We start from the raw sequence: 57,671 nt of genomic DNA, 5'->3' as shown, positions 1-57,671 counted from the left end.
GCCGCAGCACCAACATAACCTACAAATTTTGTATAATCTGCACTACTGGATTTTGTTCCCATACGAGGGTTTTTTGCCGGATCATGTGCTGCAACCATATTCAAGCCAGAATAGGTATTAACCGCATTTGTGCCTCCTGTATTGAATGAAAAGAAATCAGTCAGGTTATCAGACAATCTTGCAATACTGGTTGCCTGGGTATTTCCGGTTTCTGCTAAAACAGGAGCAAAATGTGCCTGCAAGTTTCCGGATGCATTAGACTGAATATCGGCTACAATCAAACCAATAGTTGAGTTGACAACTTTACGGAAACTCAAACGCCCCTGTTCAATCATCTGTCCTGAGTTATCCGGATCTGCAACCATTTTTGTACCGCCCAGACGTTCATATATAGATGCTTTTACTGGTGGTTTAGGATCGTCATCATCATTGTTGCAGGAAGTTAGGGCTGCCGATGCAATTATCAATACACTAAGTGTAATTTTAGAAAGATTTTTCATAATAAAAATATTAAAGGGTTAATTAAAAAACTGATTTACTTTTTGAGATAATTTGTAGCTCATACTGTTTTGATTTACAGGGCAGACTTCTTTGGTGGCTAAGTGTGCCGGCAGAATATAACGTTTGGCATCATAAGGTCTTTTGCTCATCAATTCATTATATACTTTTTCAGAATTAGTGATTTTATTGTTGTGGAAATACACTACCACATTTTTTTTCACTATAATAGAATCTGAAGTTAGTCCTTTGATAGATCGTAAATCTGAACAAATTTGTTTAGCCTCAACAGAATCTATGTCTCTTTTAAAATCAATACGGCTTACCTGCAAATTCGGACTTTCATAAACAGCAGGTTTTGCGGTAATGATGTGAAAAAGCAAAATGCCAGTAAATAGCAGGATGACTATCAATCCTGACCAGAGAATTTTTTTTATTGTTTTATTCATTTTCATATCGATAACTTTTAAAATGGTTAGATTGTAAAAATGATATACGGTGGTTTTTTCAGGATGGTTTTATTTTATATAGGAAAAGGATTAATTTAGAATTGTTATGAATAGAAAGGGGTTATAGTCACCCACTAATCCCGTACAACAAATGTTTGCTTTTTAGAATACCCTTGAGAGATTAAATCCAAAAAACACATCACCATTTTTCCAGTCGCCCGTTGTTCTGCCCAGGTAACTTGCTTCATCAATGCCCTGTGAACTCGTAAAATGCATCTGAAAAACATGTCCTCCGGTTTCTAAGTCAAAACCTATTGATAATGGATTGTTATAAAGTGAATTTGCCGATCTGTTGAGGTGTGCTGCATAATCAATATTTAATGACCAGCGTTTAGAAAATTTATATCTTCCGCCAAAACCCACAGCGTATTGCGAATTATCCTGGTCTGTGTCTTCAACAAAATTTTCATGAAAGAACGTCGGAACCACTTCTAATGACAGATTTTCAGTAAACTTCCTTGAGATTAGTAATTGTGCGACATAAGTAAGCCGGTTTTTAAATTCAAGCTTTGGGTACAGGTTTTCTTTTAACTTGTTGTTGATTGACAAACTGTTGAAACCCGCAATAGTAACGGGAAAACCGTCTTTTATTTGAGGAAACAAAGTATATTTTGCAGCAAAATCATAAGCAAATTCACTTCGGGCGGCGCTCATATTAATTGTGTTTGTTATTCCGTATATAAATTTAATCTGGGTATTGGCATTATCAAGTCCGTAGAAACCTTCAAAGCCATCTTGTACAGAACCAAAACGGTGTGCAACAACAAAATACAGGTCGCCTTTTGCCGCTAGTTTTGTCGATTCGAGATTGACAATTTTCAGTGCTTTAAAAGCAGAGGTCACTTTTTCTTTTTGAACAGGAGTATCAATTCCGGTTAATAAATCTTCTTGTGAATAAGTTATTATAGGAAATAAAAACAATAAGAGGATAAGATTTTTCATAAGGTTAGTTTTAAATTGTTATTGGTTAGCGTACTACTGAGGTCTGATCTATTTTGAATTCCTGCAATAATTCATCATATCCTAAAAACCGGCCTTTGATCGTTAGTGTTTTTCCCGGGTTAATGTTTTGTGGCAGGTGACTGCTGAATGTTGCAAATATTTTTTTACCCAAAACGATTCCGTTACTTGTGTAATCTATAGCAGTTATCCGGCCTGTCAGTACAATTGTTTTGTCCTGGTATTTAATGTAAGCCAGACTATCATTAGAACTAAATTCTTTTTCAAGCCCGGAAACGGTTACTTTGTAATCTGCAGTTTCTGTCTCGATGTTGCGATGCTCTTTGTAAGTGTAGCAGTAAATCGAAATTCCAGTTAGTAAGCAAATGGATACTGCGGTAAGTATTTTTTTTGTCATTTTTTTAGCTTTTCAGTTATCTACGTTAAAAACAAACTATTGGATTGGTTTTTAAAATGTCGCTTGAAAAAATCTATACCACACATTTTTCCGTATATGTCTGAAAATGCTTTTACAAACCATTTCTTCATTTATAAATTAAAAACCAACCATTATTATGAATTTGAAAAATCTTTTCATCGTTTTATTATTTGCTTCAGTTCTGGTAAGCTGTACCGATGATAATCCGGATACTTTATCTGATGTTGTGCCGGTCACAGGTTTGGCCACTTACAATCAGAATGTAAAATCTATTATTGATAACAATTGTGTGGTATGCCATGCTGCCACTCCGGTAAATGGCGCGCCTATGTCATTAGTAACCTATGATCAGGTAAAAAATGCAGTTTTAAACCGGGGGCTGCTTACGAGGATCTCTTTAGAAAATGGCGACAGTTCATTAATGCCAAGAGGCGGACCCCGATTACCACAGGCAACAATTGACGTTGTTAAAAAATGGAATGAAGATGGATTATTAGAAAAATAATTCATCATAAAGCATGAAAAAAACTATACTCATTCCACTGCTATTATCTTCATTTATTGTTTTTGCACAGGAGAAAATGATAACCAAATCATCTACAATCGTTATTGAAGCTTCTGTACCTTCGTTTCAACCGGTTAAGGGAACCAATAGTAACGTCACTTTTGTGCTGAATGAAAGAACAGGTGAAATTGCAAGTCTGGCATTAATGAAAGGATTTCAGTTTGAAATGGCTCTGATGGAAGAGCATTTTAACGAAAATTATATGGAGACGGACAAATTTCCAAAAGCAGTCTTTAGAGGGAAAATAGAAAAATTTGACACAAATAAGTTAACTGCAGATTATCAGGATTACGTAATCAACGGAAAATTAGAACTTCATGGTAAATCAAAAGACGTGACTGCAAATGCAAAAATCACTAAATCTGGTTCCCGAATAACTATTCTTTCAGGTTTTTCAGTAAGTGCAAGTGATTTTGATATTCCGATTCCATCCCTTATAAAGTATAAACTTGATAATAAAGTTACAATTGAAATTATTGCAGTTTTGAAGTAAAACAGGAAAATTGGATTAATTAATACAAACCAAAATCATGAAAAAATTTATTCTCATATTGCTTATTGTTTCATTTACCGGCAATTCGCAAGAAAAAAAAATCAGCAAATCAGGTAAAATTACTTTTGAAGCATCAGTGCCTTCTTTTGAAGAGGTAAAGGCTGTTAACAGCAATGTTACATTTGTACTCAATCCTGTTACAGGCGAAATAGCAAGCTTGGCGATCATGAAAGGATTTCGATTTAAGGTGGCTTTAATGGAAGAACATTTTAATGAAAATTACATTGAAAGCGATCAGTATCCTAAAGCAGCGTTTAAAGGAAAAATAGAAAATTTCGATGCCAAGAGCCTGACGGAAAGCCCTAAAGAATTTATTATTAACGGAAAATTGGAACTACATGGAAAGTCTAAGGAGATATCCATACGTGCTAGAATAAGCAGACCGGCATCTGGAATTAGTATTTTGTCAAATTTTAGTGTAAATGCCAGCGATTTTAATATTATGATTCCGAGTGTTGTAAAAAGTAAGGTTTCTAATAAAATCAATATTCAGATCGAAACTATTTTGAAATAATCATTAAAACAATAAAGATTTTATAAATTTAGAAGGAAGTAAACAAAAAACCGCTAAAAAGATTTAATTTTGAAAGGCAATTATTCGTTTGATAAACGAGAATAATAACTTGTAAAAGCAAATCAAAAAATGGAGGAGGAAATAAAAATTGAAGACGATTTTACACTTATACGTTTTCAAAACGACAGTTCAGAACCTTTTTTTGCACAACGTGAAGTAGGCAGCGGTTTGATACAGTTTCATTTCGGACTAAAAGGGAATGCGAAATTTTTGTTCAATCAGGGCAATTATACTTTAGAACTTAAAGAAGAAAAATCGTTGCTTTTATACAACCCACAGAAAGAATTGCCGCTGAATTTAGAATTGGCTCAAAATTCCTGGGTGATTTCAGTTATTGTGTCCATCAAAAAATTTCACGCTTTATTCTCTGCAGAAGCAAATTATATTACTTTTTTAAGTCCTGACAATAAGGATAAAAAGTATTATAACGAAGGGAATATCAGTCCGTCAATGGCGATTGTGCTGAGTCAGCTGTTTCATTATAATCTTCATCCATCCATAAAAAATCTGTATTATAAAGGAAAAGGATATGAATTATTAAGTCTCTATTTCAACAGGACCGAAGATCCAAACGCAGAACAATGTCCGTTTTTGATTGATGAAGACAATGTTCTGAAAATCCGAAAAGCAAAAGAAATCGTAATTGCTAATATGGCAGAGCCTCCGGGACTGCAGGAACTGGCAGATGAAATTGGCCTGAACCTGAAAAAGCTGAAAATGGGCTTCAAACAAATTTACGGCGATACGGTTTACGGTTTCTTGTTCGATTACAAAATGGATTTCGCCAGAAAATTGTTAGACAGCGGTTCATATAATGTTAATGAAGTTGGACTGAAAATCGGCTACAGCACCGGAAGTCACTTTATAGCCGCATTCAAGAAAAAATTCGGAACAACACCTAAAAAGTATTTGATGTCAATTAATGCGAATGTTTAAACACGAATTTCACGAATTAGCACAAATTAGAATCTACTTTAATCTGTGTCAATCTGCGTGAAAAATTTCCCGAATTGTTTAAATCAATTTTGAATATCCAACAATAATTAAAAACTAACAATTATCATATTTCTAATAAAGTAGAGTGTTTACTTTTGCTGAAAATTTTAAAAACAAACAAAAGCTTAAAGCAAAAACAATAATGAAAGGCGTATTATTAGTAAACTTAGGTTCTCCGGACAGTCCACAACCAAAAGATGTAAAACCGTATTTAGACGAATTTTTAATGGATAAATACGTAATCGATGTTCCGTATTTATTGAGAGCATTATTGGTTCGCGGCATTATTTTAAGAAAAAGACCCGAAGAATCGGCACACGCTTATTCAAAAATCTGGTGGGAAGAAGGTTCACCGTTAGTAGTTCTTTCAAAAAGAATGCAAAAAAAAGTACAGCCTTTAGTAAATGTTCCGGTTTCCCTGGCAATGCGTTACGGAAGCATGACAATCGAAAAAGGGCTTCAGGAATTAAGTGATAAAGGGGTTACAGATGTAATGCTTTTTCCGCTATATCCGCAATATGCAATGGCTTCAACTTTGACTATTTTGGTTAAAGCAGAAGAAATCCGAAAGAAAAAATTCCCTCACATGAAATTTACTGATGTTCCGGCATTTTACAACAAACCGGATTACATCAAAAACTTAGCAGATTCAATCCAGAAACACTTAACTGGATTTGAATACGATCATTTATTGTTTTCATACCACGGAATCCCGGAGCGTCATATCCGCAAAACCGATGTGACCAAATCTCATTGTAAAATTGACGGTTCCTGCTGCAATACGCCATCTCCGGCACATGAATTCTGTTACCGCCACCAATGTTATGAAACAACAAGACAGGTTATTAAATTATTAGGACTTCCTGAAGATAAATACAGCCTTACTTTTCAATCGCGCCTGGCAGGTGATAAATGGTTAGAGCCTTACACGGATGTTGAAATTGACAATATGCCTGCGAAAGGAATCAAAAAATTAGCGGTTGTAACCCCGGCATTCGTTTCGGACTGTTTAGAAACTTTAGAGGAAATCGCTATGCGCGCCAAAGAAGATTTCGAAGCAAACGGAGGAGAAGAGTTTTTGGCAATTCCGTGTCTGAATGATGATGATGAATGGTGTGAAACTGTTTCTAACTGGATCAACGACTGGGCGAAATAATATTTTTGTTTCAGGTTTTAAGTTTCATGTTCCAAGTTAGCCAACTTTGAGAAAAACCAGAAACTTCAAACCTGAAACCTGAAACAAAACAAAATGGAATACTACAACTATTTAAAATCACTGCATCTAATATTTGTAATAACCTGGTTCGCCGGTTTGTTTTATATTGTGCGTCTGTTTGTGTATCAAATCGAAGCCAGTGAAAAACCGTCTCCTGAAAAAGAAATCCTTCAGGCACAGTACAAAATTATGACGTATCGCTTATGGTATATCATCACCTGGCCGTCAGCGGTTTTGGCGAGTACTTTTGCTTTTTGGATGCTTTTTTTTACAGATTTAGGAAATGCATGGCTCAAAATGCCCTGGATGCATGTAAAATTGTGTTTTGTTTTCCTTTTGTATCTGTATCACGCAAAATGCCATCAGATTTTCAAACAATTGCAGAATAACGAGGTAAAATATTCTAATAATTTCATGCGTTTATGGAACGAAGGTGCAACGATTATTTTGTTTGCCGTTGTTTTTTTAGTAGTTTTAAAAAGTGCCATCAACTGGATCTACGGCGTAATCGGAATTGTTTTATTTTCAGTTTTAATTATGCTGGGATTTAGGTTTTACAAAAGAATTAGAGAAAAAAAGTAATTAGTTATTAGTAATTAGTGAATAGTAAAAGCTTGAAACTAATTACTAATCACTGTTCACTAATCACTAAAAACATGCTAAACTTCAAAATGTCAATGCTGTCACTTCGTACCAGGATTTTCCTGTCGATGATTGTATTGATTGTTGTAGCATCTTGTTTATTGGCTTCCATTTCTATTATTCAGTTTAAAAATGAAGCCAAGGAATACCATCAGGAACGATTAGAACGAAAAGAAAATGCGGTAAAGGAACATATCAATTACGTTCTTTCAACTACAACTTATCCGCTGAAAACCCAAAATCTGGATTTGATTTTTAAGGATAAAATCCACGAATTAGCCCAGATTCACAAAATTGAAATCAATATTTTCGGCCTTGACGGAAAATTATTAAAATCATCCAAAGAGTCTTTTGCCGTTGATAAAGCACCACCTCCAATACCGGATTTCATTTTAAAGCTGGTTCGTTCTTCTATCGAAAAGCGTTTTGTAGATATTAAAACCATAGACGGAGTTAAAAACCGGTCCTCCTACAGTTTAATTAAAGATGAAAAATTCAAGCCTCTCGGAATCTTAAATCTTCCTTATTTAGAAGACGATGGTTACTATGATAATGAGCTGAATACTTTCCTGATTCGCCTGAGCCAGGTGTATTCTTTTATGCTGATTGTCGCTTTTGGATTGGCGTATTTCCTTTCGACCTATATTACAAAATCGCTGAAAACCATTTCCGATAGATTAGAGGAGACCAATCTGGATCAGAAAAACGAGAAGATTGTTTTGGAAGCGAATAGCAAAGAAGTCAATTTTCTGATCAAAGCCTATAACGGAATGGTAGACAAACTGGAAACCAGTGCAATAAAATTAGCGCAAAGCGAACGTGAAGAAGCCTGGCGCGAAATGGCAAAACAGGTCGCACATGAAATTAAAAATCCGCTTACGCCAATGCGTTTGACGGTTCAGAGTTTTCAGCGAAAGTTTGATCCGAATGATCCTGACGTTAAGCAGAAAATGAACGATTACTCGGAAACTTTAATTCAGCAGATTGATACGATGACGTCTGTTGCTTCGGCGTTTTCAAATTTTGCTTCGATGCCGGCCCAGCAAAATGAAACGTTAAATGTAGTTGAGGTTGTGGAACTGGCACTTGATATTTTCAACGAAGATTATATTTCTTTTGAAAAAGAGGAAGAAGAAATCATTTCCAAAATGGATCGCACGCAGCTGATTCGTGTGATTACCAATTTAGTTAAAAATGCAACACAGGCGATTCCGGAAAGTCAATTTCAGAAATCAATAGTTGTTTCGGTAAAACGTCGTGACGGTAATGTTGAAATTGCAGTAAAAGACAATGGAATCGGTATTCAAAAACTGGATACAGGCCGAATTTTCGAACCGAAGTTTACTACCAAAACGAGTGGAATGGGACTTGGTCTCGGAATTATCAAAAACATCATCGAAAATTACAAAGGAACAATTACCTTTGAGTCAGCTTACGGAAAAGGAACTACGTTTACAGTTTCTCTTCCTATTACAAACTCTTAAAATAACGGTCATGAATTACGATAATATTATAATTTCAATCGAAGAAAAAGTTGCTACAGTAACCATTAACAGACCTGAAAAGCTGAATGCTTTAAACAAAGCAACTATAAATGATCTTAGTAAGGCTATTAAATTATTAAACAAAAATGAAGAAGTTCGCGTTATCATTTTAACCGGTAGCGGTGAAAAAGCTTTTGTGGCAGGAGCAGATATTTCTGAATTTGCAAATTATACCATTGAGGAAGGTACACAATTAGCAGCAGAAGGACATGAGTCACTTTTTGATTACATCGAAAATTTAAAGAAACCTGTAATTGCAGCGATAAATGGTTTTGCATTAGGAGGCGGTTTAGAGTTGGCCATGGCCTGTCATTTCAGGGTAGCTTCGGTTAATGCCAAGATGGGATTGCCTGAAGTAAGCTTAGGACTAATTCCGGGTTACGGAGGTACACAGCGCCTGCCTCAGTTAATAGGAAAAGGCCGTGCAATGGAAATGATTCTGACCGCAGCAATGATTTCTGCCGAAGAAGCGAAAGAATTTGGTTTGGTAAATTACGTTGTTCCGCAGACCGAATTATTAACTTTTACAAGCGTAATTGCTCATAAAATCATTAAAAATGCTCCATTTGCTGTAGGGAAAGCGATAAAAGCCATCAATGCAAATTTTGAAGACGGAAAAAATGGTTTTGATACCGAAATCAAGTCATTCGGAAAATGTTTTGGAACGCAGGATTTTAAAGAAGGAACGACTGCCTTTTTAGAAAAAAGGAAGGCAGAATTTACAGGGAAATAATTTTGCTTAACCGCAAAGTTCGCTAGGAATGACGCAAAGCACACAAGGAAAATTAAAAAACTTAGCGAACCTTGCGTAAATCTTAGCGCCCTTTGCGGTTAAATAATAACACAAAGAGGATAAACTTAGAACCTCAGCATCTCAGAACCTTAGCAACTTAAAAAAATGTACGAACCAATATTTGCCCTTTTTTGTGAACGGGTTAAAGAAAGTATCCAGGCCGGCACTTTCGCAAAACTCACTTTGGCCAAAACCATTGGTGACACCGAGATTAAAAACATCTATTTCAGATTGGTTTTAAATGAAGATAATACGTTTTCCATTTCATTGACAACCCGTTACAAAGCAGAAGAAATTGAAAGCATTCATACATTAGATGAAGCTTTACTAATCTTAGGATCCTACATCAAAAAGCCATTTTTAACCGCGTTGCTTTTTACAACAGAGAATGATGTAACGTTCAAAGTAAACAAAAAGAACGCCGGAAGTATCATCGAACAGCCGCCAACATTCAAAAATGCATCACCGGTAATGCTGGAGATGATTGAGAAGGGGATTGTATAATATCATGTTATTAGCTTTGTCAGGCTGAGCAGAGTCAAAGCCCGCAAAGTGATTCAGCAAACGGGGCTTCGACTCCGCTCTGCCTGACAAATGAATAAATTTTCGCAAATCTCTGCGGAATATCCTCTAAACCAGCTTCACAAACAAATTAGAAGCTATTTTGTTAGAAATGGACAACTCTCTGTTGTCAATTTTAATTTTTACAGATAAATCAAAAGATTCTTTCGATAAGAATTCAATTTTAGAGCCTAAAGCAATTTCCTGTTTGTTCAGATATTTCAAAAACTCTGAAGAAGTGTCTTTTACACCAACGCAAACGCCAATTTGGTTTTCGGACAATTCAGAAAGCAATTGTTTTTCAATTTTAATAATTCGTCCATTGGCATCCGGAATCGGATCTCCGTGCGGGTCTTCAGTTGGATTTCCCAGAAAATCATCCAGTCGGTTAATCAATTGCTCAGATTTGATGTGTTCCAGTTGTTCAGCAATATCGTGAACTTCATCCCAGCTGAAATTTAATTTCTCTACTAAAAAGACTTCCCACAAACGATGTTTTCTAACAATCATTTTGGCAGCCAGTTTTCCATTTTCGGTTAATGAAACTCCCTGGTATTTTTTATAATTCACCAAATCTTTTTCAGACAGCTTTTTCAGCATATCCGTAACAGAGGAAGCTTTGGTTTCCATTATTTCGGCAATGGCATTTGTACTCACTTCTGTTTCCAGGGAAGCCGTAAGGTGATATATAGCTTTTAGGTAGTTTTCTTCTGAAAAAGTCATTTTTTTTAAGGTTCAAAGGTCCAAAGCTTCAGAGTTGCAAAGTCTTTGACCCTTTGTTCCTCTGACCCTTTGCTCCTTTATTTAACAATCAGCAAAGGTATCGAAATTTTATGTCTCAGTTTGTCTACGGTTGTACCAAATAAAATATCTTTTAAGCCGGTATGACCATGCGTTCCCATAACCAGTATATCAAAATTGCCTTCATTTATGATTTTCGGTATTACGGAGTTTGGTTTTCCAAAACCTAATTCGGTTTCGATTCTGAATCCTTTCTGCGAAAGCATTTCTTTATATTCCAATAATAATTTTTCGTCGATCGTAGTTTCATGATCGTGGATATGAACTCCGTACATTAAAGCTCCTACAGTTTCGACAACGTGAATTAAAGTGTATTGCGCCTGGAGGCCTCCTAGTTCAAAAGCTTTATTCAGGGCAGCACCGTCAGCATTTGAAAAATCTACTGAAACAGCAATGTTTTTAATACTTTGGCTTTCTTTTGGAGTGAATTGCAGCTGAAGATTATGAGGCGAATGATTCAGTGTTTTTAACTTGGCTTTAGCAATAAAAGGCTTAAAGACAATGTAAAGCAGCAATGCCAAAAGACCCACTGCCAATGGAACTACAGTAAGCCATAAGAAAATCGGATTATCTGAATTTTCTAACCATGAAGTGATTTCATCATACACTAATTTAGCATTGAGCGATACAATAATCAAAGCAATAACCCAGGAAACAAACTGTGTAAGCTTTGAGATATGGAAACCGTTCATTTTCGATTTATCGCTCACAAAATGAATTAACGGAATGATGGCAAATCCTAACTGAAGACTCAGAATAACCTGACTCAAGATCAATAATTTGCCTGTTACGCTTTCACCATAAATCAAAATTACAATAACAGCCGGAATAATCGCGATCAAACGCGTGATGATTCGGCGAACCCAGGGTTGTATCCTGAAATGAAGATAACCTTCCATTACAATTTGTCCGGCTAATGTACCGGTTATTGTGGAACTTTGCCCGGCAGCAATTAGCGCAATAGCAAAAAGAGCCGGTGCCCACTTAGTTCCTAAAAGAGGCTCCAGAAATTGATGAGCATCCTGAATTTCTGCAACTTCGTACATTCCGTTTTTGTAAAAGGTAGCAGCAGCGAGAATCAAAATTGCCGCATTTACAAAAAAGGCAAGATTTAAGGCAATTGCAGAATCGATAAAGTTATATTTCAAAGCTTGTTTGATTCCGGCAGCAGTTCTGTCGAATTTTCGGGTTTGTACCAAAGAGGAATGCAGGTAAAGATTGTGCGGCATAACGGTCGCACCTATTATTCCAATGGCGATATATAATGCCGCAGAATTCGGAATAGAAGGTACAAGTCCGCCAATTATTTTATGGATTTCCGGTTCGGCAAAAATCATTTCGAAAATAAATGAAAATCCAATAATCGCTACCAGAGCAATAATGAATGCTTCCATCTTTTTGATTCCTTTATTAATGAGGAAAAGCAATAAAAACGTATCTAAAACGGTAATTAAAACGGCTTCTAAGAGCGGAATTCCAAAAAGTAAATTAATTCCGATTGCCATTCCAAGCACTTCTGCGAGATCACAGGCGGCAATAGCTATCTCGGCCAGAAAATATAAAATATAATTGATCGGTTTTGAATACGTTTCTCTTGAAGCCTGTGCAAGATCGCGCTGTGTTACAATGCCGAGACGGGCGCTTAAACTTTGTAAGAGCAAAGCCATTAAGTTACTCATGAGCAAAACCCAGACAAGAGCATATCCAAACTGACTGCCTCCGGCTAAATCAGTTGCCCAGTTTCCCGGATCCATATAACCGACACTTACTAAATAGGCAGGCCCTAAAAAAGCAAGAATTTTTCTAAATCCTGTTTTTTTATTTTCGGTTGAAACCGATTCATGAACTTCTTCTAATGACTTTGACATTCGTAAAATATTGGTTTTCCAAATATATAGAAAAAATAGCTTAGAAAAACAATATTTTTAGGCAAGTCTAAATATTAAATGTTTGAATTTAAACAATTAGGACATAAACCTGATAATGTAAAATTTATATTATTGACTTTATAATTATGCGGCATAATATAACTTGGTTTGACATTTTCAAGGCAGGTTATTTCAAGGCATTTTTCGCAGCTGAAATGAGCGTGGTTATGGATATGGACACGCTGCGCATGATGATGGCACTTTGCGTATTTTACGGTTCCATCAAGGTCAACAATTTTATGTACGATATCATCATTTACGAGACGGTCGAGTATTCTGTAAACAGTAACGCGATCACATACATCTTCAATTTGTTTGTAAATTTCTGTATGGGAGAGCGCGGTTTTTGATTTGCCAAAAATCTCTAGAACGGCTGTCTTTGCTGTAGTATTTCTTGTTGTTTTCATTTATTTTAGGAATAAAAAATAATATCGCAACATTGTTGCAATTTGGTTTTTATGTGTATATTTGCAACAAAATTGCATTAAAGCAAATGTACACGAAATGAAGAAAATCACAACACCTTTTTACGATATTTTAGGATTATCATCCGCAGCTATTTGTTTGATGCATTGTTTGATTTTTCCACTTTTAACAATCCTTCCTATAGGAATAAATCATAATCCGGTAATTGATTTATTATTTGCTTCAGTTGGTGTTTTTGCCATTTTCAAAATTATAAAAAAATCATCTCTTTTAGTATCCTCAATTCTGGTTGTTTCAATGAGTCTGATTTTGATCAGTATTTTGGCTGAATTTCTATTTGAAATTCATATCGGTTTAATTTACTTCGGCGGAATCGGGATGATCATCGGACACTTATTAAATTACAGATTGCATAAAAAACATTATCATTAAAAATTAGAATTATGAAACAAAAGAATTTTGAAGTGATTATCATTGGTGGCAGTTACAGCGGATTATCTGCTGCAATGAGTTTAGGACGTTCTTTACGTCAGATTTTGGTTATTGATAGTGGTATGCCATGCAACAGACAGACACCGCATTCTCATAATTTTATTACGCATGATGGAGAAACGCCGGCAGCTATTTTGGCGAAAGCCAAATTACAAGTCGGGTTTTACAAGACGGTTCAGTTTTTTAGCGGACTTGCCATTGATGCTATTAAAACAAACGATGGTTTCGAAATTAAAACAGAATCCGGAGAACTATTTACTTCTAAAAAGCTATTATTTGCGACAGGAGTTAAAGATTTGCTTCCGCAGATCAAAGGTTTTTCAGCATGTTGGGGAATATCGGTTTTACATTGTCCGTATTGTCACGGTTATGAAGTCAAAAATGAAAATACGGCAATTATTGCCAATGGCGAAATGGGTTTTGAATATGCAAAACTAATTTCAAACTGGACTAAAGATCTGAAATTATACACCAACGGGAAATCAGAATTAACTTCGGAACAAACACAAATACTTAGAAATCATGGCATTTCGATTCTGGAAGAAGAAATAGATTCTCTCGAACATAGCTCAGGTTATATCTCAAATATTGTTTTCAAAAATGGAGAAAAGACTGCTGTAAAAGCCGTTTATGCAAGACCAAAATTAGAGCAGCATTGTCCTTTACCGCAAATTTTAGGCTGTGAGCTCAGCGAACAAGGATTGATAAAGATTGATTTTATGCAAAAAACAACTGTTCCCGGCATTTACGCAAGTGGAGATGCTACTACCCAGATGCGTTCTGTGGCTTTGGCGGTTTCTTCCGGATCTTTTGCAGGAGCAGCAATCAATAAAGAACTTATCGATGAGAACTTTTAATACCCTTTTTTTAACGGATTGAAATTGTAATGTTTTAAAAAATCTATTTCATAATAATTGTATATCAAATTTAATTTTTAGTTTTGTCTAAATTTAATTTTAAAATAATGAAATATTTATTTTTGACAATATTAATAATTTCAGCTAAAAGCATTTTTGCTCAAAATATTTCCGGAAAAGTAGAACGTTCATTTTCTGCTAATCAGGAAAGTACTATTCGTTTATTGAATACAGACTTTAAAACCCAAACCGATTCCTTAGGGTTTTACCAACTTCAAAATATTCCGAAAGGCACTTACAAAATACAAGTGACCTCGACTGGTTTCAAACCACAAACCCAGAAAATTTCGATTGGGGACGAACAGGATCTGATTTTGAATTTTGAATTGCACGAAGACAAAAACGAATTGAATGAAGTTGTGGTTTCCGGAACTTTAAAACCAGTCAAACGACTGGAAAGTGCTGTTCCCGTTGAGGTGTATTCACCGGTTTTTTTCAAAAAGAATCCAACGCCAAGCATTTATGATGCGCTACAAAACATCAATGGAGTGCGCCCACAGCTCAATTGCGGCGTTTGTAACACAGGCGATATTCACATAAACGGTTTAGAAGGACCTTATACTTTAGTTTTAATAGATGGAATGCCAATTGTGAGCAGTCTTTCGACAGTTTACGGATTATCCGGAATTCCTAATTCACTGGTAGAACGAATTGAAATCGTAAAAGGCCCGGCATCTTCTTTGTATGGAAGTGAAGCAGTTGGCGGATTAATTAATATTATAACTAAGAATGCATTAAATGCTCCGGTTTTTTCTGCTGATTATTTTACAACTACTTATTTCGAAAGCAATCTCGATTTAGGAATGAAGTTGAATGCCGGAGAAAAAGCCATTTCAATTTTAGGCGTAAATTACTTCAATTATGATCAGGTCATCGATAAAGACCACGATAATTTTACCGATGTAACGCTTTCAGAACGGATTTCGGTTTTTAATAAATGGAGTTTTCAGCGAAATAAGAATCGGTTATTTACTATCGCAGTCCGCGGAATGTATGAAGATCGCTGGGGCGGAGATGTGCGCTGGGAAAAGCAATACCGTGGAGGGGATGAAATCTATGGCGAAAGTATTTATACAAAACGCGGCGAATTAATAGCAAGTTACCAATTGCCATTTGAAGAAAAATTAATGCTTTCGTTCTCCGGAAACGTACATTATCAGGACAGCCGTTACGGAACTACATCCTATATCGCTAATCAGAAAATTGGTTTTTTGCAATTAACCTGGGATAAAAAATTAGGCAGAAATGATTTACTGGCAGGAATAGCCGGTCGTTATACGTATTACAACGACAATACTCCTGCAACCAGAGAAGCTGAAAATACATGGCTTCCCGGAGTTTTTGTTCAGGACGAAATTACATTTTCTCCCAAAAGTCAGGTTTTGCTTGGAGCGCGTTACGATTACAACTCGATTCACGGATCTATTTTCACACCAAGATTGGCGTATCGGTTCAAAGCAAATGAAAACACGATTTTTAGGCTAAATGCAGGAACAGGTTTCAGGGTTGTGAATTTATTTACTGAAGATCATGCAGCGCTTACAGGTTCAAGAGATGTTGTGATTGAGAATGATTTGAAGCCGGAACGTTCTGTAAATGTCAATTTAAATTATATTCAGAAAATTAATTTTGGCAACGGAACTTTTATGGGAATCGAAACAACGGCTTTTTATACCAGATTCAGTAATAAAATCGTTTCAGATTACGAAAGTGACCCAAACAAGATTATTTACGATAATATTAATGGTTATGCTGTCAGTCAGGGAATTAGTACCAATGTTGATGTGAATTTTACAAATGGATTAAAATTTATTCTTGGTGCCACGGTTTTGGATAATAAAAATGTCGAAAACGGAATTTCAGAAAGACCATTCTTGACTGAAAATTTCACAGGAACCTGGAGTGTCTCCTATAAAATACAGCCTTGGAATTTATTACTGGATTACACCGGAAATGTGTACAGCCCAATGAAACTCCCTTTGCTGAGTGAATACGACCCAAGAAATCCGGAATCGCCCTGGTATAGTATTCAAAATATTCAGTTTACCTATTCGGGATGGAAAGATTTTGAAATATATGCAGGTATTAAAAATTTATTGAACTTTACCCCAAAACAGAACAATCCGTTTTTGATTGCAAGAACTAATGATCCTTTTGATAAAAATGTGCAATATAATTCTGCCGGAAAAGTAATGGTAACACCTGATAATCCGTACGGTTTGACTTTTGATACGACTTATGTTTACGGGCAAAATCAGACGATTCGTGGTTTTTTTGGGTTGCGTTATAATTTTAGATAAATAATTAGGCCACAGATTTGCTTCCTCGTTCGCTATCTCGGGTCATAGATTATAAAAAGATTTTTTTGCCACGAATTACACGAATTTTCTCGAATTTAATTTGTGTAAATTCGTGTAATTCGTGGCAACCTTTTTAAAATCGTTCTTAATCTGTTGCAAAAACTAAATGCAAATGAAAAAGCTATCGTTACTTATCTTCTTTCTTGGAATTACTTCAAACGGGTTCTGCCAGCTTAAAAACAGAACCTTTGAAGAAATTGACGGTTTACAACAAATCCAAAAGCGAAAAACAATCGTTTTCATCCATACCGACTGGTGTCAGTATTGTCAGCGAATGAAAAGCACAACTTTCAAAAACAATGAAATAATTGAAAGCTTGAACTCTAATTTCTATTTTATTGATTTTAATGCTGAGGAAAAAAGAGATATTACTTTTAACAAGCAAACATTTAAATTTCAGCCTACAGGAAATAATGTAGGCGTTCATGAACTGGCTTTGCAACTCGGAACATTAAACAATCAAATTGTATATCCGGTTTTGTGTGTTTTGAATGAGCAAAATGAAATTATTCTGCAATACAGCAATTACCTTAGTCCTGGAGATTTCAAGCAGCTTTTAGAAAAATTGAAAGAATAAATTTCCGTATTTTTGAGGATGAATTCTTCGCAAATCCAACATTTCGACTACATTTTTACCGGAACAGGGCTGTCTTCATTGATGACCGTTTACAAAATGGTATTGTCCGGAAAGTTTACAGACAAATTAATTTTGCTGTTGGATGAGAATGCAAAGAAAACCAATGACAGGACCTGGTGTTTTTGGGCAAAAGAAGAGACTTTATGGCATTCGATTATTTCCAAAAAATGGGACTCGGCATTATTTGCCAATGAAAATTTCCGAAGAGAATTAGATTTAAAACCTTATCAATACAATCAAATTCGGGGAATAGATTTTTATAACTTTGTTTTTGATAAACTTTCAAAGCATTCCTATATTACTTTTCTAAATGAAAAAGTAACCGACATCAATGAACTCGAAAGCCACGTTTTTATCGGTACAGAAAAGAACAGATATACTTGTAATTACCTGTTCAACAGCATTTATACGAAGGCATTCGCCGAAAGTCAATCGAAATATCCCGTTTTGCAGCAGCATTTTGTGGGCTGGTTTGTAAAAACGGATAAGGAAGTTTTTAATCCGGAACAAGCCACTTTCATGGATTTTTCTGTTGAACAGAGAGGAAATACGCGTTTTATGTATGTTTTGCCAACTTCTAAAACTCAAGCTTTGATCGAATATACGCTGTTTTCTGAAAATTTGCTTTCAAAAGAAGAATACGAAAATGAGATTCAGATTTACTTAAGAAATTTAGGCGCTGATCAGTATCAAATAGTTGAAAAGGAACAAGGAAGTATCCCAATGACATGCTTTCCATTTTGGAAAAAGAATACAAAAAGAGTGCTGAATATAGGAACTGCGGGCGGCTGGACCAAAGCAAGTACAGGTTATACGTTTAGAAATTCAGATAAAAAATCAACCAAATTGGTCGAATTTCTTCAAAATGATACTTCGCGGCTCAGTATGAAATTGTTTCATAAAAAAAGCAGATTCTGGTTTTATGATTTATTGCTTTTGGATATTTTGTATCGCCATAATGAACTGGGAAGTTCTATTTTTTCTTCATTATTCAAAAAGGGGAATCCAAAATTAATTTTTAAATTTTTGGATGAAGAAACAACTCTAACTGAAGATTTAAAAGTGATTTTAAAATGTCCAAAAATTGCGTTTATAAAAGCTTTATTCTGCAGGATTTTTATGTAAAACGATTTTTGTTTCACGCAGATTATTGCAGATTTAAGCAGATTTGTTTGTATCATTGGCGGAAAGTTTGTAAAAAGATCTGCATTTATCTGCAAAATCTGTTAAATCTGTTAAATCTGCGTGCAATTTCCGAACCAGTAAATAGCAATCCAACTATAACAAAACTTTATACTTCAAATTAACTAGTTGCGTGTAAACTTTGTAACTTTGCAAAATCAAAAGTAAAATTTAAAAATAAAAAATATGTATCCAGAAGAAATGGTAAAACCAATGCAGGCTGAATTGACAGCTGCGGGTTTTCAAGATTTACATAGTGCAGAAGCTGTAGATAACGCTATAAAAGCTGAAGGTACCACCTTAGTAGTTGTGAACTCTGTTTGTGGTTGTGCGGCAAGAAACGCACGTCCGGGAGCAAAAATGAGTTTAGAAGGTGCTAAAAAACCGGATCACTTAATTACAGTTTTCGCTGGTGTTGACAAAGAAGCTGTTGATGCTGCAAGACAGCACATGTTTCCTTTTCCTCCATCTTCGCCATCTATGGCTTTGTTCAAAAACGGAGAATTAGTTCATATGTTAGAGCGTCACCATATTGAAGGACGTCCTGCTGAAATGATTGCTGAGAATTTGCAGGACGCTTTTAACGAGTTCTGTTAATTCTTAAGCTTCTAAGTTGCTGAGACACTAAGTTTCTAAGGTTTTAGGGACAGACAGAGGTTCAAAGTAACAAAGCGACTAAGATTTTGAAAAGCACCGTCGGGTGCTTTTTTTATGGATAAAAGTCAAAAAACTTAGAACCTTAGAAGCTTTGCCGCTTTGAGCCTTTTTCCTTACCTTTGCCACTCGAAAAAATTTCTAAACTTAAACTGTTTATAGCATGCAACTGTACAACACCTTAAGCGCAGAAGAAAGAGCCATCATGATCGATGATGCCGGTAAACAACGACTAACGTTGTCTTTCTATGCGTATGCCAAAATTCAGAATCCCAAAAAATTTCGCGATGATTTATTTCTAGCCTGGAACAAGCTCGATGCCTTAGGCCGAATTTACGTTGCCACCGAAGGAATAAATGCTCAAATGAGTATTCCCGAAGAAAATCTGGAAGCTTTTAGAAGCACTCTTGAAGTATATGATTTCATGAAAGGCATCCGTTTGAACGAAGCAGTAGAACATGATGACCATTCCTTTTTAAAATTAACCATTAAAGTTCGCGACAAAATTGTTGCCGACGGTTTAAATGATGAAACTTTTGATGTAACCAACATAGGCGTTCACCTTAAAGCTAAGGAATTTAATGAAATTCTTGATGATCCAAATACAATTGTAGTGGATTTTAGAAACCATTACGAAAGTGAAGTGGGGCATTTTAAGGGAGCCATCACTCCCGATGTAGAAACATTTAGGGAAAGTTTGCCCATCATCAACGAGCAGCTTCAAAATCATAAAGAAGATAAAAATCTGGTCATGTATTGTACCGGAGGTATTCGCTGTGAGAAAGCAAGCGCTTATTTCAAACACCAGGGATTCAAAAATGTATATCAATTAGAGGGCGGAATTATCAACTACGCGAAACAGCTTAAAGAAGAGGGTTTAGAAAGCAAATTCATCGGAAAAAACTTTGTATTTGATAACCGTCTTGGAGAAAGAATCACTGATGATATTATCTCACAATGCCACCAGTGCGGAAAACCATGTGATAATCATACCAATTGTGAGAACGACGGCTGTCATTTATTGTTTATTCAGTGTGATGAATGTAAAGCGGCTATGCAAAACTGCTGTTCTGCAGAGTGTCTGGAAGTTGTAAATATGCCTTTGGTAGATCAGGTAAGATTAAGAGCAGGAAAGCAGGTTGGAAATAAGGTTTTCAGAAAAGGAAAATCAGAAAATTTAAAATTCAAACATTCAGGTGAACTAACAGATACTGTTTTGGCTGCTGCACAAAAGCCTGCTGATATTCGTCAAAAAGTAAAAGTCAAAAAAGTATTGCTTGGAAAAGCAGAACACTATTACGTAAAAGCGAAAGTTGGACAATTTACGGTTGAAAATGGTGAACTGAATGCAGGTGACAAAATCCTGATTTCAGGACCGACAACAGGGGAGGAAGAATTAGTTTTAGAAAAATTAATTGTAAACGGAGCTGAAAATCAATCTGCTAAAATTGGGGACAGAGTTACTTTTGAAGTGCCGTTCAGAATTAGATTGTCTGATAAAATATATAAGATTTTAGGATAATTCTATTCTATACTTACTTTTAAAAAACCTGTTTTGTGTCATGCAAAATAGGTTTTTTTAGCATCCAATAGTTATATTTGTTAAAATGCATATCGCGATATTATGAACGAGGATTCTAAAAAATTTATATTATACACAGCACCAAGCGGAGAAATTCGTGTTGATGTTTTGCTTCAAAATGAATCCGTATGGCTTTCGCAAAAAGCGATGGGAATATTATTCGATTGCAGCACTGATAACGTTTCATTGCATTTAAAAAATATTTTTGAAAGTAATGAGTTAGAAGAAAATTCAGTTACCGAGGTTTTCTCGACAACTGCATCAGATGGCAAAACTTATAAGGTTAAACATTATAGTCTCGATGCCATAATTTCTGTTGGTTACAGAGTAAATTCAACAAAAGCCACACAATTTCGTATCTGGGCTACTCAAACTTTAAAAGAATACATTATCAAAGGGTTTGTTTTAGACGACAATCGTTTAAAACAAGGTCAGACCATTTTTGGTAAAGATTATTTTAAAGAATTATTGCAAAGAATTCGTTCGATTCGAGCGAGCGAAAGAAGAATTTATCAGCAAGTAACCGATATTTTTGCGGAGTGCAGTATTGATTATGACAGCAATTCTGAAATAACTAAAGATTTCTATGCAAGCATTCAAAACAAATTTCATTTTGCAATAACAGGCAAAACAGCTGCAGAAATCATCTTTAAAACAGCTGATGCTCAAAAAGAAAACATGGGATTAACAACATGGAAAAACAGCCCAAACGGACGGGTTTTAAAATCAGATGTAGTGGTTGCTAAAAATTATTTGGAAGAAAAAGAAATCAAACAATTGGAACGTACAGTAACAGGATATTTTGATTATATAGAAGGATTAATCGAAAGACAAAATACTTTCACAATGAGCCAATTATCAGAAAGTGTCAACAAATTTCTCACCTTTAACGATTATAAAATTCTGGAAGGAAAAGGGAAAATTTCTAAAATTCGGGCAGATAAAAAAGCAATAATTGAATATGGTGTATTCAATAAAACGCAAAAAATCATTTCTGATTTTGACAAAGAAATAAAAAAACTAAAATAACAAACTAAAAACCTCAATAGCCTATTTTGCTTCAAACAGAATAGGTTTTTTTTATTTAACAAACCATTAGTTTTAATCCATAAAACGCAAACTAAAAAAAATACTATCTTTACCGATCAAACGTTTATGAACTTAAGTTGCACTTTTGCAACACTACATATATAATTATGGCATGTACAAGTTGTTCAACCTCAGATGGCGGCGCACCAAAGGGTTGTAAAAATAATGGGACTTGCGGTACCGACAGCTGCAATAAATTAACGGTTTTTGACTGGCTTTCGAACATGAGCCCGGCTAATGGAGAGGCGCTTTTTGATTGTGTTGAGGTTCGTTTTAAAAACGGACGCAAGGAATTCTTTAGAAATTCAGAGAAATTAACTTTAAGTATTGGTGATATTGTAGCTACTGTTGCATCACCGGGACATGATATCGGAATTGTTACTTTGACTGGCGAATTGGTAAAAATTCAAATGAAGAAAAAAGGGGTGAACCCTGACAGTAATGAAGTCCCAAAAATTTACAGAAAAGCATCCCAAAAAGATATTGATATCTGGTCGGTAGCACGTGATCGTGAAGAACCAATGAAAGTTCGTGCACGAGAACTGGCAATTCAGCATAAGCTGGAAATGAAAATTTCGGATATTGAATTTCAGGGAGACGGATCAAAAGCAACATTTTATTACACGGCAAATGATCGTGTAGATTTTAGGATGCTGATTAAAGATTTTGCTAAGGAGTTCAGTACCAGAGTCGAAATGAAACAGGTTGGTTTCCGTCAGGAAGCAGCCCGTTTAGGTGGAATAGGTTCCTGCGGCCGTGAACTATGCTGTTCTACCTGGCTGACAGATTTTAGAAGTGTCAATACATCGGCGGCCCGTTACCAGCAATTATCCCTGAATCCTCAAAAATTAGCCGGACAATGCGGAAAATTAAAATGCTGTCTAAACTATGAGTTAGATACTTACATGGACGCATTAAAAGATTTTCCGGATTATGACACCAAACTGATTACGGAAAAAGGAGATGCAGTTTGCCAGAAACAGGATATTTTTAAAGGATTAATGTGGTTTGCTTACACAAATAACTTTGCAAACTGGCATGTATTGAAAATTGATCAGGTAAAAGAAATTATTGCCGAAAACAAACAGAAAAACAAGGTTTCTTCTTTGGAAGATTTCGCTATCGAAGTGACTTCAGAACCCGAAAAAGACTTCAATAATGCAATGGGACAGGAAAGTTTAACCCGTTTTGATCAGCCTAAAAAGAAGAAAAAACCAAACCGCAAGCGTAAACAAAATGCTGAAGCTACTGTTCTCGCACCGCAGAAACCTCAGCAGGAAAAAAACACTAATAATGCTAAAGCTGCCGGAAATAATAATCCGAATAATGGCGGTAATGTGAACAAACTAAATAAGCAGAATCATAAGAAAAAGCATAATTCAAAAAACAATCCAAACAAACCACATTCAAACGAAAGTAAACCAGCTGAACCAAGAAAACCTATAATTATTACTAAAAATGAGAATAAAAAATAGCGGAATTCTTCTTTTGGCAGCTATACTTCTTTTTTCGTGTGATAAAAAAAGAGTATTTGATGAGTACAAATCTGTTGGAAGTGCCTGGCATAAAGACAGTATTGTAACCTTTGATCTGCCGGTTTTAGATTCTACAAAACGATACGATTTATTTGTAAATTTGAGGGATAACAACAATTATCCGTTCAGTAATTTATTTTTAATTGTAGCCATTGAAATGCCAAACGGATTTACAAAAGTCGATACACTTGAATATCAAATGGCCAATCCTGACGGAACACTTTTAGGAAACGGTTTTTCAGATATTAAAGAAAGCAAACTCTATTTAAAAGAAAACGTCAGGTTTAGAGGTAAATACAAGGTACATATCAAACAAGCCGTCAGACAATCCGGAAAAATTCCGGGAGTCCAGGAACTGCAAGGTATTACGGATGTAGGTTTTAGAATAGAACAAAAAGATCAGAAATAGTTATGGCTGCTAAAAAAAACAAACAAACAAACAGTACAAAAGATATTAAATACTATCAAAAAAAATTCTGGAGAATCTTTGCTTATGGATTATTAGGGGTTTTGGCCTTCTTTCTATTTGCATCATGGGGACTTTTTGGCTCCATGCCTTCTTTTGAAGATCTGGAAAACCCGGATTCTAATTTAGCTACCGAAATTATTTCTTCTGACGGAGTGGTAATTGGGAAGTATTTCAAAACCAACAGATCACAGCTTAAATATTCTGATTTGCCAAAAAATCTCGTTGATGCTCTGGTTGCTACGGAAGATGCCCGTTTTTATGAGCATTCAGGAATTGATGGACGTGGAACTTTGCGTGCTGCTTTTTCTCTTGGAACTAATGGAGGAGCCAGCACCATAACCCAACAATTGGCAAAACAGTTATTTCATCGTGGAGGATCCAGCTTTCTGCCTTTCAGGATAGTACAAAAAATAAAAGAATGGATTATTGCTATCCGACTGGAAAGACAATATACTAAAAATGAAATCCTGGCGATGTACTGCAACGTTTATGATTTCGGAAATTACGCAGTTGGGGTAAGTTCTGCAGCTCAGACATACTTTTCCAAAGAACCTAAAGACCTTACTATAGATGAATCCGCAATTTTGGTGGGAATGTTTAATAATTCATCTCTCTATAATCCTTTACGTAATCCTGAAGGTGTTAAAAACCGTCGTGATGTAGTACTGGGTCAAATGGTAAAAGCCAAGATGATTACAGAATCGCAAAAAGATAAATACAAGGCGCTGCCAATAGCCTTGAAATTCAAATTAGAAAGCCACCGTGAAGGTATGGCAACTTATTTCAGGGAATATCTTCGTGATTACATGAAAAAATGGATGGCTGACAACAAAAAACCTGACGGAACAGATTATGATATTTATAAAGATGGTCTGAAAATCTACACCACTATCGATTCAAGGATGCAGGCTCACGCAGAAGAAGCGGTTTCTGAACACATGAAAAATTTGCAGCAGCAGTTTTTTATTGAGATGAAAACCAATAAAAATGCACCTTTTGTAAATATTACCCAGGCTGAAACTGACAGAATCATGATGCAGGCCATGAAAAATTCTGTTCGTTGGGCCCAAATGAAAGAAATGGACAAAAGCGAAGATGATATTATTGCTTCGTTTAAAGTAAAGACAAAAATGCGTGTGTTTACCTGGAAAGGTGAGCGCGATACGACTATGACTCCAATGGATTCTATTCGTTATTACAAGCACTTTTTGCAATCCGGTCTAATGGCAATGGAACCACAAACAGGTGCAATCAAAGCATGGGTTGGCGGAATCAATTATAAATATTTCCAGTACGATCACGTAGGGCAGGGAGCAAGACAGGTAGGCTCTACTTTTAAACCTTTCGTTTATGCTACAGCTATTGAGCAATTGAATATGTCTCCTTGTGATTCAATTTTAGACGGACCGTTTATGATTCACAAAGGCCGTCATCATGTAACAGAGGATTGGGAGCCAAGAAACTCTGATTACAGATATCGCGGAATGGTTACTTTAAAACAAGCTTTAGCAGCTTCAATCAATACAGTCTCTGCAAAATTGATAGACAGAACCAGTCCGGAAGCAGTTGTAGAACTGACAAGAAAATTAGGTGTTAAAACTGAAATTCCGGTACAGCCTTCAATTGCATTGGGTGCAGTCGATATTACTGTAGAGGATATGGTAGCAGCTTACAGTACATTCGCCAATCAGGGTGTGTATGTAAAACCTCAGTTTTTAAGCCGTATCGAAAATAAAAGTGGAGAGGTCATTTATGAACCAATTCCGGAATCACACGATGTTTTAAACAAAGATATTGCTTTTGCTGTAATCAAATTGTTGCAGGGGGTTACAGAAACCGGTTCAGGTGCGCGTTTGCGTACGCAGGGCGGAGGTAACGGAGACAATCGCTGGACAGGTTATCCATACATGTTTACGAATCCTATTGCGGGTAAAACAGGTACTACACAAAATCAATCTGATGGTTGGTTTATGGGTATGGTTCCAAATCTGGTTACCGGAGTCTGGGTAGGCTGCGAAGACCGTTCAGCGCGTTTCAAAAGTCTGACTTACGGACAGGGTGCTACTGCTGCATTGCCGGTTTGGGCTTACTTTATGAAAAAATGTTATGCAGATCCGGCACTTCAGGTCTCAAAAGCAGAGTTTGAGCGTCCGGCCAATCTCTCCATCAAAGTAGATTGCTACAGCAGACCAGCGGCTGTTGTAAAAGACACCACTCAGACAGAACAAAATACAGACGAATTCGAACTATAGTTTTAACTTTTTAGAATATAAAATATCCTTTTGTTGCCATCTTAAATTGAGATGAATACAAAAGGATATTTTTTTTGATATTTATATCAGTGGATGAAATTAAAACATTAAATGTCAGGCTGAGCCCATTCGGTTTTACTCAGGATAAACTTAATTGAAGCCTATTTTGTTTTACGAAATCGTTATAATTTAATCTAAAAATGGTATTTTTATAAAAATTACCCAGTAATAAAGACAGTTTGTTATGATTGCAAAAAAAGTAAACAATGTTCAGGACGCTATAACAGGTATCGAATCTGGAATGACCATCATGTTTGGCGGATTTGGTCTTTGCGGAATTCCTGAAAATACCATTGCAGCCTTAGTAAAAACCCAAATTTCAGATTTAACCTGTATTTCTAATAATGCAGGCGTTGATGATTTTGGTTTAGGACTGCTTCTTCAAAAAAAACAAATCAAAAAGATGATCTCCTCTTATGTTGGTGAAAATGCCGAATTCGAGCGTCAGATGCTTTCAGGTGAACTGGAAGTTGAACTCACACCACAGGGAACTTTAGCGGAAAAGTGCCGTGCAGCCCAGGCCGGAATTCCCGCTTTCTTTACTCCCGCTGGTTACGGAACCGAAGTAGCCGAAGGAAAAGAAGTACGTGAATTCAACGGTAAAATGCATATTATGGAAGAAGCCTTCAAAGCCGATTTTGCCATTGTAAAAGCATGGAAAGGTGATGAAGCCGGAAATCTTATTTTCAAAGGTACAGCCAGAAACTTCAATGCCTGTATGGCCGGTGCCGGAAAAATCACCATTGCAGAGGTAGAAGAATTAGTTCCGGTTGGGACTTTAGATCCAAATCAAATTCATATTCCGGGAATTATGGTACAGCGTATTTTTCAGGGCGAAAAGTTTGAGAAGAGAATAGAACAACGAACAGTAAGACAGAAAAATTAGATAATGAGATAATTTGTTAATTAGATAATTCTTTACATGTGTTTTAAAATTATCTAATTATCAAATTGGCTAATTGGCAGATTTAGAAATTAGAAAATGTGGCAATTAGATAATTCTTCACGATTTTTGAAAATTATCTAATTATCAAATTGACTCATTATCAAATTGACTCATTGGCACATTGACTAATCGGCACATTTACAAATTGACACATTTAAATATGGGACTTAGTAAAGAAGATATTGCAAAACGAATTGCAAAAGAAGTAAAAGACGGCTACTTTGTAAATCTTGGTATCGGGATTCCGACTTTGGTGGCGAATTACGTAAGAGACGATATTTCAGTAGAATTTCAAAGTGAAAATGGCGTTTTGGGTATGGGACCTTTTCCTTTTGCCGGAGAAGAAGACGCTGATATTATCAATGCGGGAAAACAAATTATTACAACGCTTCCGGGAGCGAGTTTCTTTGATTCGGCTTTTAGTTTCGGAATGATCCGAAGCCAGAAAGTGGATCTGACAATTCTGGGTGCTATGGAAGTCTCAGAAAACGGTGATATCGCCAACTGGAAAATTCCGGGTAAAATGGTAAAAGGAATGGGAGGTGCTATGGATTTGGTGGCTTCCGCCGAAAATATCATCGTTGCCATGATGCATGTTAACAAAGCAGGAGAATCGAAAATACTTAAAAAATGTACTTTGCCATTAACCGGCGTAGGCTGCGTTAAAATGGTCGTAACTGAGCTTGCTGTTCTCGAAGTAACAGAAAAAGGTTTTAAGCTCTTAGAACGTGCGCCAGGCACTTCTGTCGAACATATCATTGCTTCAACCGAAGCTGATTTGATTATTGAGGGGGAAATTCCGGAAATGGTGTTTTAAATTTGCAAGCTTAATTTGATTAATTCTAAAACAAATAGTTATTAATGAAAATGTTTTTTATTTTAATGTCATTTCTATTTCTGATCAATACAGATGTAGTTCATCAAGATACACGCTTACAAATTGACAACAAGGGAAATATAATTGGCTTACCTAAACAATTTAATCCAGCAAAATTTGACTGGAATAAGAAAACATTGAGAATAAAGAACAGAGAAGTCATTTTCCCAAAATGCATGAATTACTATTTTGCGCAAAATAAAAATACGAAACTGAACTTATCAGCTTCCTAGTATCATTCAAAAGATATTATGCCATATTATCTGAATTTTGACATTTCTGATGAAAGTGTAAATTATGGGTATACGATTTTGATTGACTTAGAAACACTTGAATTAATTGATATAAACAAATCAATTACAAAAGGGAATACAACTTACAATCCTAAAGTAGAATTGGGCAAAAAATGTTTAACAGAATACAAAAAAGGAATTAAAATTCTGGATTAACTACAATTTTCATCCGTTAGCAGTTCGACTAGACTGTTGATTTTGTTTACGGAATTGTTTACAATGCTTTTTTCGTTCCTCGCAAAGACTTGCGTTTTCTGAAAACTAAAGCCCTAGCCCAGATGGAAACGGCATCCTTTTGTGGCGGGGTTCGCCACAAAAGATACAGTGTACAGCTGGAATAGCTTCTAACATTGGATACATTCCAAATAATAATCAATCAAACCCTCCCGAAACACTTATTTTTTGTCCAGTAATCCATGAAGCATCATCAGAAGCCAGAAAAACGGAAAGTTTCGAGATGTCTTTTGGCTGACCCACTCTTCCAAAAGGAGTATTGGCTACAATGTATTGTTCCATTTCTGTTCCTAAAACGGGATTACCTGCCGTTTCTGTTGGTCCCGGCAAAATAGAATTCACACGGATTTTTTTTCCGCTTAATTCTTTTGACAATGTTCTTGTTATAGAATCGACAGCACTTTTTGTCGCAGAATATAATACCGTCATAGGAGTGGCTTTGATGCTGGCAACTGAACTGATATTAACAATGCTTCCGCCATTTTCACTAAAGTATTTCAAAGCTTCCTGAATCGGTAAAAGGGTACCCAGAACATTGCTGTCAAACTGACGGCGAAACTCTTCTTCGGTAATCATTTCCAAAGGTTCAAATTTATAAACTCCTGCATTATTAATCAGCGTATCTATTTTTCCGAATGTTTTATGGGTTTCTTCAAATAATCTCTGAACATCTGTGCTTTTGGTCACATCAGCCTGAATAGTTATTGCTGTGCCGCCATTTTCAGAAATTGCTGCTGATAAAGCTTCGGCTGCATTTTTATCTGATAAATAATTTACAACTACTTTGGCTCCTTCTTTCGCCATTTCTAATGCAATTTCAGCACCAATTCCTTTTGATGCTCCGGTAACCACGGTTACCTTGTTTTTTACTTTGCTCATTGTTTTACTATTTTCTGAAGTAAAAGTAGAGGTAAGCAAAAACAAAAAAGTTGACATAAGGCAAGAAATCAGATTTTGGCTCTGATTCTGCTTAATGTATGTGGCGTTATGCCCAGAAATAGTGCAATCTGATTCTGCGGAACGCGCTGAATGATAGAAGGCTGCCTGAGCAACAGTTTGGTGTATTTGGTTTCGGCATCATCGACAAGCATTTCGCTTTTTAGCTTAAACTTTTCGATAAAAGCTTTTTCTTTTAATAAATGAATGATTTTCGAAAAGTTGACAATTTCTCTTTCAAATAAGTGAAAAGCAGAACTCGTAATTGTAACAACCGTACAATCTGTTACCGCTACAACTGATTCATCCGAAGGCGTTTTATCTGAAAAACTTTCCATTGCAACAGCAAAGTGTCCCTCGCTCGTAAAGTACGGAATGTATTCATTTCCTTCGGTATCCACTTTCATGACTTTAAAAACACCTTCAATAACAAAACCGATTTTAGTGCAGATTTTGCCCTGTTCGCAGTATTTTTCGCCTTTTTTCAGGGTTTCCGTAAACAAATGCTGCTTCATAAACGTTTGCTCTTCTTCTGAAATAGGAAGAATGGAATTGAAAATAGTGATTAACGGATTCATGGTTTAGATAGAAAATGAGTTTTTAAAGGCATAAAAATACCGCAAATTCGCCAATTTTAATCTTTCATATTGGAATATGGAAGATTAAATATGTTTTAGGCTGTAATCTCAAAAATTATAATATTTATTGGAAAATATTTGTAAATAAAAAATCCTGTCATTGAACAGAATTCGTTGACAGGATTTTTTTCATTTTTGTGTTAATTATAAATTTTCAAAGAAATCATTCCCCTTATCATCTGTAATAATAAATGCAGGGAAATCTTTAACAGTTATTTTTCGAACGGCTTCCATTCCTAATTCTTCAAAATCAACCACTTCTACTTTTAAGATATTGTCCTGGGCCAAAATAGCGGCCGGACCTCCGATTGAACCCAAATAGAATCCGCCGTATTTGTTGCAGGCATCCGTCACTTGTTTTGTACGGTTTCCTTTTGCCAGCATAATCATACTTCCGCCATGTTTCTGGAATTCATCAACATACACGTCCATACGTCCGGCTGTTGTTGGTCCAAAACTTCCTGAAGGCATTCCTTCCGGAGTTTTTGCAGGACCTGCATAATACACCGGGTGATTTTTAAAATATTCCGGCATTGGTTTTCCGGCATCTAATAATTCTTTGATTTTTGCGTGGGCGATATCACGGGCTACAATAACAGTTCCGTTTAGTTTCAAACGTGTTTTGATTGGGTATTGTGATAGTTTTGCCAAAATATCTGCCATTGGCTGATCTAAGTCAATTTCAACCGGAGCTTCCAGATGTGGAGCTGTTTCCGGTAAAAATTGTTTTGGATTCGTTTCTAACTGCTCAAGGAAGATTCCGTCTTTAGTGATTTTTCCTTTGATATTTCGGTCTGCAGAACAGGAAACCCCTAATCCAACCGGGCAGGAAGCTGCGTGACGAGGCAAACGGATTACACGAACATCGTGCGTAAAATATTTCCCTCCAAACTGAGCTCCGATTTCACTTTCCTGACAGATTTTCTGAACACGCTCTTCCCATTCCAAATCACGAAACGCCTGACCGGCCATGTTTCCTGAAGTTGGAAGATTATCAAAATAACCCGCAGATGCTTTTTTAACAGTAGCTAAAGTAGCTTCTGCAGAAGTTCCGCCAATTACTAAAGCCAAATGATAAGGAGGACAGGCAGAAGTTCCTAAATCTTTGATTTTTGCACGAATGAAAGCATCAAGGGATTTTTCATTCAGCAACGATTTTGTTTGTTGGTATAAATACGTTTTGTTGGCAGATCCGCCTCCTTTTGCCATGAATAAAAACTCATAAGAAGCTCCTTTTTTGGAATAAATATCGATTTGTGCCGGAAGATTCGAACCTGAATTTTTCTCTTCAAACATTGAAATCGGTACAATCTGCGAATATCTTAAATTACGTTTTTGGTAGGTATTGAAAATTCCTCTGCTCAGCCATTCAGCGTCATCAACACCGGTAAAAATGCTTTCGCCTTTTTTGGCCATTACAATTGCCGTTCCGGTATCCTGACAGCTTGGCAATTGCCCTTCGGCAGCAACCGAGGCATTTTGAAGTAAATTGTATGCTACAAAACGATCATTATCTGTCGCTTCAGGATCATCCAGAATGTTTCTTAGTTTTTGTAAATGTGTTGTTCTCAACATAAACGAAACATCTGTTAAGGCTTCTTCAGCTAGTAATTCTAATCCTTTTGGATCAACAAGAAGAACTTCTTTATCTCCAAATTGTTCTAATTTTACAAAATCTGAGGTAATTTTGCGGTATTGGGTTTCGTCTTTTAAAATAGGATAGGGATCCTGGTATATAAAATCAATCATTTCTTTATTTTTGGCAAAGTTAAAAATTATTTGCCTAAGAAAGAATTTGAATTATACGTGTTTCGGGGTTTATTGTTGATTATGAAACTCATTGAAATTTGCAAATATTATATGATCCGTTCCTACGGAACTTATTGAAACGTCGAAATCTGTTTTCAACGGATTAAAATCCGTCGCTACAATATGATTCATTCCTACTGAATTTAAAAGATAAATTAAAAGTCAATCGTTCGATCTAATTATTACGGCATAATTTTATTACTCCCTAAAATATTTATCATTCACAAGAAACTTTAAAAACCCAGAACAGAGCCATCGGCTCGACCAATATTGTAGGGCCGGATTTTAATCCGGTTAAATTACTCAAATCTTGAATTGGTTAAATTATGATCGTTAATATATTTTGATGATTTTGCTTTTACGATTTTCATTAATTCCGAAATCGTAACAGTAGGTTTTAAACCTAAAAAACAATGAACATGATCTTCAACACCATTTACGATGATGGTTTTACAACCAGTTTCATTTATTAAATTTCCGATAACACCTAATAATTGTGATTTCCATTCTTTGTTAATAACAGCTTCACGATATTTAACAGCAAAAAAAGCCTGAATGTATATTTGATGATAGGTGTTTGGCATTTAATCTTTTTATTAGTTAACTAAATGTTTTATATGAACCGTTCCTACGGAACTTAAACGACATGCTTTATGTCCCAACGGATTAAAATCCGTCGCTACAATACATATTCATTCCTAAGGAATTTTAAAAACCGAAAACAAGAGCCATCGGCTCGATTCAATATTGTAGGGCCGGATTAAAATCCGGTTTAATTGCGTAATGTCAATTAATGTTTAATTAAAAAAACCAGCTAGCGACAAAAATCGCTGTGATGACACATATAACATCCACCAAAAGCATTGTGCCTAATGCGTAACGAGTATTTTTGATATTTACAGAACCAAAGTAAACCGCAATTACATAAAACGTACTTTCGGCGCTGCACTGGAAAATACTGCTTAGTCGGCCCGTCATAGAATCGGCACCAAAAGTATTCATCGAATCAATCAGAAATCCTCGTGAACCGGCAGAACTAAAAGGTCTTAGCAAAGCTACCGGAAGTGCATCAACAATTTCTTTATTCACACCCATATTCGAAAAGAAAAATCCAAGTGCATTGCTGATAATTTCAAACAATCCGCTGTTTCTGAATAAAGAAATCGCTACTAACATCCCTAAAACATAAGGGAAAATGGTAACTCCTGTTTTTACACCGTTATTGGCTCCTGACACAAAAGCTTCATAAACCGTAGTATCTGCCTCAATAAATTTCTTTTCTTTTAGAAATGAAAAGATCAAAGTAGCGACAATAATTCCGACCAATATTAAAGCTGAAAGATTAGAGGTGAAATAATTTTTACCAATTAAATCTAAGTGATTTACGTACATTAATAAACCTACAATTGCTCCAATCAAAGCCATTAATCCAATAACTAAAGAAGCACTTTTGAAGTTGATTTTTTGTCTGATTCCCACAATCAAAAAGGCAGCAATAGTTCCAATGAATGAAGTAATGATACAAGGCAACATCACATCGGCAGGATTACTAGCTCCTGCGGCAGCACGGTATCCGATAATTGAGGTTGCAATCAGCGTCAATCCAGATGCATGCAAACACATAAACATAATCTGTGCATCGCTGGCTTTGTCTTTTTCAGGATTAATTTCCTGTAAACTTTCCATTGCTTTTAATCCGAATGGTGTTGCAGCCGAATCCAATCCTAAGAAATTAGCGGCAAAATTCAGAGTCATGTATGAGATAGAAGGATGATTTTTTGGAATGCTTGGAAATACTTTTACAAATACCGGACTTAACACTTTTGCCAGTTTTTCAGACACTCCCGAAATTATAAGCAATTCCATCAATCCGCAGAAGAAAGCCAAATAGGCAATAAGTGGCAAAATCAAATCCAGTAAAGTGCTTTTGCACGTTGGTAACAAACCATCCGATTTTTGAACACCACTATAAATCTTAACCACTTTATTTTTGTAAACATAAGTAGTGTCAGCATTAAGTGTGTCTCTATTGATGATAAAGGTTTTCTCTTCCGATTTATTGATGCTGTCTTTGATAAATGCAGGAATCTGATCTATATATTGTTCGGAAATTAAAATAGGATCGTCTTTTTTCCCATTTAGAACATTATCAATCGAATAACTGTTGCCGGAAAACAAACTGAAAATCACAAATGCAATCGATGAAATGAAAATGACAAGCCAAAATCTACTTAGTACCATAATTTATAATTTTTGTAAATGTAATAAATCAATTCTAATGACAATTACAAAAGTCAATTTCGTAGATTAGAGAAATTGATGAAAAAGATCAATTGGAGAAATAATGTCACCCTGAGTCCATTCGGCTTCGCTCAGGATAAACTTAGTCGAAGGCTTTTTAACCTTAATGGGCTTCGACTCCGCTCAGCCTGACACTTTTAATTTTTCATTCGATAATAACTTTCGCTTCCAGATACTTTTCAAAAGATTTTATCCCTTCAAAAAGAATCTGCTTTTTGCTCATTTCGGTCTGAGTAAAAAAGTCAGTTTCAATCTTGATATGATCTTTTTTAATGTTCTTTTCCAAGTTCCGATAACTTTTCCGTTTTCTACAATTGTCGGTTTGAAAATGCCGTTTTTGGTAAAAGCTTTTGGCTGATGTTCTAATAAAATGGAAGATTCACGGTTTTTATACGAAATTAAATATTCATCAAAAGCTGCAAGGAAATGTATGCTTTCGCGAAAACTATCCGGTTTTGAATATTCTTTTTTGAACCAATATTGATGATTATCAATAGTTATACTATTTAATTGTAACGAAATTGCATTGATGGCAGATTTGCAAATTGTTACAGAAAAACCCGACCAGTGTGAAAAATCTGCGACTGTTGCCGGACCTCGGCTTTCAAAATAGCGTTGTGCAAGTTTGGCCAAGGCTTCTTCTTGGGTTAATTTGGTGGGAGGTTTAGGAACTCTTTCTTCCAGTAAGGCATACGTCATTTTTTTGCCTTTCATTTTGCCATTGCAGACTACGCCATCTAATTCTGCATACATCATGATCAGAACAGGACTTAACTTGTAATCGCTGGAAAACCTTTTGATAGAAAGTTCCTGTATGATTTCTTCACGGGTTAAATGATTGTTTCCGGCAAGTATTTTTTCTATTGCTGAGTTGATCTTGTCAAATTCTTTTTCGTCACAGCCATATTTTTTGGTTTCGGCTAGAATAATACGTTTGACCTGTGGGCCCGAAACATCAAGCATCCAGTAAATATCTTCGGCAGCAACCAAATGCCAGGTGGGACGTAAAATATGTGTCCGGATTATTTTTCCGGAATTAATAGCATCTTCAATTTCTTTTTCTGTAGCATCACATCGGGAACCAATCGCCCATTTTGCCATTGCATAATCCTGAGCCTGCATGGCACCAAGATGTTGTACAATTTCTTCGGGTGAATTATGATTTGTTTTATCAAGCTTTTGAGAAATGAGACGATGATTTGAAATTTCGTGATGTGTCATCTTTTGTTTTTTTAAACCATATAAGTTATGTAAGTTCATTTAAACTTTGCAACTCAGAAAAAACTATACATTAACACGTTTGGTTGTAATTATTAAAACGTCAGTTCGAGTGTTTTTTGTGCAGAGAAACGGAACAAAAAATATATCGAGAACCGTTTTAATGATAACTTTTCTGTTCTCGATACAATCCCGATGAAAAATCGGGATTACTCGAACTGACGAAAAATTATTATCAAAAACTAATTACACCAACGGTTATACATGAATAATTTCCTCCTCAATGAGTAAATCTTCCCTGCGCAAGCGAAGGAAAATCTGTGCTACGGCAATTGTATCTTTTTCACAATAGGTTACAATTCGGTCAATATCTTTCTCCACATAAAACACATGTGCCACCTGGCTTCCGTCAATATCACCTTTTGGAGAGGGAACGCCGAGAATTTTAGTCAGCAATTTTAAAGAAGTAAAATGTTTGTAATCGCCAAACTTCCATAATTCTAAAGTATCCAGATGCGGAATTTCCCATGGCTTTTTGCCGAATAAATTCAGTTTGTCCGGAATTGCAATTTGGTTGATAATCATTCGGCGTGCGAGAAACGGAATATCGAATTCCTTAGCATTATGCCCACACAAAAGATGCTGCGGCTGATTAAAATGATTGTTCAGCAGATTATTAAAGTCTTTCAAAATCTTTTTTTCTTCTCCGAAAAAAGAAGTTACCCTAAAATTCCGAATATCACCGCGAATCGTAAAATACCCAACGGAAATACAGATTATTTTTCCAAATTCTGCCCAGATTCCGGCACGATCGTAAAACTCTTCGGGCGTAAACTCGTCTTTTCGCTGGTATTGTGTTTTTAAATCCCAGAGTGACTGCATTTCTGCGTCAAGCGAATTGAAATTTTCCTCTTCGGGAACGGTTTCTATATCAAGAAATAAAATGTTGTTCAGGTTTATTTTTTCAATCATTCAGAAAAATTTGAAAATGAGATAATGTGACAATTTGAAAATTACTCAAATCTAATAATTTAATTAGAGAAAATTCGTTCAATTCCTATTTGTTTCTAAAACAAACTTTGCTGAGCAGTTGGGCTTTCATGTTCCAAAAGCCATTTTTTACGCCATATCTCTCCGGCATAACCAGTAAGGGATCCGTTTGTACCAATAACCCGATGGCAGGGAACTACAATCCAAAGCGGATTTTTACCATTTGCCGATGCTACAGCCCTAATCGCTTTTATATCTCCAAGCTTTTTAGTCTGATCCATGTAGCTTACCGTTTTTCCGTACGGAATTTCGAGTAAGGCTTTCCAGACTTTTTTTTGAAATTCTGTTCCTTGTGGATTAAGTTTTAAGTCGAAATCAGTTCTTTTGCCTTCGAAATATTCATTGAGTTGTGAAACAGCTTCTTGTAAAACTCCGGGAATAGTTTCTGAAACTTCGGTTGTACCCAGATCAGAAACAGAAATTACTGAAATACCGTTTTCATCTCCAATGATTTTGGTGATTCCCAGAGGCGAATTGATATAAACTGTTTCCATAAATTTTAGTTTTTAACCGCAAAGGCGAAAGGGCATACGCAAAGTTCGCAAATATTTTTTGAACCATATAAGTCATGTAAGTTCATTTAATTTTTTCCTGTTAATTGACCCAATTGTCATCCTGAGTCCATTCGGCTTCGCTCAGGATAAACTTTGTCGAAGGCTAATGAAAACAGAAAGGGCTTCGACTCCGCTCAGCCTGACATAATAACGCTTTAATAATTTTCTAATTGAAATTTATAGTTTAAATTATTTTCAATTTTATCACTTGAAATAACCTTTCTAATATTCGATTTTTCAGCACTGAAATTTGGCAAAATCAGGTTTTGATCTTTTGCTTTTTGCGTATAATAATCTTCTCTGGTTGGATGAAAAGGCGCAACAGCGTTGAAAACTTCATTCCATTTAGATTGGTTTATGATTGCTGAGATGATGCCGATGCAGTCCTTTTGATGAATCAAATTTACGGGAGCATCTGCATTTGCTAAGTTTTCCTTTCCTGACAAAGAAGTCACGGGATGACGATCTTCGCCGATTAGTCCGCCAAAGCGCAGAATAGTGGTTTCGAAATTTTGATTTTTCTGCAAAATTTCCTCTGCCAGAAGCAACTGTTTTCCGCTTTCTGTTTCGGGATTTGGAGTTGTTTCTTCTGTTATCAAATCGTAATGATCTCCATAAACTGAAGTTGAACTCACAAAAAGGACTTTTTTAACCGAGGAATTCTCAACAAACGGAATCAGGTTTTTGATTTTTTTTACGAATGTCATTTCGAGCGGAGTCGAGAAACTTTGGCTTGCCCTCAGTTTTGGCGGAATATCAATAATCAGGATTTCGCTTTCCGCTAAAAACATATTGATGCTTCCAGAGATACTTTCGCTTTCAAGCGCAACCAAAAATGGATTTATCCCGGCATCTTTTAAAATCGGAAGTTTATTTTCTGAAGTTGTAGATCCGTTTACTGAATTTCCTTTTTCGATTAGTCTTTTTGCTAAAGGAAGTCCAAGCCAGCCACAACCAAGTATACTTATTTTTGTCATTGTTTTCTAAAGTTGCAAAGGTTCAAAGTCACAAAGGTACAAAGTAGAGAACTTCAAAATTAATTTATCTGAGTCTTTGCTTCATGTCCTGAGTGTTTTCGGGATTAAATTTCAATTATTTTAAATCCAGAAAAAAACAAACTTTGTCTTTTCCTTTTGCACCAATTCTGTTGTAGAATTTTATAGCTCTTTCGTTAAACTGAGGTGTACGCCATTGCATGTTCACACAGTTTTTCTCTTTTCCGATTTGCTTTAATGCATTGATTAAGACTTCGCCAATTCCAAAATTTCTGGCACTTTCTTCTAAAAACAGGCAATCCATGTAAATGTAATCGCCGGCACTCCAGGTCGAATAAGAAAAATTATACGTTACATAGCCTACAATTTCTGTCCCAGCAGCTACAACTAAGCAAAATAATTTGGGATCATCATTAAATAATTCTTTTTTTAAGCCTTCTTCTTTTCCTTCAGGATCGTATTCAGCTTGCTCAAATTCGGCATGTTTTTGACAGAGAACAATTAGTTTAGGCAGATCCGTTATTTCGCAGTTTCTTATTGAATATTCCATTGCAGATTGATTTCGGTTTGCAGAAAGTTGATAAAATGATTGAAATAATCCGGATAATTTTCATTGGCTCTTGTGGCGATAAAATGTTTTCTCTTTAATCCGTTTTTCCCAACTTTAATGGCTTTTATCGGACTGGTTTTTAAATGTGGCTGAACGGCCCATTTTGCCATTGACATCACGCCCATATCGGCTTTTACCATTTCCAGGGAAGCTTCTGTTAAAGGCATCGGTGTTATTTTCTTCGGACTCACTTTGGCTGGAGCCAAAAGAAACTGATGAATCGTAACGGTTTCCATCGGAAGTGAATGAATAATAAGATGTTCATTGATGAAATCTTCGGCAACGACAAACTTTTTATCCGCCCAGGCATGGTTTTCAGAAACTACCATCATCACTTCGTCCTGAAACAATTCGGTATATTTGATATTATTGTCTTTGATTGGATCGCTTATAATCGCAATATCAATGGTATTGTCCAGAAGTTTCTGCAGCGGAATATGAGTGGCTTCGATGACAATTTTCAGTTCCACATTGGGATACAAAAGATGAAACTGTTTCAAAACCGACGGAAGCCAGTGATAACTCGAAAAACATTCGGTACTAATTCTGATTTCGCCATGTTCGCCAAAAACCATCTGTTTTATTTGGCTTTCTGTTTCAGAAAGTTTATTGAGAATTTCATTAGCGAGATCGTAGATTTTTTCGCCTGCTTTGGTCAAAACCAGTTTTTTATTGGTTCGTAAAAAAATGGCAGTTCCCAATTGATATTCTGCTTCTTTGAGCTGGTGACTCAAAGCCGATTGCGTCAGATGAAGTTTGTCGATAGCTTTGGTGATGCTTCCTCCTTCGACAATTGCTTTTATCAATTTTAAGTGACGTATTTCCATTTTTTTTTTGGTGATTAATACACAAAGAAACAAAATTTTTGACTGGCATTTGTATGAAAAAAAGTAATGTTCTGTATGAATTCTTTTCGTTTTTATGAGAATGTAAACCATCCTACTTTTGAAAAAACAAAAAACTTTAAACGATAAGTTATGGAAGCACAAATTAAGCATTACGAGAATAAGCTCGCCTTTGAAATGGATCCGTCAGATTTATTTGAAGCCCTGAACAATGGAGAAAAAATAGTGGTAATCGATGCCCGGAAAGTTTTTGGTTATGATGAAGAACACATTCCGAATGCGATTAATATTCCGCATCGTGAAATGAATTTAGAAACCACACAACATTTGGATAAAGAAGTTTTATACGTCACCTATTGCGACGGGATTGGATGCAACGCTTCAACAAAAGGGGCCTTAAATATGGTGAGGTTAGGATTTAGAGTAAAAGAATTAATTGGCGGACTGGAATGGTGGAAACTTGATGGATATGCAACTGAAGGTGCTAAAGGAGTCAGATACGGACTGAAGGTTGAATGTGCCTGTTAAAATATAAAAAGGCAGACTGTTTTGATAAGTCTGCCTTTATTCTTAGAAATTACTCTTCATTTATAACTTCTTTTTTAATTTTCATGACCGGTGCTGCCAGACTGTCTATTTTAACTGCTGCACTGTCAATAACCGGAGCAGTTTCCATAGGTTTTACAGGTGGTGTATATCTTTTAATTTTTTGCTGAACCAAAACAGCATCATTCAGAACAAAAGGAGTTGGCATCATCCAGTCGCTTCTTGGTTTGATATTGAACAGCGGATTGGTCATTAAATCGAAAGAGCTTTCAATCAGATCCATATCAAAAACAGACGATTTATTAATAATGAATTCCATAATAAGCGGTTCGTTTCCTACGACATAGTAGCATAAGATTTTGCTGTCCTGTCTCTCCAAAAGGTTTCCTTTTTGTCCGGAAGCCGAAACGCCATTGGCTTTAAAGTTATAAAAGGACATTTTTGGATTGGCATAAATATCGTAACGATTTACTTTACGGTTTGGCGTGATTTTTATTTTCAGATATCTTTTGCTTCCTATTACGCTGTCTCTTACAAAGGAGATAGTTGGTTTTGGAACTTCAATTTTAGGAGCAATGGCACTGTAAGTAAAGGGAGTGTTGTATTTGCTGGCTATTGGAAGACCGTTTAAACCGACAGCTTTCTGATTCATATTTCCAAGATATGATTTGGTCCAGTCGTCAAGATTGGTATCATAAGTAGTCCAGACAGCAGAATCTGTATCGGCATTATAAACGTACAATAAACTGTTTGATTTTGCTTTTCCGGGTTCATAATCTGAATGTATGCCGGCATATACAAAAAAGCTGATGGATATGACAAAGAAAAGCATGGTCCAGACTCTCTTTCTGACAAAAGAACCAAATACCGGAAGGAGTAATCCGAAAAGCAGAACTGTCAATATTGCACTTCCGAAAAGGATTTTTAAACCTAAACCAATCGGGAACATAACAATAAACGGTGCCACAATTGCCAGGGCAGGGATACTGAATAATAAATTTAATCCAGTACTGTAATGATGTGTGAAGACAAAAATTCCCAATAAAACAACTCCAAAATAAACCGGGATAATGAGAAAACCTGCGCCCGTTAATTGATTGGCTAAAACGATATTGATGATAATCCATAGTAATAACGGTGCTACGAAATGGTTCATCGTAATTTTTTCTTCCGAAAAATGATGGTAGAAAGCAAAACAGATCGCAATGCTAAGTGTTACAAAAGCTCCTATGTAAGCATGACCGTTGTAGGTAAAGCCATTCAGCAAATCCGAATATTGCGGATAAATTTGCAAAATGATTTTCCATCCCAAAAAGGTTACCAGACCTGCAATGATGATGGAGCCTAAGAAAGGAACAAATCCTTTAAAAATTTCCCTGAAAGAAATGAGATGCTTTACTTTTCCAACGAAAATAAAGAAAACAAGTAGTCCTAAAGCAATAACGCTCATTGGGAAAACCCATGAAAAAGGATAATTGATAAAGAATCCGAACGGAACACTAAAATAAACATTGTCTTCTGTGGTTTGAGTAGAATTTAAATCAATATTAGAAAAGTATTTTAATAACGGCATCAGATAACTTCCCTGATGTGTTAATGTCGTTTTATTTAAATGCTGAATATCGTCTTGTTGCGTATGGTAATTATAATGACCATCAATAAAGGCAAAATTGAAACCCTGAATATTTCCCTGTTCCCTGAAAACTGTTAGATCAGTGTCATTTGGAAGCATTTTGTAAATGCTGTACATCAGCGAGTTTGAAACCGGATACTTTGTTTTGGCATTCGAAAATTCTTTTACAAGAGCCTGATTTCCTTTATTCGTTTCCATCAGCATATAACTTGGCCCTGAGGAACCTCTTGCTTCAAAATTTAAGACCAGACCAACGTCTTTTGCCCATGGATGCTGATTCACAAATAGTGCAGCACCATTTAAACCTAATTCTTCAGCATCAGAAAAAAGAATAATAATATCGTTTGTATGTTTTTCATTGGCGTATAAAAAGGCACGAACACCTTCAAGTATTGTGGCAACTCCCGAGGCATCATCGCTTGCTCCTTTAGAAAACGAGTGAGGTGCGCTGTCATAATGCGAAAGCAATAAAAGGGCTTTAGAACTATTAGATCCTTTTATACGGGCCAGAATATTTTTAGATTTTACCAAAAGACCTTTGTCATTCAGTGTAAATCCTTCCTGAATCGAGGTTTCAAGACCAATTCTGTTTAGTTCAAGCTTAAGGTAATTGGCAACTAGTTCATGATTAGTAGAGCCTACAAAATGGGGTTTTTGGGCTATAATCCGAACCTGATTTAGAGCTCGTTCAGTTGAAAATTCGGCAAGAGCTTCTTCATCTTTAGAGATATACTGGGGCATCATTGAGGCATAGATGATGGACAGAATTCCTAAGACTCCTAAGAAAGCCAGAATTGAAGTAGGATTTTTTTTCATATTGTGGTATTAAATTTCTTTTTTTACGAGCATAAAATAATCATTGTCCAAAGACCGATATCCCTGATCGTACAGGAAATAGTAGGTATTCCCTGTTTTGGTCTGCAAGATATTGGTAAAGAAATCAAAATCAAAACCTTTATTGAGCATTTTTTCTCTGGTTGCCTTCGATTTTCCTTCTGTGTTTAATTCAGACAAAATTCGGTAATTTTTACGCAGCTTGTTGTTTACATTCCGCATAAAATTGGTGCTGTCTTTGTTTATTTTATTGTTGTAAGCATTGCGGCAACTGTCTGAACAGAATTTTTTGTCTTCGCGGCCAACAATTTTCTCAGCACATTCGAGGCATGTTTTCATAGATTTTTCTTAATTTAAATAGGCAATTTGGTTTTATTTTATACGAGTAATAGTTTTGATTTCGTCTTCAGTTCGAGTGGTTTTATAAAATAGCGACAGCATTTTTATAAAATCGTATCGAGAACTCTTATGTAAACGAGACTTCTCGATACATTTTTGGCTATTCAACCTTTGTTTTCAAATACAAAACAATAAGCCAAAAACACTCGAAGTGACGTTGTATCTTAGTTATTAAATCTTTTTTTAGCCAAATTAACTAAAGCGTCAAAGTCACCATTAATCAAGGCCTCCTTTTTCAGCCTTGACCATTTTTTAATTTGTTTTTCTTTTTCAATTGCTAAATTAATATCAGTGAACTCGCAATAAAAAACTAATTCTATTGGTCTTTTATTTATCGTATAGCAATCCGGATAATATCCAACCTGATGTTCATAAACTCTTTTTGTAATGTTTGAAGTTACTCCTGTATAGTAACTCCCATCAGAACATTTTAATATATAAACATACGATTGTTTCATTTTATCTTTTATTTTTTCTTCTATTCGTCAGTTCGAGTGGTTTTATAAAATAGCGACAGCATTTTTATAAAATCGTATCGAGAACTCTTATGTAAACGAGACTTCTCGATATATTTTTGGCTATTCAACCTTTGTTTTCAAATAACTCCAGAAGCCAAAAACACTCGAAGTGACGTAGGTTGTTCATAATTTACTTTTTTCTATTTCGTCAGTTCGAGTGATTTTATAAAATAGCGATAGCATTTTTATAAAATCGTATCGAGAACTCTTATGTAAACCAATACTTCTCGATACATTTTTGGCTATTCAACCTTTGTTTTCAAATACAAAACAAGAAGCCAAAAACACTCGGAGTGAAGTAGGTTGTTCATAATTTACTTTTTTCTATTCGTCAGTTCGAGTGGTTTTATAAATAGAGACAGCATTTTTATAAAATCGTATCGAGAACTCTAATGTAAACGAGACTTCTCGATACATTTTTGGCTAATGAACTTTTGTTTTCAACTACAAACTCAAAAAGCCAAAAACACTCGAAGTGACGTAGGTGTTCATAATTTACTTTTTTCTATTCGTCAGTTCGAGTGGTTTTATAAAATAGCGACAGCATTTTTATAAAATCGTATCGTGAACCATTATGTAAATGAGAACTTCTCGATACATTTTTGGCTATTCAACCTTTGTTTTTCAAATAACTCCAGAAGCCAAAAACACTCGAAGTGAAGTAGGTTGTTCATAATTTACTTTTTTCTATTCGTCAGTTCGAGTGATTTTATAAAATAGTGGCAGCATTTTTATAAAATTGTATCGAGAACTCTTATGTAAACGAGACTTCTCGATACATTTTTGGCTATTCAACCTTTGTTTTTCAAATAACTCCAGAAGCCAAAAATACTCGAAGTGACGTAGGTTGTTCATAATTTACTTTTTTCTATTTCGTCAGTTCGAGTGGTTTTATAAAATAGCGACAGCATTTTTATAAAATCGTATGAGAACCATTTTGTAAACGAGACTTCTCGATACATTTTTGGCTATTCAACCTTTGTTTTCAAATACAAAACAAGAAGCCAAAAATACTCGAAGTGACGTAGGTTGTTCATAATTTACTTTTTTCTATTCGTCAGTTCGAGTGGTTTTATAAAATAGCGACAGCATTTTTATAAAATTGTATCGAGAACTCTTATGTAAACGAGACTTCTCGATGCATTTTTGGCTATTCAACTTTTGTTTTCAAATAACTCCAGAAGCCAAAAACACTCGAAGTGACGTCTCTTACTTATTAAATCTTTTTTCCATCAAGGATTTATCTTCCTAACTTCATACAAATCAGTCCTTCTGTCTTTCAGCGTATGCACACTTCCATGTTCATGTAATTCTTTCAGTAAATTCAAATCCACATCAACAATTAGGGTCATTTCGGTGTTTGGAGTGGCTTCGGCTTTAATACCGTTGCTCGGAAAAGCAAAATCCGAAGGCGTAAATACTGCTGCCTGTGCATATTGGATATCCATATTATTTACTTTCGGAAGATTCCCCACACAGCCTGCAATCGCCACATAACATTCATTTTCAATGGCACGCGCCTGCGAACAATGTTTGACTCGGGTATAACCATTTTGCGTATCAGTTAAAAAGGGCACAAAAAGAATATTCATTCCCTCGTCTGCCAGTAACCTGGAGAGTTCCGGGAATTCGACATCATAACAAATGAGGATTCCGATTTTTCCGCAATCCGTATCGAAGGTTTTAAATTGGGAGCCTCCTTTCATTCCCCAGTGCACCACTTCGTTTGGTGTGATGTGAATTTTGGTGTACATTTCAGAAGTTCCGTCCCTTTTGCATAAAAAACCAACATTATACAAATTTCCATTTTCTAAGTAAGGCATACTACCGGTAATAACATTAATGTTGTATGAAATAGCCAATTCCTGAAAACGTTTTCTGATGGGATCAGAATGTCGGGCAAGTTCCCGAATAGCTTCAGCTTCAGACAAATGATTGTAGTCAGCCATCAATGGCGCAATAAAAAGTTCAGGAAAAAGGGCAAAATCAGAGCCATATCCTGAAACCACATCGATGAAAAACTCAGCCTGTTCAAAAAATTCTTCCAGATTGTTTAATTGACGCATCTGCCATTGTACAAGCCCAAGACGGATGACACTTTTTGCGAGGTTAATCAGTTTTGGACTTTCATCATAATAAACGTTGTTCCATTCGAGAAGTACAGCAAATTCTTTGGATTCTTCGTCTCCTTCCAGATAATTTTTGATGATCCGCAAAACGTGAAAGTCATTGCTAAGCTGAAATGACAATACAGGATCGTGTAATTCTTTATGTTTTACTTTGTCGATATAATTTTTCGGCGTCATTTTTTTGAAATGCTGCGCATAATTCGGAATCCTTCCGGCAAAAACAATAGCCTTTAGATTAAGTTGCTCGCACATTTCCTTGCGGGCATCATACAAACGCCTCCCTAAACGCAGTCCCCGGTAATTCGGGTGAATGAAGACATCAATTCCGTATAAAATTTCCCCATCCGGATTATGAGTTGAAAAACTGTAGTCATCCACAATTTGTTTGTAATTATGTCTTTTGTCAACTAATTTCTCATCAACTATCAAAGATAAAGCTGATCCTACTACCACACCATCGACCAGAATAACCAATTGTCCTTCCGGAAAAATAGAAAGCAATTTTTTAATATCCGCAGATCTCCAGTAGGAATTAGCCATTTCAGGATACGATTTTACCATCGAATCTTTTAACTGTTTGTAGTCATCAAATTCTAAATTCCGTAATTCTACTTTGTTGATTTTTGTTTGCATTTTTGTATGATTTCTCTCAAATATACTAATTAATTTCCATTTACAAACGGTTACAAACAGTTACAACCGAAAGTAAACAGTTGCCAACCGAATAATTTTTGATAGCCACCGCATCTTTGCAATGTTGAATCTGACGAACGATTCAATTTATATAAACCTTTAAAAATAGTATACGCCATGAAAAACAAAGTACAATTAATCGGTAACGTAGGTAATGACCCTGAAATCAAAACATTAGACAGTGGAAGAAAATTAGCGCATTTAAGTATTGCTACCAACGAGAAATACACCAATGACAAGGGTGAAAAAGTGGAGCAAACCGAATGGCATCGTGTCACTGCCTGGGGCAAAACAGCCGAAATTATCGAAAAATATGTAGTAAAAGGAAGAGAAGTCGCCGTTGAAGGAAAACTGACCCACAGAAGTTACGACGATAAAAACGGCGAGAAACGCTACGTTACAGAAGTTGTGGTAAACGAAATCTTACTGCTCAGTAAATAAGATATCATTTGTTGGTTAAACTTCAGCCCCGACAGACTAAAAAACTGTCGGGGTTTCTATTTTAATTTAGACAAGTGTCATCCTGAGCGCAGTCGAAGGCTTATACGTTGAGAGGGCTTCGACTAAGTTTATCCTGAGCCAAGCCGAATGGACTCAGCCTCTCACCGTTTTAAATTAAAATTACAATATCGAAGCGCCATTAATATCAGTAGTAAGTATTTCACTCATATAATCAAAAAATGGTCTCATGCTCTGCATGGTTTCCAATGCCTGTCCCAAAAATTGTGGACTCAATACTTCATCATCACTAAATCGCCTTATAATCAAAAACTGTTTAAATCGTAATAAATCAATGGCTTTATGATTGATGTCAAAACCTTTTGGAGCTGTTTTGAGCTGCTCGCCCTGCAAAGTACCAAAAGTATTTCTAAAAGTTTTTGAATTTAATATTTTTTGAAATGATTCCGGATCATGATCAAATTCAGCCCGGATGCGTTTTAGATCTGCCGCATTCGGTCCCCAAAAACCGCCTGCAAAAAAGCTGTTTCCTTTTTCAAGATGAAAATAGTAACCACCGCGTCTTGAAGCTGTTGCACGTGTATAACTGCCTCCCCAAAAAGTTTTAAAAGGTGTTTTATCTTTAGAAAAACGAATATCACGATAAATTCGGTAAACACTTTTTTTACCTGATTTAGTTTCCATAACATCTGTTTTAGAAAGTTCGTGAAGCAAAGCCTCTGCAAAAGTTTCAATATGATTTAACTCGGTTAGATATTCCTGTTTATGTGCTTCGAACCAGGGTTTGTTATTATTTTCTTTCAGCAGCTGTAAAAAATCAAGAGCAGATTGGGGAATCAGGATTTGGTTTTCCATATAAATTTTAGTCTTTTAAAATCAGAAAGTGACCGCAATTTAAAACTAAAAAACCCACCAAAGAAATCTGGTGGGTTTTTGTATATTTTGTTAAGCAGTCTTTTTGAATAAATCAAACATTGGACAGCGTGAGCAGCGCTTCTTTTCACTTTTTTTATATTTCTCACAGCAAGAAGATTTACAGTTTTCAATCTTCTTGATTTTATCAAGGATATCTTTGTTTTTCTTTTTCTTTTTATCCTTTTTCTTGTCCTTGTCTTTTTCTTTCTTGCCCAATTTTCCTCTGTATTAAAAACAGAGACAAATATAATAGAAAAAAGTTATTTTTACATATTCTAAATAAACTTTAACTTTTTTATTTCGGATTAATTGCAATTGAGCTTGTAACGGTTAACTGCTGAATGTCACGGTCAAACAAGTAAAGTCCGCCCTTGTCTTCACCAATTAAGTTGATTTTGTCTAAAATAGATTTGGCTGTAGCTTCTTCTTCGATTTGTTCAGAAACATACCATTGTAAGAAATTATGTGTAGCATAATCTTTTTCTTCAAAAGTGATGTGTACCAATTCGTTGATCGATTTAGAAACAAAAAGTTCATGATTGTAAAGCTCCTCAAACATTTCTTTGAAAGTTGAATACGATATTCTGGGTGCTTTCAGATCTGTAATCTGTGCGTGTCCGCCACGTTCGTTAACATATTTTACCAGTTTAAGCATGTGTGCACGCTCTTCGTCTGACTGAGTGTACATAAACTGGGCGATTCCTTCTAATCCGTGTACCTCAGCCCAGCAAGCCATTGAAAGATACGTTTGTGAAGATTCTGCTTCTATGCGAATTTGCTTGTTTAAAGCCGTTTCAATATTTTTTGATAGCATAATGTGTTCTTTTTTGTAAAATTAACCAAAATAATTCAAAACATTTTTGGGCTTCCCCAAAACATAAATAACATTTTTGGTTAATTCTTAGAAAATTTAAGGTTTCCAAACTGATAAGGTTTTGAAAGTGAAGCTTTGTTGATAATCGGATTTCTTTCTTCGTAATAATACCCGTCTGTAAATTTCCGCATGATGTATTGCCCTGAAACCACATCATAATAGCCCAAAATGTAGTAATTTTTTAGTTTAAGAATATTGTGCAGCGAAATGTTTTTATTGGTATTTAAATAATAGAAAAGATTATCAATAGCCAAAGGTTCTGATTGTTTGCTTTTTACAAATTCTAAATCCTGATTGAGCATAGTATCAAAATAGGCCATTTTACTTGAATATTCAGAATAGCCGCCATAATCATTGTCAAAAAAGTCTGCCAGTAAATTCGTCTGGATATAGTCATAACCAGAAAACTGATACTCTGCGAATCCACCCAATGATATAAAAGTATTTGTCTTATTTTTAAAAACTGAGATTCCGGTATTTAATGCTGATAACTGTTTTAAAAACTTGGCCGTGGTTTTTATTTCCTGAGGTTTTTTATCATTTATCTGAACTAAGAAAGGGGAGTTTTTAAAATCAATTGAATCTTTTTTTGATACTGCCACACTTTTAAGCGTTTTACCTGAATCAAAATCTTTAATATCCAGCAAAAGTTCTTCTTTATTTATGTTTATTTGAAATAGTTTGTTTTCATAAAAAAAAGAATTTGAAGTTTTGGATGATGCTTTAGAAACAGGCTGATTAAAATTCTTTTCGGTAACATCAGTAGTAATAAGATTCAGATCTAAAACATGTGTCTTTTTTAAGCTATAATCAAATGTCAAAAAAATATGGTCATTTGATACATACATCTTGGTTTTATTAACCGTTTTGTCTAACGAATTAAAATTTTCCGTGTCCATTTTTTCAATAGGATAATATCGGATCATAGTTTTGAAAGCCAGATTCTGTCCTTTGTCATTCTGAAACAGAATTCCGGATAAATCAAACATTTTCACTTCGGCCTTTCCGTTGTTAAACTCATAAAGTAACAGATGCTGTTGGTTGGTTTCCTTGCACAGCATATAAAACATATTGTTTTTCTGGAAAGTGGTAATAATATATTCTGTATTTGGAGGTAAATCGAAATTTAAAGATTTTGACGTTTTTGTTTCCAGATGATATTTAATAATCCGGATGTTTCTTAAATTATTGGTTGCCCAGTAAAGAAGCGGATTCCCGTCATCGCTGATACTATGACCGATTAAAGTCCTCTCTCTGATATTTTTTATAGAATCTTTAAATTGACTTTTTAGAAAAAGTGATTTATTGTATTTTAAGATATTAATATATTCTTTATCTGATGCAAAAACATAGATGTCGTTGGTTTTTACATCTTCAATATTGATAATCTGACCATTTTCTAAAGGTGTGTTCAGATTTAAGGAAAAAGAATTCAATACCGTCTGGCTTAGCAGGACCGTATTATAAAAGACACAGAAAAGAAGTAGTAGTTTTTTCATATGTTTTTGCCTCCAAAAATCATTCCAATTATTTGTTATTCAGTTTATTGCTATTGGTCCATAAATTCCTGAAAAAGATCAACAAACTGACCAACATGCAAACCGTCCATCAATCCGTGATGTACATGTACAGACATTGGCATGGTTTTTTTCCCGTTTTCTGAAGTCATCATTTTTCCAAAAGAAATTTTAGGGCAGCTGTCCGGATAAGAATAACTGCGTGCATGCGAAATCGAAGTAAAATTTAACCATGGAATTGCCGAAAAATGAATCAGGTTATCATCATCAAATGATCTGGTAAAAAGTCCGTTAGTATTTTGGATACGTTCAATTTCAGCATAAGCATTCTTTTCAAAAATCTTAAAAGCCGGATTGTATTCCATTAATGAAAACCCGAAAGTGCCATCTTTACGGCCAATTGTAGCAGAAACATCTACGCGGCCATGAATGTAAATTTGATTTTCAGCAATTCGGTATTTAAAATTTTCAATCGAATTTACCGCTACCAGAGTTTTATGGAGATAAAAGATAAAAAAAGAAGTCTTCAGCTTTTTCGCAGTTTGATAGGCTTTTGTACAATCAATTTCGACGGTTACCCCAAAAAAGGGTTCCTCCATTTTGCTGAAATGCTCAAAATGTTCTTTTCTGTTCCAGTTTTCTAAGTCTAAAAGGGTTTTCATTATAGTAAATTAGGTACAACCTCTGCAATGGTTTCGAAGGAACTAAAATGCTCGTGTTCTACTTTATGATTGATTTTTTCATGTTCCCAGGTCGTATGAAACGGAATATGAACTGCATAACCTCCAATCCCTAAAACCGGCAATACATCTGATTTTAGCGAATTTCCAATCATCAAAAATTCATGCGGCTGAATTTCTAAACGTCCTAACAATTTCTGATAATCAATTTCCTGTTTGTCTGACATGACTTCGATATGGTGAAAATAATGTCCAAGACCCGAACGGTGTAATTTGCTGTGCTGGTCTTTCAGATCGCCTTTTGTGGCTACAACGAGTTTGTATTTTCCGTGCAAAGCCTGTAATGTTTCTTCTATTCCGTCTAAAAGTTCGATAGGTTTTTCCAGCAGTTCTTTTCCGTACTGGATGATTTTTTCAATGACTTCAACCGGAATTGTATTGTTCGAAATCGTCATCGCAGCCTCAATCATCGACAAAATATACCCTTTAATTCCGTAACCGTATAAAGGCAGATTTGCTATTTCGATTTTAAACAATTCCTGAGAAATTCCCTGATGTGAAAGATAATCCTCCATAAGGGCGCAAAACTTATGTTCTGTTTCCTGAAAATAAGGTTCGTTCACAAACAGAGTATCATCAGCATCAAATGCAATTACTTTTAAATCAGGTATTTTATTTTTATGTAACATCTTGTTTTTTATAATTAGGTATTTGTAAAGTTATTTCTTCTTAGTGCCATTCACAATATTTAATTCAAATTTTAAGAATAGTGTTTAAAAAAAGTTCTTTAATTTAAAGAAGCAAAGTTTAATTTTTATCCAATTATATACAAAACAGCAAAATAATGTCTTTTTGATGTTTCATTTTATAATATGCAACTAATTCAGCAGCTGTAAAAAGATTACTTAAACTCTTTATTATTTAATTTTGAGGGTATTGGAATATACATCAGCTGAAACTTTTTAGTAATATTTTCTAATTTTTGTTATGAAAAAAAAAGCATTTATAATACCGGTTTTGATTTTGTTATTTATTTCCTGTAAAAAAAGCGAAATCCATTCAACAAGTACAGATACTATAGATAGTACAACAACAGTGGCAACAAGCCCTGATCCGTTACCAAGCTGGAACGATGGTACTCTGAAAAAAGATATCATTGCTTATGTTGAAAAAGTAACAAAAGAAGGAAGCCCTGATTTTATTCCGGTTGAAAGCAGAATTGCAACTTTTGATAATGATGGAACACTTTGGTCAGAGAAACCCCTGCCTCAGGAATTATTTGCCTTTTATCAGGTAGAGCAAATGGTTAAGGCCAATCCCGAACTGGCCAAAAAACAGCCTTTTAAAGCAGTGGTTGAAAAAGACAAAGCTTATTTTGAAAAAGGAGGGATGAAAGCTATTATAGAGCTTGTTGGAGCTACACATACCGGGATGACAGAGGATGAATTTGAAAATTCCATCAAAGCTTTTTTTGCCCAAGCAAAAGTTCCGGGAAGAAATGTTCCTCTAAAGCAAATACGCTATCAGCCTCAATTAGAATTGCTAAACTATTTAAGGGCAAATGGTTTTAAAACTTTTATCGTATCAGGCGGCACAGTAGAGGTGATACGTGGTATTTCTGCCGATTTCTACGGAATTCCAAAAGAGCAGGTTGTGGGAACCTCATTTAAATATAAATATGATCCTGAAAAAAATGTAATTATTCGGGAATCCGATTTAAGTCATTTTGATGATAAAGAAGGGAAGCCTGTTGCCATACAATTGCATATTGGTCAGCGTCCCGCTTTTGCCTGTGGAAATGAGGGAGGAGAAGGAGACCTTGCTATGCTGAAATTTTCTCAGGGAAATAAATATCCCTCCTTTCAGCTGATTGTCAATCACAATGATTCTATCAGAGAGACCTATTATCAGGAAAAATCAAATCTTTCGTTAAATACGGCAGCAAAAAATAAATGGCACGTTGTGGACATGAAAAAAGACTGGAAAAAAGTTTTTTCAGATAATTAGATTGAGTTAGTTAGTGATTAAAGTGAAACAACTTTCATTGTTTTAGTTGTTTCATTTTAATCTAAATCAAGAATCTTTAAATTGAAAATATGAAATCTATCACGTATAAAGTTTTTAAATGCCTTTTGTTTAAACTTTTTTTTATTTTAAGTTTCAATTCTTATGCTCAGGAAGAACCTGAAAAACCGGGAAATAGTGCTCAGGAGCTTGCAGACAAACTGGCAAATCCGGTGGCGAGTTTAATTAGTGTGCCTCTTCAAAATAATTTAAATTATGGAATAGGCGCTTTTAATGGTTCGAAGTATGTGATTAATGTACAACCGGTAATTCCTTTTAAGCTCAGCGATAACTTAGATTTGATTACCCGTTATATTCTTCCTGTTGTGGATCAAAGGAATATTACTGGTGAAAACACACATGAGTTTGGACTAAGCGATGCTACAGTCACAGCTTTTTTTGCTCCTAAACCCAAAAAACTTATTACAGGATACGGACCGGCATTTTTGATTCCAACAGCTACAGATAAACTTCTGGGAACACAAAAGTTCGGACTGGGGCCAAGTATCTTAATTATGCATCAGGGAAAAGGCCTTTCGGTAGGATTTCTGGCGAATCAGATATGGTCTGTTGCAGGAAATAGTGAGCGTAACGACATCAATCAATTTTATACGCAAATATTTTTATCCAATAGTTACAAAAGTGGGGCAAACTGGGGGGCAAATGTAGAGATAACACAAAACTGGGAGGGAAAAACGACCCTGATTTCTTTCAATCCTTCTCTTGGGGGCATAACAAAATTTGGGGATCAGATTGTGCAGTTTTCAGTTCAGCCCTTAATTCCCATTGTAGGGCCTGACGAAATAAAACCCGATTGGGGGTTAAGAGCTGTTGTAGCTTTTGTGTTTCCTCAATAAATACAAATGAATTTGTAAAAAGTTTCATTAACGTTTTTTATAAGTCTGTGGTATTTCTACTTTTTTGTTTTTAAAGGTTTTGAAATTAGACAGAAAGGGCTTATCGTAAAAAGTAATGCGGATTCCAAAAAGCAAAATGATTCCACCCAAAACCATTTGTAAAGTTATTTTTTCTTCCAAAAGCAACCAGGCCAGAATGGATGTAATCATAGCCTGACTTAACAAACTAAGCGAAACTCTCGTAGCACGCATGTGTTGTGTTGCATAACTAACCGAAAGCCACGCACACAACTGGCAGATTACAGCCTGTAAAACTAATACGAACCAGCCGGCATCAGAAAATCCTGTAAAAGAAACATTTAGGAAATAACAAATAATTGCCAAATAAATACTCGAAGCGATCAAACTGATGGTCATAAACGTTAACACATCCACTTTTGAAAGTACATTTTTACTAACAAGGAGATAAATCGAATATAAAACGCCCGACAAAATCGCAAACAGAAAAGCCTGATCGAAATTCAGTTCTACAAAAAATTCAAAACCAACCAAAGTCACCATTCCGAATAAAGATACCACGGTCCCAATCCAAAAGTTAGTTGCCGGTTTTGACTTCAGAAACAAAAAAGAACCAATTCCCACCCAAACCGGAGACAAATTGGTTAATAATGAAGCCTGAGTAGCACTCGAATCCTGAATGGCGATATTCCAAACCGCAACATCTGAGGCAAATAGAATTCCGCAAAGTGCTGCCAAAAGGCTGAATTTTAATGTTGGTAGCTTAAAGTTTTTGCTCAAAAGCACATAAGGCAAAAGTAAAGTAACCGCAAAAAACATTCTGTAAAAAGCAGAGATTAATCCGGGTGTTAATTTCAGTTTTACCAGTATCGGAAAAATAGAGATGCAGAGGATACCGCAGATTAGGGCTAATCTTGGTTTGCTGAGTTTCATTTTATTTTTATTAAGCGAAATGCAAAATTAGCATTTTGAAAGCGTTCTTAGACAAAAACTCCCGAATTGTGAAATCGGGAGTTTTTGTTAGTCTGCAAATTTTCGAATGATATATTCTTTAGTTTTATTGTCATAATATCCCAGATAGTAAGAGTCGATTCTAAATAGTGTTTGTGAGGAAACATCATTATTCTTATCAAAAAATGTTCTGATTTTATCAAATGCTAATGGCTGTAATTCTCCTTTAATATGATTTCCGTCCGTGTCGAATAATCCTTCAATTTTAACAACTTTTCTGTTAGAATAGGCATTAAAACTGGTCATTGTTGGATTATACATTGCAGCTGAGGCCAAAGCACCAATTAAGCCAAACTGACCTAATGCTATTTGTCCTGTAGATTGCTGTACTGCTGATACACCACCAAAAGTAATCAGCGTATTTTGCCCAATGTGATAGCAGGAAAGTCCAGAATTCAGGTTGTTTATCTTTCGAATAAATTGAGAAGTAGTTTCTAAAATTCTCTTTCCGCCTCCAAAATCTCCTCCTTCCTGATAAATCTCCGAATTTTTGAAATCAATAGGTGTTGCTGAATTAACGACATATTCTTTTAAAAGATTGCTGTCCAGATCCTTAATTGTAAAGTATAATAAATCTGATGAAGATTTTATCTGATATAGCTTATTTTCAAAATAAAAAGAATTGGAATTCAATGACGTTCTGTCTCCTGCGATAAATTGTTTTTTCACCATTTTTTCAGTAGCTGTAAAATCTTTCAGATCAATTATAATTACTTGGGTAAAATCGATATTGGTGTCAAAAGTTAAGGTTAATTTTTTATCATTAAAATAGGATTTTCTTTTTTTGGCAGCATCAGTTAATGATGTCGGATTTTCAACAGTAATATTTTGCAAAGTGAAAGGCGCTTCAAATGGCAGTAAATTTTCTCCTATTACTCCGTATAAATCTGACTTTTGATAATCCGATTTAAAAAAATGAAATCCTTCTAAAGTAATAATTCTTTCGGTGTAATTGCCTTCTTTATCAAAAACATGAAATTTAAAATTATTACTGTTTTTTAAAACTGTCAAAATATAAAAATTTTCGTTTTCACTGAATTTTTGTAAAATCTTTTCGTTTTTTAAAACTATTGTATATTCTTTAGTTATGGTTTTACGTGTATCAAAATCATATAACTGTGCAAAAATGTTTTCATAGTTGTTTGATGACCAATATAATCTTGTATGATTATTACTAATATTGTAACCAATCATGTTGGCGTATTTTTTGGTATCCGGTCTTGCTGTAGAAATACTGTCAGTAATTTGCATTTTCTCGTTTAACTGAATAGCTTTTACTTTTTCTTTATCGCTTACAAACAGGGTGACTGTCTTTTTTTCATTGTTAACCGTTTGAAAAACATCACGATTCTTTTTTAAATCAACAACAGTTGAGCTTATAATATCTTGAGAATAAGAAATTAAACTGCTAAAAAACAAATAGGTAATAAATAGCTTTTTAATCATGATCTAAGTTTTGTTTAAAATTTATTTCTGGCGAATATCTTACTTTTTTTTCTAAATACAATCGAAGTAATATTTTTTAAAACAAAAAGCGTGAATCAATTAATCTCTTAACCGATTCACGCCATTTTTATATTATTTATAAAACTTTAGTTTACCGTCGCTCCATTCGGCGCATCAGCATCCGGATTTACAAACACAAGTTTCCCTTCGGTATTTGAAGTCATCAAAATCATTCCCTGGCTCTCAACGCCACGTAAAGCTCTTGGTGACAAGTTTACCAAAACAGAAACACGTTTCCCAATAATTTCTTCCGGAGAAAAACTCTCTGCAATTCCGGATACAATCGTACGAACATCGATTCCTGTATCTACTTTTAGCACTAAAAGTTTATTAGCTTTTGGCATTTTTTCAGCTTCAAGAATAGTTCCGATACGAATGTCCATTTTAGCAAATTCCTCAAACTGAATCAAATCTTTCTGTGGTTCTGCTTGTTTGTTTTCGGCAAGATTAGCGGTTTTTGTAGCTTCCAGTTTATCTATTTGTTTTTGTATTTCTTCGTCTTCGATTTTTGCGAAAAGTAGTTCCGCTTCTCCAATTTTATGTCCTGCCGGAAGTAAATCTGAATTTTCAGCAATGTCATTCCAGCCCAGAGTTTTATCGATAATGATGTCTTTTGCATCAGGATGATTCTCTTTCAAAAATTTACTAAATCCTTCAAAATGTTCTTTCAGATCACTCAATTTAAGAATTCCTGAAAGCTTTGAAGCTGTAAAAGGCAAAAACGGTTCGGCCAAAACGCTCAATGCAGCAGCAATCTGAAGAGCTACGTACATTTGGGTTTTCACACGCTCCGGATTGTCTTTCATCACTTTCCAGGGTTCTTCGTCTGCCAGGTATTTATTTCCTAAACGGGCCACATTCATCAATTCGCCTAAAGCTTCACGGAATCGGTAACGCTCCACTGAACTCGAAATCACAGCCGGATACGCTTTTAATTCGGCTAAAGTATTTTCGTCAATTTCTGTAAATTCGTTTGGCGTTGGGATAACACCTTCGTAATATTTGTTGGTTAAAACCACAACACGATTAATGAAGTTTCCAAAAATGGCAACCAGTTCATTATTATTTCTCGCCTGAAAATCTTTCCAGGTAAAATCATTATCCTTAGTCTCAGGTGCATTTGATGTTAAGGCATAACGCAAAACATCTTGTTTTTCCGGAAATTCTTCTAAATATTCGTGCAGCCAAACCGCCCAGTTTTTAGAAGTCGAAAGTTTATTTCCTTCCAGATTCAGGAACTCATTTGCAGGAACGTTGTCCGGTAAAATGTAGCTTCCTTCTGCTTTTAGCATTGCCGGGAAAATAATACAGTGGAAAACAATATTGTCTTTCCCAATAAAATGGACCAGTTTGGTGTCCTGATGTTTCCAATACGGTTCCCAGTCTTTTCCTTCGCGTGCAGCCCATTCTTTTGTAGAAGAAATGTATCCGATAGGTGCATCAAACCAGACATATAATTTTTTTCCTTCGGCACCTTCAACCGGAACATCAATTCCCCA

At 35.5% G+C, this 57,671-nt stretch carries 58 protein-coding genes and 1 pseudogene (2 of these 59 cut by a window edge); 27 read left to right on the top strand and 32 right to left on the bottom strand.

The genetic code is table 11. The features are described from left to right. The 4 genes from GXM17_RS15345 to GXM17_RS15330 all read right to left on the bottom strand — a co-directional run. Window positions 1-500: the 5' portion of a globin family protein gene (locus GXM17_RS15345; protein WP_163400202.1), read on the bottom strand. 91 nt of this gene lie to the left of the window's left edge; only the first 500 of its 591 coding nucleotides appear in the window; it begins with the start codon at window positions 498-500; its stop codon lies off the left edge, out of view. 18 nt (window positions 501-518) lie between these two features. Continuing rightward, a complete protein-coding gene (locus tag GXM17_RS15340) occupies window positions 519-953 on the bottom strand; it encodes a beta/gamma crystallin family protein (RefSeq protein ID WP_163400201.1) in 435 nt (144 codons plus the stop codon). A gap of 156 nt (window positions 954-1,109) precedes the next feature. Further along, window positions 1,110-1,949, bottom strand: a complete 840-nt coding sequence (locus GXM17_RS15335; RefSeq protein WP_163400200.1) for a DUF5777 family beta-barrel protein — start codon at window positions 1,947-1,949, stop codon at window positions 1,110-1,112. A gap of 25 nt (window positions 1,950-1,974) precedes the next feature. Then, window positions 1,975-2,364: a hypothetical protein gene (locus GXM17_RS15330; protein ID WP_163400199.1), complete on the bottom strand. Its 390-nt coding sequence runs from the start codon at window positions 2,362-2,364 to the stop codon at window positions 1,975-1,977. 157 nt (window positions 2,365-2,521) lie between these two features. Between GXM17_RS15330 and GXM17_RS15325 the strand changes: the two genes are divergently transcribed. From GXM17_RS15325 to GXM17_RS15285, 9 genes are all read left to right on the top strand, one after another. Then, window positions 2,522-2,890: a hypothetical protein gene (locus GXM17_RS15325; protein WP_163400198.1), complete on the top strand. Its 369-nt coding sequence runs from the start codon at window positions 2,522-2,524 to the stop codon at window positions 2,888-2,890. 13 nt (window positions 2,891-2,903) lie between these two features. After that, on the top strand, window positions 2,904-3,443 hold the full coding sequence (locus tag GXM17_RS15320) for a YceI family protein (protein ID WP_163400197.1): 540 nt from the start codon (window positions 2,904-2,906) through the stop codon (window positions 3,441-3,443). 37 nt (window positions 3,444-3,480) lie between these two features. Continuing rightward, window positions 3,481-4,017, top strand: a complete 537-nt coding sequence (locus tag GXM17_RS15315) for a YceI family protein (protein WP_163400196.1) — start codon at window positions 3,481-3,483, stop codon at window positions 4,015-4,017. Window positions 4,018-4,146: 129 nt separating this feature from the next. Then, window positions 4,147-5,013, top strand: a complete 867-nt coding sequence (locus GXM17_RS15310; protein ID WP_163400195.1) for an AraC family transcriptional regulator — start codon at window positions 4,147-4,149, stop codon at window positions 5,011-5,013. Window positions 5,014-5,215: 202 nt separating this feature from the next. Continuing rightward, window positions 5,216-6,229, top strand: a complete 1,014-nt coding sequence (hemH, locus tag GXM17_RS15305) for a ferrochelatase (RefSeq protein WP_163400194.1) — start codon at window positions 5,216-5,218, stop codon at window positions 6,227-6,229. Window positions 6,230-6,322: 93 nt separating this feature from the next. Continuing rightward, the gene (locus tag GXM17_RS15300) at window positions 6,323-6,871 is read left to right on the top strand and encodes a CopD family protein (protein WP_163400193.1); all 549 of its coding nucleotides are present in this window, start codon (window positions 6,323-6,325) and stop codon (window positions 6,869-6,871) included. A gap of 128 nt (window positions 6,872-6,999) precedes the next feature. After that, a complete protein-coding gene (locus tag GXM17_RS15295) occupies window positions 7,000-8,415 on the top strand; it encodes a sensor histidine kinase (RefSeq protein ID WP_163400218.1) in 1,416 nt (471 codons plus the stop codon). Between the two features lie 10 nt (window positions 8,416-8,425). Next, window positions 8,426-9,208, top strand: a complete 783-nt coding sequence (locus tag GXM17_RS15290; RefSeq protein WP_163400192.1) for an enoyl-CoA hydratase/isomerase family protein — start codon at window positions 8,426-8,428, stop codon at window positions 9,206-9,208. A 165-nt stretch (window positions 9,209-9,373) separates the two neighbouring features. After that, on the top strand, window positions 9,374-9,772 hold the full coding sequence (locus tag GXM17_RS15285; RefSeq protein WP_163400191.1) for a hypothetical protein: 399 nt from the start codon (window positions 9,374-9,376) through the stop codon (window positions 9,770-9,772). A gap of 126 nt (window positions 9,773-9,898) precedes the next feature. Here GXM17_RS15285 and GXM17_RS15280 read toward each other — a convergent pair whose 3' ends face one another. The 3 genes from GXM17_RS15280 to GXM17_RS15270 form a co-directional block, all read right to left on the bottom strand. Continuing rightward, a complete protein-coding gene (locus GXM17_RS15280; RefSeq protein ID WP_163400190.1) occupies window positions 9,899-10,552 on the bottom strand; it encodes a metal-dependent transcriptional regulator in 654 nt (217 codons plus the stop codon). A 77-nt stretch (window positions 10,553-10,629) separates the two neighbouring features. Continuing rightward, a complete protein-coding gene (locus GXM17_RS15275) occupies window positions 10,630-12,498 on the bottom strand; it encodes an Nramp family divalent metal transporter (protein WP_163400189.1) in 1,869 nt (622 codons plus the stop codon). Between the two features lie 74 nt (window positions 12,499-12,572). Continuing rightward, on the bottom strand, window positions 12,573-12,965 hold the full coding sequence (locus GXM17_RS15270) for a Fur family transcriptional regulator (RefSeq protein ID WP_163400188.1): 393 nt from the start codon (window positions 12,963-12,965) through the stop codon (window positions 12,573-12,575). A gap of 97 nt (window positions 12,966-13,062) precedes the next feature. Here GXM17_RS15270 and GXM17_RS15265 point away from each other — a divergent pair, with 97 nt between their 5' ends. The 14 genes from GXM17_RS15265 (at window position 13,063) to GXM17_RS15200 (ending at window position 28,485) form a co-directional block, all read left to right on the top strand. Further along, entirely contained in the window at window positions 13,063-13,416 is a 354-nt protein-coding gene (locus GXM17_RS15265) for a MerC domain-containing protein (protein ID WP_163400187.1), read from the top strand. Between the two features lie 11 nt (window positions 13,417-13,427). Next, on the top strand, window positions 13,428-14,333 hold the full coding sequence (locus GXM17_RS15260; RefSeq protein ID WP_163400186.1) for an NAD(P)/FAD-dependent oxidoreductase: 906 nt from the start codon (window positions 13,428-13,430) through the stop codon (window positions 14,331-14,333). A 107-nt stretch (window positions 14,334-14,440) separates the two neighbouring features. Next, window positions 14,441-16,693 carry a TonB-dependent receptor gene (locus GXM17_RS15255; RefSeq protein ID WP_163400185.1) on the top strand — a complete coding sequence of 751 codons (2,253 nt, stop codon included), beginning with the start codon at window positions 14,441-14,443 and terminating at the stop codon, window positions 16,691-16,693. A gap of 172 nt (window positions 16,694-16,865) precedes the next feature. Beyond that, the gene (locus GXM17_RS15250; RefSeq protein ID WP_163400184.1) at window positions 16,866-17,330 is read left to right on the top strand and encodes a thioredoxin family protein; all 465 of its coding nucleotides are present in this window, start codon (window positions 16,866-16,868) and stop codon (window positions 17,328-17,330) included. Window positions 17,331-17,348: 18 nt separating this feature from the next. Further along, window positions 17,349-18,515, top strand: a complete 1,167-nt coding sequence (locus GXM17_RS15245; RefSeq protein WP_163400183.1) for a lycopene cyclase family protein — start codon at window positions 17,349-17,351, stop codon at window positions 18,513-18,515. Between the two features lie 243 nt (window positions 18,516-18,758). Beyond that, window positions 18,759-19,169 (top strand): BrxA/BrxB family bacilliredoxin, encoded by a 411-nt coding sequence (locus tag GXM17_RS15240; protein WP_089053444.1) that lies wholly within the window; start codon window positions 18,759-18,761, stop codon window positions 19,167-19,169. 220 nt (window positions 19,170-19,389) lie between these two features. Continuing rightward, window positions 19,390-20,748 (top strand): oxygen-dependent tRNA uridine(34) hydroxylase TrhO, encoded by a 1,359-nt coding sequence (gene trhO, locus GXM17_RS15235; RefSeq protein WP_163400182.1) that lies wholly within the window; start codon window positions 19,390-19,392, stop codon window positions 20,746-20,748. Window positions 20,749-20,850: 102 nt separating this feature from the next. Continuing rightward, on the top strand, window positions 20,851-21,837 hold the full coding sequence (locus tag GXM17_RS15230) for a virulence RhuM family protein (protein ID WP_163400181.1): 987 nt from the start codon (window positions 20,851-20,853) through the stop codon (window positions 21,835-21,837). Window positions 21,838-22,004: 167 nt separating this feature from the next. After that, a complete protein-coding gene (locus GXM17_RS15225; protein WP_163400180.1) occupies window positions 22,005-23,372 on the top strand; it encodes a PSP1 domain-containing protein in 1,368 nt (455 codons plus the stop codon). Further along, the gene (locus tag GXM17_RS15220) at window positions 23,356-23,841 is read left to right on the top strand and encodes a gliding motility lipoprotein GldH (RefSeq protein WP_163400179.1); all 486 of its coding nucleotides are present in this window, start codon (window positions 23,356-23,358) and stop codon (window positions 23,839-23,841) included. Before GXM17_RS15225 ends, GXM17_RS15220 begins: the two co-directional genes overlap by 17 nt. A gap of 2 nt (window positions 23,842-23,843) precedes the next feature. Further along, window positions 23,844-26,153, top strand: coding sequence for a penicillin-binding protein 1A (locus GXM17_RS15215; RefSeq protein WP_163400178.1), 2,310 nt, complete (start codon window positions 23,844-23,846; stop codon window positions 26,151-26,153). Between the two features lie 244 nt (window positions 26,154-26,397). Then, entirely contained in the window at window positions 26,398-27,099 is a 702-nt protein-coding gene (locus tag GXM17_RS15210; protein WP_163400177.1) for a CoA transferase subunit A, read from the top strand. A gap of 220 nt (window positions 27,100-27,319) precedes the next feature. Further along, window positions 27,320-27,976 (top strand): CoA transferase subunit B, encoded by a 657-nt coding sequence (locus tag GXM17_RS15205; RefSeq protein WP_163400176.1) that lies wholly within the window; start codon window positions 27,320-27,322, stop codon window positions 27,974-27,976. Window positions 27,977-28,287: 311 nt separating this feature from the next. Beyond that, entirely contained in the window at window positions 28,288-28,485 is a 198-nt protein-coding gene (locus GXM17_RS15200) for a hypothetical protein (protein WP_163400175.1), read from the top strand. Between the two features lie 216 nt (window positions 28,486-28,701). Here the strand turns inward: GXM17_RS15200 and GXM17_RS15195 are convergent, their stop codons facing one another. The 12 genes and pseudogenes from GXM17_RS15195 to GXM17_RS15145 all read right to left on the bottom strand — a co-directional run bounded on the left by GXM17_RS15195 (window position 28,702) and on the right by GXM17_RS15145 (window position 39,501). Beyond that, complete coding sequence (locus GXM17_RS15195; RefSeq protein ID WP_163400174.1) at window positions 28,702-29,442, bottom strand: SDR family NAD(P)-dependent oxidoreductase; 741 nt, start codon at window positions 29,440-29,442, stop codon at window positions 28,702-28,704. A 68-nt stretch (window positions 29,443-29,510) separates the two neighbouring features. After that, on the bottom strand, window positions 29,511-30,077 hold the full coding sequence (locus tag GXM17_RS15190; protein ID WP_163400173.1) for a Crp/Fnr family transcriptional regulator: 567 nt from the start codon (window positions 30,075-30,077) through the stop codon (window positions 29,511-29,513). 204 nt (window positions 30,078-30,281) lie between these two features. Then, the gene (locus GXM17_RS15185) at window positions 30,282-31,886 is read right to left on the bottom strand and encodes a fumarate hydratase (protein WP_163400172.1); all 1,605 of its coding nucleotides are present in this window, start codon (window positions 31,884-31,886) and stop codon (window positions 30,282-30,284) included. A 69-nt stretch (window positions 31,887-31,955) separates the two neighbouring features. Beyond that, on the bottom strand, window positions 31,956-32,078 hold the full coding sequence (locus GXM17_RS21910; protein ID WP_280115304.1) for a hypothetical protein: 123 nt from the start codon (window positions 32,076-32,078) through the stop codon (window positions 31,956-31,958). A 170-nt stretch (window positions 32,079-32,248) separates the two neighbouring features. Then, window positions 32,249-32,530, bottom strand: a pseudogene (tnpA, locus tag GXM17_RS15180) (IS200/IS605 family transposase); the annotation flags it as partial. Window positions 32,531-32,747: 217 nt separating this feature from the next. Then, complete coding sequence (locus GXM17_RS15175) at window positions 32,748-34,187, bottom strand: nucleoside recognition domain-containing protein (protein WP_163400171.1); 1,440 nt, start codon at window positions 34,185-34,187, stop codon at window positions 32,748-32,750. A gap of 279 nt (window positions 34,188-34,466) precedes the next feature. After that, window positions 34,467-35,468 carry a winged helix DNA-binding domain-containing protein gene (locus tag GXM17_RS15170; RefSeq protein WP_244307412.1) on the bottom strand — a complete coding sequence of 334 codons (1,002 nt, stop codon included), beginning with the start codon at window positions 35,466-35,468 and terminating at the stop codon, window positions 34,467-34,469. Between the two features lie 255 nt (window positions 35,469-35,723). Next, the gene (locus GXM17_RS15165; protein ID WP_163400170.1) at window positions 35,724-36,437 is read right to left on the bottom strand and encodes a 3'-5' exonuclease; all 714 of its coding nucleotides are present in this window, start codon (window positions 36,435-36,437) and stop codon (window positions 35,724-35,726) included. A 95-nt stretch (window positions 36,438-36,532) separates the two neighbouring features. Then, window positions 36,533-37,009 carry a methylated-DNA--[protein]-cysteine S-methyltransferase gene (locus tag GXM17_RS15160; RefSeq protein WP_163400169.1) on the bottom strand — a complete coding sequence of 159 codons (477 nt, stop codon included), beginning with the start codon at window positions 37,007-37,009 and terminating at the stop codon, window positions 36,533-36,535. A gap of 215 nt (window positions 37,010-37,224) precedes the next feature. Further along, window positions 37,225-38,046, bottom strand: a complete 822-nt coding sequence (locus GXM17_RS15155; protein ID WP_163400168.1) for an SDR family oxidoreductase — start codon at window positions 38,044-38,046, stop codon at window positions 37,225-37,227. Between the two features lie 115 nt (window positions 38,047-38,161). Then, window positions 38,162-38,614 (bottom strand): GNAT family N-acetyltransferase, encoded by a 453-nt coding sequence (locus GXM17_RS15150; protein ID WP_163400167.1) that lies wholly within the window; start codon window positions 38,612-38,614, stop codon window positions 38,162-38,164. Then, window positions 38,599-39,501 carry a LysR family transcriptional regulator gene (locus tag GXM17_RS15145; protein ID WP_163400166.1) on the bottom strand — a complete coding sequence of 301 codons (903 nt, stop codon included), beginning with the start codon at window positions 39,499-39,501 and terminating at the stop codon, window positions 38,599-38,601. Before GXM17_RS15145 ends, GXM17_RS15150 begins: the two co-directional genes overlap by 16 nt. 150 nt (window positions 39,502-39,651) lie before the next feature. Between GXM17_RS15145 and GXM17_RS15140 the strand changes: the two genes are divergently transcribed. Further along, a complete protein-coding gene (locus tag GXM17_RS15140) occupies window positions 39,652-40,047 on the top strand; it encodes a rhodanese-like domain-containing protein (protein WP_163400165.1) in 396 nt (131 codons plus the stop codon). 49 nt (window positions 40,048-40,096) lie between these two features. Here the strand turns inward: GXM17_RS15140 and GXM17_RS15135 are convergent, their stop codons facing one another. From GXM17_RS15135 to GXM17_RS15120, 4 genes are all read right to left on the bottom strand, one after another. Beyond that, entirely contained in the window at window positions 40,097-42,514 is a 2,418-nt protein-coding gene (locus GXM17_RS15135; RefSeq protein WP_163400164.1) for a M28 family peptidase, read from the bottom strand. A 9-nt stretch (window positions 42,515-42,523) separates the two neighbouring features. Beyond that, window positions 42,524-42,871 (bottom strand): hypothetical protein, encoded by a 348-nt coding sequence (locus GXM17_RS15130; protein ID WP_163396300.1) that lies wholly within the window; start codon window positions 42,869-42,871, stop codon window positions 42,524-42,526. Window positions 42,872-43,095: 224 nt separating this feature from the next. Continuing rightward, on the bottom strand, window positions 43,096-43,389 hold the full coding sequence (locus tag GXM17_RS15125) for a GIY-YIG nuclease family protein (protein ID WP_163400163.1): 294 nt from the start codon (window positions 43,387-43,389) through the stop codon (window positions 43,096-43,098). A 1,292-nt stretch (window positions 43,390-44,681) separates the two neighbouring features. Continuing rightward, window positions 44,682-46,211 (bottom strand): carbon-nitrogen hydrolase family protein, encoded by a 1,530-nt coding sequence (locus GXM17_RS15120; protein ID WP_163400162.1) that lies wholly within the window; start codon window positions 46,209-46,211, stop codon window positions 44,682-44,684. Window positions 46,212-46,388: 177 nt separating this feature from the next. Here GXM17_RS15120 and GXM17_RS15115 point away from each other — a divergent pair, with 177 nt between their 5' ends. Beyond that, the gene (locus tag GXM17_RS15115) at window positions 46,389-46,712 is read left to right on the top strand and encodes a single-stranded DNA-binding protein (protein ID WP_163400161.1); all 324 of its coding nucleotides are present in this window, start codon (window positions 46,389-46,391) and stop codon (window positions 46,710-46,712) included. 180 nt (window positions 46,713-46,892) lie between these two features. Here the strand turns inward: GXM17_RS15115 and GXM17_RS15110 are convergent, their stop codons facing one another. From GXM17_RS15110 to GXM17_RS15085, 6 genes are all read right to left on the bottom strand, one after another. Further along, window positions 46,893-47,585: a DUF2461 domain-containing protein gene (locus GXM17_RS15110; protein WP_163400160.1), complete on the bottom strand. Its 693-nt coding sequence runs from the start codon at window positions 47,583-47,585 to the stop codon at window positions 46,893-46,895. Window positions 47,586-47,675: 90 nt separating this feature from the next. Beyond that, window positions 47,676-47,861: a hypothetical protein gene (locus tag GXM17_RS15105; RefSeq protein ID WP_071635639.1), complete on the bottom strand. Its 186-nt coding sequence runs from the start codon at window positions 47,859-47,861 to the stop codon at window positions 47,676-47,678. A gap of 79 nt (window positions 47,862-47,940) precedes the next feature. Then, window positions 47,941-48,459, bottom strand: a complete 519-nt coding sequence (locus tag GXM17_RS15100) for a ferritin (RefSeq protein ID WP_163400159.1) — start codon at window positions 48,457-48,459, stop codon at window positions 47,941-47,943. 80 nt (window positions 48,460-48,539) lie between these two features. Further along, a complete protein-coding gene (locus GXM17_RS15095; RefSeq protein ID WP_163400158.1) occupies window positions 48,540-50,018 on the bottom strand; it encodes a hypothetical protein in 1,479 nt (492 codons plus the stop codon). Window positions 50,019-50,068: 50 nt separating this feature from the next. Continuing rightward, window positions 50,069-50,698, bottom strand: a complete 630-nt coding sequence (locus tag GXM17_RS15090; RefSeq protein ID WP_163400157.1) for a chloramphenicol acetyltransferase — start codon at window positions 50,696-50,698, stop codon at window positions 50,069-50,071. Further along, the gene (locus GXM17_RS15085; protein ID WP_163400156.1) at window positions 50,698-51,405 is read right to left on the bottom strand and encodes an HAD family hydrolase; all 708 of its coding nucleotides are present in this window, start codon (window positions 51,403-51,405) and stop codon (window positions 50,698-50,700) included. The genes GXM17_RS15090 and GXM17_RS15085 overlap by 1 nt, the downstream gene beginning before the upstream one ends. 298 nt (window positions 51,406-51,703) lie before the next feature. On the opposite strand from GXM17_RS15085, the gene GXM17_RS15080 reads away from it, so the two are divergent. Further along, window positions 51,704-52,723, top strand: coding sequence for an HAD family hydrolase (locus GXM17_RS15080; RefSeq protein WP_163400155.1), 1,020 nt, complete (start codon window positions 51,704-51,706; stop codon window positions 52,721-52,723). Window positions 52,724-52,812: 89 nt separating this feature from the next. Continuing rightward, entirely contained in the window at window positions 52,813-53,637 is an 825-nt protein-coding gene (locus tag GXM17_RS15075) for a hypothetical protein (protein WP_163400154.1), read from the top strand. Between the two features lie 27 nt (window positions 53,638-53,664). Here GXM17_RS15075 and GXM17_RS15070 read toward each other — a convergent pair whose 3' ends face one another. From GXM17_RS15070 to metG, 3 genes are all read right to left on the bottom strand, one after another. Beyond that, window positions 53,665-54,588 (bottom strand): DMT family transporter, encoded by a 924-nt coding sequence (locus GXM17_RS15070; protein ID WP_244307411.1) that lies wholly within the window; start codon window positions 54,586-54,588, stop codon window positions 53,665-53,667. 87 nt (window positions 54,589-54,675) lie between these two features. Continuing rightward, window positions 54,676-56,112, bottom strand: a complete 1,437-nt coding sequence (locus GXM17_RS15065) for a hypothetical protein (protein ID WP_163400153.1) — start codon at window positions 56,110-56,112, stop codon at window positions 54,676-54,678. Window positions 56,113-56,258: 146 nt separating this feature from the next. Continuing rightward, window positions 56,259-57,671 carry the 3' portion of a methionine--tRNA ligase gene (gene metG / locus GXM17_RS15060; RefSeq protein WP_163400152.1) on the bottom strand. Its footprint extends 723 nt past the window's final position, so the window shows 1,413 of its 2,136 coding nt (coding positions 724-2,136); its start codon lies off the right edge, out of view; its stop codon occupies window positions 56,259-56,261.

Source organism: Flavobacterium fluviatile (assembly GCF_010645065.1).
Lineage (GTDB): Bacteria > Bacteroidota > Bacteroidia > Flavobacteriales > Flavobacteriaceae > Flavobacterium > Flavobacterium fluviatile.
This window is presented reverse-complemented; position numbering and strand designations above follow the sequence as displayed.

Excerpts from the sequence above, each read along its gene's own strand:
- GXM17_RS15175 (WP_163400171.1), bottom strand. The coding sequence starts at position 34,187 with ATGGTACTAAGTAGATTTTGGCTTGTCATTTTCATTTCATCGATTGCA.
- GXM17_RS15300 (WP_163400193.1), top strand. The coding sequence starts at position 6,323 with ATGGAATACTACAACTATTTAAAATCACTGCATCTAATATTTGTAATA.
- GXM17_RS15320 (WP_163400197.1), top strand. The coding sequence starts at position 2,904 with ATGAAAAAAACTATACTCATTCCACTGCTATTATCTTCATTTATTGTT.
- GXM17_RS15145 (WP_163400166.1), bottom strand. The coding sequence starts at position 39,501 with ATGGAAATACGTCACTTAAAATTGATAAAAGCAATTGTCGAAGGAGGA.
- GXM17_RS15295 (WP_163400218.1), top strand. The coding sequence starts at position 7,000 with ATGATTGTATTGATTGTTGTAGCATCTTGTTTATTGGCTTCCATTTCT.
- GXM17_RS15070 (WP_244307411.1), bottom strand. The coding sequence starts at position 54,588 with ATGAAACTCAGCAAACCAAGATTAGCCCTAATCTGCGGTATCCTCTGC.
- GXM17_RS15140 (WP_163400165.1), top strand. The coding sequence starts at position 39,652 with ATGGAAGCACAAATTAAGCATTACGAGAATAAGCTCGCCTTTGAAATG.
- GXM17_RS15160 (WP_163400169.1), bottom strand. The coding sequence starts at position 37,009 with ATGGAAACAGTTTATATCAATTCGCCTCTGGGAATCACCAAAATCATT.
- trhO (WP_163400182.1), top strand. The coding sequence starts at position 19,390 with ATGCAACTGTACAACACCTTAAGCGCAGAAGAAAGAGCCATCATGATC.
- GXM17_RS15315 (WP_163400196.1), top strand. The coding sequence starts at position 3,481 with ATGAAAAAATTTATTCTCATATTGCTTATTGTTTCATTTACCGGCAAT.
- GXM17_RS15255 (WP_163400185.1), top strand. The coding sequence starts at position 14,441 with ATGAAATATTTATTTTTGACAATATTAATAATTTCAGCTAAAAGCATT.
- GXM17_RS15285 (WP_163400191.1), top strand. The coding sequence starts at position 9,374 with ATGTACGAACCAATATTTGCCCTTTTTTGTGAACGGGTTAAAGAAAGT.
- GXM17_RS15195 (WP_163400174.1), bottom strand. The coding sequence starts at position 29,442 with ATGAGCAAAGTAAAAAACAAGGTAACCGTGGTTACCGGAGCATCAAAA.
- GXM17_RS15220 (WP_163400179.1), top strand. The coding sequence starts at position 23,356 with ATGAGAATAAAAAATAGCGGAATTCTTCTTTTGGCAGCTATACTTCTT.
- GXM17_RS15125 (WP_163400163.1), bottom strand. The coding sequence starts at position 43,389 with ATGAAACAATCGTATGTTTATATATTAAAATGTTCTGATGGGAGTTAC.
- GXM17_RS15265 (WP_163400187.1), top strand. The coding sequence starts at position 13,063 with ATGAAGAAAATCACAACACCTTTTTACGATATTTTAGGATTATCATCC.
- GXM17_RS15165 (WP_163400170.1), bottom strand. The coding sequence starts at position 36,437 with ATGATTGAAAAAATAAACCTGAACAACATTTTATTTCTTGATATAGAA.
- GXM17_RS15170 (WP_244307412.1), bottom strand. The coding sequence starts at position 35,468 with ATGACACATCACGAAATTTCAAATCATCGTCTCATTTCTCAAAAGCTT.
- GXM17_RS15340 (WP_163400201.1), bottom strand. The coding sequence starts at position 953 with ATGAAAATGAATAAAACAATAAAAAAAATTCTCTGGTCAGGATTGATA.
- GXM17_RS15185 (WP_163400172.1), bottom strand. The coding sequence starts at position 31,886 with ATGATTGATTTTATATACCAGGATCCCTATCCTATTTTAAAAGACGAA.
- GXM17_RS15120 (WP_163400162.1), bottom strand. The coding sequence starts at position 46,211 with ATGCAAACAAAAATCAACAAAGTAGAATTACGGAATTTAGAATTTGAT.
- GXM17_RS15150 (WP_163400167.1), bottom strand. The coding sequence starts at position 38,614 with ATGGAATATTCAATAAGAAACTGCGAAATAACGGATCTGCCTAAACTA.
- GXM17_RS15335 (WP_163400200.1), bottom strand. The coding sequence starts at position 1,949 with ATGAAAAATCTTATCCTCTTATTGTTTTTATTTCCTATAATAACTTAT.
- GXM17_RS15090 (WP_163400157.1), bottom strand. The coding sequence starts at position 50,698 with ATGAAAACCCTTTTAGACTTAGAAAACTGGAACAGAAAAGAACATTTT.
- GXM17_RS15075 (WP_163400154.1), top strand. The coding sequence starts at position 52,813 with ATGAAATCTATCACGTATAAAGTTTTTAAATGCCTTTTGTTTAAACTT.
- GXM17_RS15215 (WP_163400178.1), top strand. The coding sequence starts at position 23,844 with ATGGCTGCTAAAAAAAACAAACAAACAAACAGTACAAAAGATATTAAA.
- GXM17_RS15110 (WP_163400160.1), bottom strand. The coding sequence starts at position 47,585 with ATGGAAAACCAAATCCTGATTCCCCAATCTGCTCTTGATTTTTTACAG.
- GXM17_RS15260 (WP_163400186.1), top strand. The coding sequence starts at position 13,428 with ATGAAACAAAAGAATTTTGAAGTGATTATCATTGGTGGCAGTTACAGC.
- GXM17_RS15130 (WP_163396300.1), bottom strand. The coding sequence starts at position 42,871 with ATGAAAACATGCCTCGAATGTGCTGAGAAAATTGTTGGCCGCGAAGAC.
- GXM17_RS15085 (WP_163400156.1), bottom strand. The coding sequence starts at position 51,405 with ATGTTACATAAAAATAAAATACCTGATTTAAAAGTAATTGCATTTGAT.
- GXM17_RS15240 (WP_089053444.1), top strand. The coding sequence starts at position 18,759 with ATGTATCCAGAAGAAATGGTAAAACCAATGCAGGCTGAATTGACAGCT.
- GXM17_RS15100 (WP_163400159.1), bottom strand. The coding sequence starts at position 48,459 with ATGCTATCAAAAAATATTGAAACGGCTTTAAACAAGCAAATTCGCATA.
- GXM17_RS15095 (WP_163400158.1), bottom strand. The coding sequence starts at position 50,018 with ATGAAAAAACTACTACTTCTTTTCTGTGTCTTTTATAATACGGTCCTG.
- GXM17_RS15330 (WP_163400199.1), bottom strand. The coding sequence starts at position 2,364 with ATGACAAAAAAAATACTTACCGCAGTATCCATTTGCTTACTAACTGGA.
- GXM17_RS15245 (WP_163400183.1), top strand. The coding sequence starts at position 17,349 with ATGAATTCTTCGCAAATCCAACATTTCGACTACATTTTTACCGGAACA.
- GXM17_RS15135 (WP_163400164.1), bottom strand. The coding sequence starts at position 42,514 with ATGAAAAAAAATCCTACTTCAATTCTGGCTTTCTTAGGAGTCTTAGGA.
- GXM17_RS15230 (WP_163400181.1), top strand. The coding sequence starts at position 20,851 with ATGAACGAGGATTCTAAAAAATTTATATTATACACAGCACCAAGCGGA.
- GXM17_RS15225 (WP_163400180.1), top strand. The coding sequence starts at position 22,005 with ATGGCATGTACAAGTTGTTCAACCTCAGATGGCGGCGCACCAAAGGGT.
- GXM17_RS15190 (WP_163400173.1), bottom strand. The coding sequence starts at position 30,077 with ATGAATCCGTTAATCACTATTTTCAATTCCATTCTTCCTATTTCAGAA.
- GXM17_RS15250 (WP_163400184.1), top strand. The coding sequence starts at position 16,866 with ATGAAAAAGCTATCGTTACTTATCTTCTTTCTTGGAATTACTTCAAAC.
- GXM17_RS15325 (WP_163400198.1), top strand. The coding sequence starts at position 2,522 with ATGAATTTGAAAAATCTTTTCATCGTTTTATTATTTGCTTCAGTTCTG.
- GXM17_RS15080 (WP_163400155.1), top strand. The coding sequence starts at position 51,704 with ATGAAAAAAAAAGCATTTATAATACCGGTTTTGATTTTGTTATTTATT.
- hemH (WP_163400194.1), top strand. The coding sequence starts at position 5,216 with ATGAAAGGCGTATTATTAGTAAACTTAGGTTCTCCGGACAGTCCACAA.
- GXM17_RS15115 (WP_163400161.1), top strand. The coding sequence starts at position 46,389 with ATGAAAAACAAAGTACAATTAATCGGTAACGTAGGTAATGACCCTGAA.
- GXM17_RS15280 (WP_163400190.1), bottom strand. The coding sequence starts at position 10,552 with ATGACTTTTTCAGAAGAAAACTACCTAAAAGCTATATATCACCTTACG.
- GXM17_RS15275 (WP_163400189.1), bottom strand. The coding sequence starts at position 12,498 with ATGTCAAAGTCATTAGAAGAAGTTCATGAATCGGTTTCAACCGAAAAT.
- GXM17_RS15205 (WP_163400176.1), top strand. The coding sequence starts at position 27,320 with ATGGGACTTAGTAAAGAAGATATTGCAAAACGAATTGCAAAAGAAGTA.
- GXM17_RS15290 (WP_163400192.1), top strand. The coding sequence starts at position 8,426 with ATGAATTACGATAATATTATAATTTCAATCGAAGAAAAAGTTGCTACA.
- GXM17_RS15210 (WP_163400177.1), top strand. The coding sequence starts at position 26,398 with ATGATTGCAAAAAAAGTAAACAATGTTCAGGACGCTATAACAGGTATC.
- GXM17_RS15065 (WP_163400153.1), bottom strand. The coding sequence starts at position 56,112 with ATGATTAAAAAGCTATTTATTACCTATTTGTTTTTTAGCAGTTTAATT.
- GXM17_RS21910 (WP_280115304.1), bottom strand. The coding sequence starts at position 32,078 with ATGAATCATATTGTAGCGACGGATTTTAATCCGTTGAAAACAGATTTC.
- GXM17_RS15200 (WP_163400175.1), top strand. The coding sequence starts at position 28,288 with ATGCCATATTATCTGAATTTTGACATTTCTGATGAAAGTGTAAATTAT.
- GXM17_RS15155 (WP_163400168.1), bottom strand. The coding sequence starts at position 38,046 with ATGACAAAAATAAGTATACTTGGTTGTGGCTGGCTTGGACTTCCTTTA.
- GXM17_RS15270 (WP_163400188.1), bottom strand. The coding sequence starts at position 12,965 with ATGAAAACAACAAGAAATACTACAGCAAAGACAGCCGTTCTAGAGATT.
- GXM17_RS15310 (WP_163400195.1), top strand. The coding sequence starts at position 4,147 with ATGGAGGAGGAAATAAAAATTGAAGACGATTTTACACTTATACGTTTT.